At 64.3% G+C, this 56,959-nt stretch carries 55 protein-coding genes (1 of these 55 cut by a window edge); 27 read left to right on the top strand and 28 right to left on the bottom strand.

Annotation, left to right across the window (positions count from 1 at the left end; all coding sequences use genetic code 11):
* The 7 genes from KHO41_RS27445 to wecB form a co-directional block, all read right to left on the bottom strand.
* Positions 1-43 carry the 5' end (the start) of a hypothetical protein gene (locus KHO41_RS27445; RefSeq protein WP_244874055.1) on the bottom strand. Its footprint begins 785 nt before the window's first position, so only the first 43 of its 828 coding nucleotides appear in the window; it begins with the start codon at positions 41-43; the stop codon falls past the left edge of the window.
* Complete coding sequence (locus KHO41_RS27440) at positions 40-957, bottom strand: YaiO family outer membrane beta-barrel protein (protein ID WP_211956396.1); 918 nt, start codon at positions 955-957, stop codon at positions 40-42. Before KHO41_RS27440 ends, KHO41_RS27445 begins: the two co-directional genes overlap by 4 nt.
* Before the next feature lie 83 nt (positions 958-1,040).
* The gene (locus KHO41_RS27435; protein WP_211956395.1) at positions 1,041-2,885 is read right to left on the bottom strand and encodes a polysaccharide deacetylase family protein; all 1,845 of its coding nucleotides are present in this window, start codon (positions 2,883-2,885) and stop codon (positions 1,041-1,043) included.
* Between the two features lie 8 nt (positions 2,886-2,893).
* Positions 2,894-3,958: a hypothetical protein gene (locus tag KHO41_RS27430; protein WP_244874054.1), complete on the bottom strand. Its 1,065-nt coding sequence runs from the start codon at positions 3,956-3,958 to the stop codon at positions 2,894-2,896.
* 9 nt (positions 3,959-3,967) lie between these two features.
* Positions 3,968-5,011: a bactofilin family protein gene (locus KHO41_RS27425; protein ID WP_211956394.1), complete on the bottom strand. Its 1,044-nt coding sequence runs from the start codon at positions 5,009-5,011 to the stop codon at positions 3,968-3,970.
* Positions 5,008-6,348, bottom strand: a complete 1,341-nt coding sequence (locus KHO41_RS27420) for a glycosyltransferase family 2 protein (RefSeq protein WP_211956393.1) — start codon at positions 6,346-6,348, stop codon at positions 5,008-5,010. Before KHO41_RS27420 ends, KHO41_RS27425 begins: the two co-directional genes overlap by 4 nt.
* A 70-nt stretch (positions 6,349-6,418) precedes the next feature.
* A complete protein-coding gene (gene wecB, locus KHO41_RS27415) occupies positions 6,419-7,570 on the bottom strand; it encodes a non-hydrolyzing UDP-N-acetylglucosamine 2-epimerase (protein WP_211956392.1) in 1,152 nt (383 codons plus the stop codon).
* Between the two features lie 989 nt (positions 7,571-8,559).
* On the opposite strand from wecB, the gene KHO41_RS27410 reads away from it, so the two are divergent.
* From KHO41_RS27410 to KHO41_RS27390, 5 genes are all read left to right on the top strand, one after another.
* Positions 8,560-8,763, top strand: a complete 204-nt coding sequence (locus KHO41_RS27410; protein WP_011301065.1) for a cold-shock protein — start codon at positions 8,560-8,562, stop codon at positions 8,761-8,763.
* Between the two features lie 28 nt (positions 8,764-8,791).
* On the top strand, positions 8,792-9,385 hold the full coding sequence (locus tag KHO41_RS27405) for a BON domain-containing protein (protein ID WP_211956391.1): 594 nt from the start codon (positions 8,792-8,794) through the stop codon (positions 9,383-9,385).
* A 132-nt stretch (positions 9,386-9,517) separates the two neighbouring features.
* Positions 9,518-10,384 (top strand): presqualene diphosphate synthase HpnD, encoded by an 867-nt coding sequence (gene hpnD, locus KHO41_RS27400; protein WP_211956390.1) that lies wholly within the window; start codon positions 9,518-9,520, stop codon positions 10,382-10,384.
* Between the two features lie 100 nt (positions 10,385-10,484).
* Positions 10,485-12,506: a squalene--hopene cyclase gene (gene shc, locus KHO41_RS27395; RefSeq protein ID WP_211956389.1), complete on the top strand. Its 2,022-nt coding sequence runs from the start codon at positions 10,485-10,487 to the stop codon at positions 12,504-12,506.
* A gap of 14 nt (positions 12,507-12,520) precedes the next feature.
* The gene (locus KHO41_RS27390) at positions 12,521-13,231 is read left to right on the top strand and encodes a phosphorylase (protein ID WP_280519720.1); all 711 of its coding nucleotides are present in this window, start codon (positions 12,521-12,523) and stop codon (positions 13,229-13,231) included.
* Here the strand turns inward: KHO41_RS27390 and KHO41_RS27385 are convergent.
* From KHO41_RS27385 to KHO41_RS27375, 3 genes are all read right to left on the bottom strand, one after another.
* Entirely contained in the window at positions 13,218-13,532 is a 315-nt protein-coding gene (locus KHO41_RS27385) for a type II toxin-antitoxin system RelE/ParE family toxin (protein WP_244874053.1), read from the bottom strand. The two genes, KHO41_RS27390 and KHO41_RS27385, sit on opposite strands and share 14 nt — an antisense overlap.
* Positions 13,533-13,733: a hypothetical protein gene (locus tag KHO41_RS27380; protein WP_211956387.1), complete on the bottom strand. Its 201-nt coding sequence runs from the start codon at positions 13,731-13,733 to the stop codon at positions 13,533-13,535.
* 151 nt (positions 13,734-13,884) lie between these two features.
* On the bottom strand, positions 13,885-15,141 hold the full coding sequence (locus tag KHO41_RS27375; RefSeq protein ID WP_211956386.1) for an Hsp70 family protein: 1,257 nt from the start codon (positions 15,139-15,141) through the stop codon (positions 13,885-13,887).
* Positions 15,142-15,339: 198 nt separating this feature from the next.
* Here KHO41_RS27375 and KHO41_RS27370 point away from each other — a divergent pair, with 198 nt between their 5' ends.
* Genes KHO41_RS27370 through KHO41_RS27360 form a run of 3 tightly spaced genes read left to right on the top strand, consistent with a single transcriptional unit; the run spans position 15,340 to position 18,441 of the window.
* A complete protein-coding gene (locus KHO41_RS27370) occupies positions 15,340-16,335 on the top strand; it encodes a Bug family tripartite tricarboxylate transporter substrate binding protein (RefSeq protein ID WP_211956385.1) in 996 nt (331 codons plus the stop codon).
* A gap of 52 nt (positions 16,336-16,387) precedes the next feature.
* Complete coding sequence (locus KHO41_RS27365; RefSeq protein ID WP_211956384.1) at positions 16,388-17,587, top strand: CaiB/BaiF CoA transferase family protein; 1,200 nt, start codon at positions 16,388-16,390, stop codon at positions 17,585-17,587.
* A complete protein-coding gene (locus tag KHO41_RS27360; protein WP_211956383.1) occupies positions 17,584-18,441 on the top strand; it encodes a citryl-CoA lyase in 858 nt (285 codons plus the stop codon). The genes KHO41_RS27365 and KHO41_RS27360 overlap by 4 nt, the downstream gene beginning before the upstream one ends.
* A 6-nt stretch (positions 18,442-18,447) precedes the next feature.
* On the opposite strand, the gene KHO41_RS27355 is transcribed toward KHO41_RS27360, so the two are convergent.
* The 3 genes from KHO41_RS27355 to KHO41_RS27345 form a co-directional block, all read right to left on the bottom strand.
* Positions 18,448-19,689: a GGDEF domain-containing protein gene (locus KHO41_RS27355; RefSeq protein WP_211956382.1), complete on the bottom strand. Its 1,242-nt coding sequence runs from the start codon at positions 19,687-19,689 to the stop codon at positions 18,448-18,450.
* A gap of 164 nt (positions 19,690-19,853) precedes the next feature.
* Positions 19,854-20,600, bottom strand: a complete 747-nt coding sequence (locus KHO41_RS27350; protein WP_211956381.1) for an IclR family transcriptional regulator — start codon at positions 20,598-20,600, stop codon at positions 19,854-19,856.
* A gap of 109 nt (positions 20,601-20,709) precedes the next feature.
* The gene (locus KHO41_RS27345; RefSeq protein ID WP_211956380.1) at positions 20,710-21,228 is read right to left on the bottom strand and encodes a hypothetical protein; all 519 of its coding nucleotides are present in this window, start codon (positions 21,226-21,228) and stop codon (positions 20,710-20,712) included.
* Between the two features lie 422 nt (positions 21,229-21,650).
* On the opposite strand from KHO41_RS27345, the gene KHO41_RS27340 reads away from it, so the two are divergent.
* Together KHO41_RS27340 and KHO41_RS27335 are read left to right on the top strand one after the other, a co-directional pair.
* Positions 21,651-21,884, top strand: coding sequence for a hypothetical protein (locus tag KHO41_RS27340; protein ID WP_011301077.1), 234 nt, complete (start codon positions 21,651-21,653; stop codon positions 21,882-21,884).
* Between the two features lie 239 nt (positions 21,885-22,123).
* Positions 22,124-22,477 carry a LysR family transcriptional regulator gene (locus KHO41_RS27335; protein WP_211956379.1) on the top strand — a complete coding sequence of 118 codons (354 nt, stop codon included), beginning with the start codon at positions 22,124-22,126 and terminating at the stop codon, positions 22,475-22,477.
* Positions 22,478-22,500: 23 nt separating this feature from the next.
* Here KHO41_RS27335 and KHO41_RS27330 read toward each other — a convergent pair whose 3' ends face one another.
* The 9 genes from KHO41_RS27330 to KHO41_RS27290 form a co-directional block, all read right to left on the bottom strand.
* Positions 22,501-23,268 carry a class I SAM-dependent methyltransferase gene (locus KHO41_RS27330; protein ID WP_211956378.1) on the bottom strand — a complete coding sequence of 256 codons (768 nt, stop codon included), beginning with the start codon at positions 23,266-23,268 and terminating at the stop codon, positions 22,501-22,503.
* Between the two features lie 68 nt (positions 23,269-23,336).
* Entirely contained in the window at positions 23,337-24,230 is an 894-nt protein-coding gene (locus KHO41_RS27325; protein WP_376989779.1) for an ABC transporter permease, read from the bottom strand.
* 11 nt (positions 24,231-24,241) lie between these two features.
* Entirely contained in the window at positions 24,242-25,099 is an 858-nt protein-coding gene (locus KHO41_RS27320) for an ABC transporter ATP-binding protein (RefSeq protein ID WP_211956377.1), read from the bottom strand.
* 1 nt (position 25,100) lies between these two features.
* Positions 25,101-26,135: an ABC transporter substrate-binding protein gene (locus KHO41_RS27315; RefSeq protein WP_211956376.1), complete on the bottom strand. Its 1,035-nt coding sequence runs from the start codon at positions 26,133-26,135 to the stop codon at positions 25,101-25,103.
* A 53-nt stretch (positions 26,136-26,188) separates the two neighbouring features.
* Positions 26,189-27,109, bottom strand: coding sequence for a TauD/TfdA dioxygenase family protein (locus KHO41_RS27310; protein ID WP_211956375.1), 921 nt, complete (start codon positions 27,107-27,109; stop codon positions 26,189-26,191).
* 197 nt (positions 27,110-27,306) lie between these two features.
* Positions 27,307-28,206 carry a ketopantoate reductase family protein gene (locus tag KHO41_RS27305; RefSeq protein ID WP_211956374.1) on the bottom strand — a complete coding sequence of 300 codons (900 nt, stop codon included), beginning with the start codon at positions 28,204-28,206 and terminating at the stop codon, positions 27,307-27,309.
* A gap of 157 nt (positions 28,207-28,363) precedes the next feature.
* A complete protein-coding gene (locus KHO41_RS27300) occupies positions 28,364-29,881 on the bottom strand; it encodes an ATP-binding cassette domain-containing protein (protein ID WP_211956373.1) in 1,518 nt (505 codons plus the stop codon).
* A gap of 225 nt (positions 29,882-30,106) precedes the next feature.
* Positions 30,107-30,745, bottom strand: coding sequence for a lasso peptide biosynthesis B2 protein (locus KHO41_RS27295; protein ID WP_211956372.1), 639 nt, complete (start codon positions 30,743-30,745; stop codon positions 30,107-30,109).
* Positions 30,746-30,779: 34 nt separating this feature from the next.
* A complete protein-coding gene (locus tag KHO41_RS27290; RefSeq protein ID WP_211956371.1) occupies positions 30,780-32,060 on the bottom strand; it encodes an asparagine synthase-related protein in 1,281 nt (426 codons plus the stop codon).
* A gap of 938 nt (positions 32,061-32,998) precedes the next feature.
* Here KHO41_RS27290 and KHO41_RS27285 point away from each other — a divergent pair.
* The 11 genes from KHO41_RS27285 to KHO41_RS27235 all read left to right on the top strand — a co-directional run bounded on the left by KHO41_RS27285 (position 32,999) and on the right by KHO41_RS27235 (position 44,439).
* Positions 32,999-34,273, top strand: coding sequence for an O-acetylhomoserine aminocarboxypropyltransferase/cysteine synthase family protein (locus tag KHO41_RS27285; protein WP_211956370.1), 1,275 nt, complete (start codon positions 32,999-33,001; stop codon positions 34,271-34,273).
* Between the two features lie 193 nt (positions 34,274-34,466).
* A complete protein-coding gene (locus tag KHO41_RS27280) occupies positions 34,467-35,279 on the top strand; it encodes a MetQ/NlpA family ABC transporter substrate-binding protein (protein WP_211956369.1) in 813 nt (270 codons plus the stop codon).
* Between the two features lie 217 nt (positions 35,280-35,496).
* Positions 35,497-36,351 (top strand): STAS domain-containing protein, encoded by an 855-nt coding sequence (locus KHO41_RS27275; RefSeq protein WP_211956368.1) that lies wholly within the window; start codon positions 35,497-35,499, stop codon positions 36,349-36,351.
* A gap of 15 nt (positions 36,352-36,366) precedes the next feature.
* On the top strand, positions 36,367-36,726 hold the full coding sequence (locus KHO41_RS27270; protein ID WP_211956367.1) for an STAS domain-containing protein: 360 nt from the start codon (positions 36,367-36,369) through the stop codon (positions 36,724-36,726).
* A gap of 1 nt (position 36,727) precedes the next feature.
* Positions 36,728-37,138: an anti-sigma regulatory factor gene (locus KHO41_RS27265; RefSeq protein WP_211956366.1), complete on the top strand. Its 411-nt coding sequence runs from the start codon at positions 36,728-36,730 to the stop codon at positions 37,136-37,138.
* A 28-nt stretch (positions 37,139-37,166) separates the two neighbouring features.
* Positions 37,167-38,159, top strand: coding sequence for an ATP-binding SpoIIE family protein phosphatase (locus tag KHO41_RS27260; protein WP_211956365.1), 993 nt, complete (start codon positions 37,167-37,169; stop codon positions 38,157-38,159).
* 1 nt (position 38,160) lies between these two features.
* A complete protein-coding gene (locus KHO41_RS27255) occupies positions 38,161-39,060 on the top strand; it encodes an ATP-binding protein (protein ID WP_211956364.1) in 900 nt (299 codons plus the stop codon).
* Between the two features lie 52 nt (positions 39,061-39,112).
* A complete protein-coding gene (locus KHO41_RS27250; RefSeq protein WP_244874051.1) occupies positions 39,113-41,032 on the top strand; it encodes a hybrid sensor histidine kinase/response regulator in 1,920 nt (639 codons plus the stop codon).
* A 188-nt stretch (positions 41,033-41,220) separates the two neighbouring features.
* Positions 41,221-42,321, top strand: a complete 1,101-nt coding sequence (pdhA, locus tag KHO41_RS27245; protein ID WP_211956362.1) for a pyruvate dehydrogenase (acetyl-transferring) E1 component subunit alpha — start codon at positions 41,221-41,223, stop codon at positions 42,319-42,321.
* Between the two features lie 12 nt (positions 42,322-42,333).
* A complete protein-coding gene (locus KHO41_RS27240) occupies positions 42,334-43,311 on the top strand; it encodes an alpha-ketoacid dehydrogenase subunit beta (RefSeq protein WP_211956361.1) in 978 nt (325 codons plus the stop codon).
* Positions 43,312-43,329: 18 nt separating this feature from the next.
* Positions 43,330-44,439, top strand: a complete 1,110-nt coding sequence (locus KHO41_RS27235; RefSeq protein ID WP_211956360.1) for a dihydrolipoamide acetyltransferase family protein — start codon at positions 43,330-43,332, stop codon at positions 44,437-44,439.
* A 12-nt stretch (positions 44,440-44,451) separates the two neighbouring features.
* On the opposite strand, the gene KHO41_RS27230 is transcribed toward KHO41_RS27235, so the two are convergent.
* Entirely contained in the window at positions 44,452-44,658 is a 207-nt protein-coding gene (locus tag KHO41_RS27230) for a DUF6494 family protein (protein WP_211956359.1), read from the bottom strand.
* A gap of 118 nt (positions 44,659-44,776) precedes the next feature.
* Here KHO41_RS27230 and KHO41_RS27225 point away from each other — a divergent pair, with 118 nt between their 5' ends.
* Both KHO41_RS27225 and KHO41_RS27220 read left to right on the top strand, forming a co-directional pair.
* A complete protein-coding gene (locus tag KHO41_RS27225; protein ID WP_211956358.1) occupies positions 44,777-46,390 on the top strand; it encodes a phospholipase D family protein in 1,614 nt (537 codons plus the stop codon).
* 72 nt (positions 46,391-46,462) lie between these two features.
* The gene (locus KHO41_RS27220) at positions 46,463-46,666 is read left to right on the top strand and encodes a CopG family transcriptional regulator (RefSeq protein ID WP_211956357.1); all 204 of its coding nucleotides are present in this window, start codon (positions 46,463-46,465) and stop codon (positions 46,664-46,666) included.
* A 9-nt stretch (positions 46,667-46,675) separates the two neighbouring features.
* Here KHO41_RS27220 and KHO41_RS27215 read toward each other — a convergent pair whose 3' ends face one another.
* Positions 46,676-48,334 (bottom strand): SulP family inorganic anion transporter, encoded by a 1,659-nt coding sequence (locus tag KHO41_RS27215; protein ID WP_211956356.1) that lies wholly within the window; start codon positions 48,332-48,334, stop codon positions 46,676-46,678.
* Positions 48,335-48,548: 214 nt separating this feature from the next.
* Here KHO41_RS27215 and KHO41_RS27210 point away from each other — a divergent pair, with 214 nt between their 5' ends.
* Positions 48,549-48,986 (top strand): universal stress protein, encoded by a 438-nt coding sequence (locus KHO41_RS27210; protein ID WP_211956426.1) that lies wholly within the window; start codon positions 48,549-48,551, stop codon positions 48,984-48,986.
* A gap of 35 nt (positions 48,987-49,021) precedes the next feature.
* Positions 49,022-49,675 (top strand): peroxiredoxin, encoded by a 654-nt coding sequence (locus KHO41_RS27205; protein ID WP_211956355.1) that lies wholly within the window; start codon positions 49,022-49,024, stop codon positions 49,673-49,675.
* A 261-nt stretch (positions 49,676-49,936) separates the two neighbouring features.
* Here KHO41_RS27205 and KHO41_RS27200 read toward each other — a convergent pair whose 3' ends face one another.
* From KHO41_RS27200 to KHO41_RS27190, 3 genes are all read right to left on the bottom strand, one after another.
* Positions 49,937-50,893, bottom strand: a complete 957-nt coding sequence (locus KHO41_RS27200) for a chemotaxis protein (protein WP_211956354.1) — start codon at positions 50,891-50,893, stop codon at positions 49,937-49,939.
* A gap of 218 nt (positions 50,894-51,111) precedes the next feature.
* Positions 51,112-51,372: a MoaD/ThiS family protein gene (locus KHO41_RS27195; protein ID WP_211956353.1), complete on the bottom strand. Its 261-nt coding sequence runs from the start codon at positions 51,370-51,372 to the stop codon at positions 51,112-51,114.
* A 17-nt stretch (positions 51,373-51,389) separates the two neighbouring features.
* Positions 51,390-52,574: a beta propeller repeat protein gene (locus KHO41_RS27190; RefSeq protein ID WP_244874050.1), complete on the bottom strand. Its 1,185-nt coding sequence runs from the start codon at positions 52,572-52,574 to the stop codon at positions 51,390-51,392.
* A gap of 580 nt (positions 52,575-53,154) precedes the next feature.
* Between KHO41_RS27190 and KHO41_RS27185 the strand changes: the two genes are divergently transcribed.
* On the top strand, positions 53,155-53,778 hold the full coding sequence (locus KHO41_RS27185; RefSeq protein WP_211956352.1) for an N-acetyltransferase: 624 nt from the start codon (positions 53,155-53,157) through the stop codon (positions 53,776-53,778).
* An 18-nt stretch (positions 53,779-53,796) separates the two neighbouring features.
* Here the strand turns inward: KHO41_RS27185 and KHO41_RS27180 are convergent, their stop codons facing one another.
* Entirely contained in the window at positions 53,797-54,000 is a 204-nt protein-coding gene (locus KHO41_RS27180; protein WP_211956351.1) for a hypothetical protein, read from the bottom strand.
* A 441-nt stretch (positions 54,001-54,441) separates the two neighbouring features.
* Between KHO41_RS27180 and KHO41_RS27175 the strand changes: the two genes are divergently transcribed.
* Entirely contained in the window at positions 54,442-55,824 is a 1,383-nt protein-coding gene (locus KHO41_RS27175) for an NCS2 family permease (protein ID WP_244874049.1), read from the top strand.
* Positions 55,825-56,959 lie beyond the last annotated feature (1,135 nt).

Here is a 56,959-nt window from a genome sequence, read left to right as displayed (position 1 = left end):
GCCTGGTCTGCTGCGGATCCTGTGGGGCGGCGGTGCCGTTCACCGGAAACTCCATCGGAAACCCACTTCACCGGCGGTGCGGCTGTAGTTGGGGTTGTGGTAATACTGCGCGCCGATCAGCAGCAGCAGCGAGCGGGAAATCCGTTCGCGCCACTGCACGCTGAAGCTGTAGCTGTCGAAGTCCACGCGCTCGGTGCCAGTCGTGAACACCTGGTAGGCCTCGCGGGCGTGCTCGGCACGCAGGATAAACGCACGCTTCTCGTCGCTGCCAATGGTGGCGGCCACATACTGGCTCGGACCGAACACCTGGCCCGGGTTCGCGCGGTTGAAACGCAGGCCGCCTTCGACCACCAGCGACGGGAAGTACGCGAGCCCGCTCAGCAACACGCCGTGGTCTGAACGTCCGCCGTCCTGCCCCTTGGCATAGTAGGCGCCCAGCCCTGCAACGAAGCGGCGGTCCGGTCCGAACTTGCGGTAACCGCTGGCATCGACGCGCCAGCTCGGGAACAGCTCGCTGCTGCCGGCGCCGGCGCCCACCGTCATGTAGTAATCCTCGGAGAGGTCGCGCGTCAGCGACAGCGCCCCGTACTGGCCGCTGAAGCCGAAGCGGCTCTGGTGATCAAGCTCGCCTTGTACTACGCCCAGCGGTGTCACGGCCATGCCGCGCACGGCGGCGGCAGTTGCCCCACCATAGCCGTTGGTCATGCGGCCGTTGCCAAGCACGACTTCGATGGCGCCCTTCTCCGGCTCGAAGGGCACCGGCAGCGGCTGCGGGATCGCCATGGGCCGCGGCGTCGGAACTGGGATCGGCATGGGCGTCATCGAGGATGCATCCTGGGCCAGCGTGGCCTCCGGCTCAACCGCGGCAGGCTGCACCTCGCCCTGCGCGCGGGCAACATCCATGGCCAGGGCGGATGCTGCCAGCGAAGCACCCCATACGATTCGATTCCAATTCACGCTCAATTCATCCCAATTAGCTGCGGTCCAACTGACCCAATTCATACTGACCAAACTCATTCGCGGCGATCGGTGCGGCGCCATCAGGCTCCGCTCCCCTTCAACGCTGCGGCAATCACGATCCGGTTCCCGGGGCCCGCCACCACTTTCCAGCTTGCCCCCTGCATCGACACGCTGCCCTGTCCGCTTTCCACACGCGGCCTGGCATAGCGGTCGGTCGGGAACAGCCACGTCAGGGCGTCGAGCGATTCCTTGTTTTCGGCGGTGACGCGGACGTCGTTGCGGTCCGAGGCGAGACGCCAGACGGTCTGCTCGCGCCGCTGTGCAAAGTCCGCCATCTGCGTCATCGTGTGCCACTGGAACTGGTGACGGGCCTGTTCGGCGTCGGCAGATTCAAGCAGCGCGTCGATGGCGCGCAAGTAACGTACGGCGCCGGGCGGATGGAAGTAGATCAGGCGGATCTCGCCGGTCCCGGCAGCAAAGCGCACCAGCGACGTGAGCCAGTTCGCTATCTCCGTCTCCGGAATGTCGGACATGTAGGCTTCTTCGATCGTGCTGTACTGGCCATAGGTCTGCACGGGGAACGACCAGATATGCTCGTCGCGACGGCCGTTGCGATAGGTACGTGTCGGCCCCTGGCCGATGTTGCCGGTGAAGTAGTAGGCCTTGACGTGGTGCTCGTCGAGCCAGCGCGTCGCCCATTCCGGCTGGTTGCCGGTTGGCGCCGAGTACTCCGTCTGCGGCTTGCCGGTCAGCGTCTGGATGGCATCCGCGTTCTTCTGCAGGTAGATCTCCATCGACGACTGGTTCTTCTCGTTGACGTTGAGCCCGAACCAGTCGTGGATCCAGCCGCCATGGCTGCCGATCTCATGGCCGTCGCGCATCAGCCCGCGCACGACTTCGGTGAACGCGGCGTTGTTCGCAAGATCGACGCCACGACCATCGTTGAACTGGCGCTGGTCCGGCCCGGCGGTGATATGGAAGCTGAACGGACCGCGCTTGAATACGCCGTCCTTGATCAGGCTGTCGACCGCGTCGATGCAGATCTGCGCATCGCAGTGCCAGTTCAGCACCAGCCCGCCGATGCCCTGCGGCGCCGGCGACAGCTTCGGCTGTTCCAGCATGCCGGTGGCAAAGTAGTTCAGGAAGCCGTGCAGCAACACGCCGTCGGTGCGCAGCTTGAGATAACCCAGCGGCAGGTTCACGAACAGCACGCGGCCCTTGCCGAGCTTGCGCTCGCCGGCAATGATCGAGTTCTCGTCCGATACCATCAGCACCTTGCCGGTGTAGCCGCTGCCGGTGTGCATGGCCGGATAGCGCAGCATGTCTTCGCCATAGCCCGACAGCATTGCGCGGCCGTCCTTGGCGATCCAGCGGCCAGGCGGAATGTGCAGGCCAACCATGACCTCCGGTGCGCCATACACCGTCGCCTGGTGCGCCATGTCGTTGCGTAGCCTGGCATAGAAACCGTACTGCACGCCGACCACATCCGACATGCGCGAAGCGCCTTGCTCGTAGAAGCCGTTCTCGTTGAGGATGCCGGCGTCATACACCTGCATCAGCGCCCCGCCGGCCTCCACGAACTGCCTGACCTTGTTGACGAATGCCGTGGTCATCGAACGGTGCACCGTGTCTGGCAGGATCACCGCGGAATAGTCGCGCTCGCCGTTCAGGCCATGGCGCACGAACTCTGACGCCGTGACCGTGCTCAGGCGCACGCCCTCTTCGAGCGCGGCGTCCATCCAGGCTTGCGCGTAAATGCGGTTCTCCCCCGACAGGTTGTCGGGAACCACCAGCACGATGCTGTCGCTCTGCGGCTTGCCTGGCCCTTCGTTCATGCTGCGATACGCCAGCAGCGCGCACGCCACGATCGCCACCAGTGCGAGCACGCCGAAGACATGCTTGCGCCACGCGGATACTTTCAGCAAGTTCAACCTCATTGCATGTTGGGCCTGTCGGCCGTGTCAGGCATGGCATGCAGGAGCCCGATCCGCACACCTTCCTCCAGTACATTCCAGCGCCCTTGCGCGCGCCACGCGGCCGATGCCTTCAGCCACGCGGCGGCGCTCTCGCGATCGCCAGCCTGGTAAGCCGCCAATGCGATTACGCCCCACGGATAGTGGTCGCTCTTGCCGGCCAGCCAGTCCTCGGCATGGCGGTGTTTCCAGACGGCCCACTGGCGTGCCGCCTGCGAGCCGGTGGTCACATCGCATAGCCACAGATAGACCGGGGCGACCACATTGGGATAGAAACCGTAGGGCGCCGGCGGCAAGGTGGCCCGTGCCGGCTCCAGCGCCACGGCCGGGTTGTAGCCGTAGCTGCTCGCCAGCCCGTCGAGCATCAGTCTCTGCGAAGGCAGCTGCGACAGTTCGCGCGCGTATCGCGCCGCCGTGTCGGGCCGGGCGCGCAGCTTTCCGAGCGCGCCAATCACTTCGACGTTGTCGGCAAAATAAGCCTCGGGCCGACCGAACCGTGCCCGGAACGTGGCACGCTGCGGATCCCACAACGTGGCCAGGTTCTCCAGCGACTTGCCGCAACTGGCCTCCAGTGCGCGATCGCCCTTGAGCACCTCGCTGGCCAGCTGGCACCAGAACACCGCAAGCGAATCGTCGGCATCGGCCGGACCGCAGGCGACCCACTGCGTTTCGCCGCTGCGGCAGATGCGCGGGAACGGGCCGTCCGCCTGCTGGTAGGGCAGCAGCCACTGCGCCAGTGCCGCAGCACGCGCGCGCACGTCCACCCCGAGCCGGTGCGCGACCAGCAGCGCATAGATCGCGGTGTAGGGCTCCACATAGTCGCCGTGGGCGAATACGGTCATGGCGCCATTGGCGACCGTGAAATCTTCGAACATGGGCGTTGCCGGTCTGGAGTCCGCCGCTGCCGCGGTCAGCGACACACCCGAGGCAAGCAACATCCCGGCGCAGTACCGTACGAGCCGGCACACGCCGCGGGCCGGGCATGCGGCGGCGAAGCCGCGGAACAGGTTCGGGAGCCACGACACAGCCGGCTCCTACGCTGCGAAGCGCGCACCTTCATGGGTGGTGATCACCCCATGAACGATGCACCCTGGCGAGACGAACAAGCGGTTGCACACCAGCGTGGTCGGCGCATCGGGACGTCCGATCCGGCAATTGGGGCCGAGCACGATATCCTCGAAGCCGATCAGGGGTCCGAGAATGGCGCTACCTGCACCGATCTCCATATTCTTTCGTGCCGAAAGGCTGCCGATGATGCGGGCGCCATCGCCGACCTGCAGATGGCCGTGGCTCTTGATGCTGCCGTCGAGCGCGATCTGGCCCGCCACGCGGCAATCGCCGCGGACCACGTAGTCGCCCGCGAGCGTGCTGTCGTGGCCGATCTCGGCATCGCCGTCGAGCACCTGGCGCGAAGCCACCGGCTGCGGCATGGGCACCGGCTTGGGGGTGTCGGCGACATCGCCGAATACTACGGATGGCGCACCAGCCCGTTCGAAGCTCGCCGGCGCCGCAAAGCAGACAAAGTGCTCTGCCGTAACCCGTCCCGCCACGCGCGAATTCGCCTTGAGGTGCACCTGGCGCCCATGCACCCAACGCTGCACCTCCGCCCTCTCGCCAAGCCGGACCTTCCCTTCCGCCAGGCACGCACGCAATTGCGTACCGGCGCCGCCCTCGAAGTCGCGCTCCACGTAGAGATCGGCGCGCACGCGGCTGTCCCGCCCCAGCCACGCGCTGCCGCGGAATACCACGATATGGTTGGCCTTGCCGAGCGCGCGCGCAAGCGCCTTCTGCTGGTCCCGCTGCAGCGTACGGATATCACGCCCGACGCTGAGCGCCTTGCTCACGGGAATCTCGTAGGTGTTGCCCGCCGTGCGCAGCGCGTCCAGATCGACCCCGTGCTGCTCGACCAGGCGCGAGCGGAAACCATTGGCGAAGAAGGTCAGGCTGTTCGGCTGGTCGCGCCGCATCGGCAGCGGCGCGAAGTCGGTCGGGCGCAGCCATTCGGAAAGCGCCGGCACGAACGGCAGCAACAACAGGCCCAACACCGCGCCGGCGAGCAGGAAGTAGTTTGCCGTCATCGCGCCTCTCCGCCCGGCTGGGTGTCGGAGGCTGCTGGCACGGCGCCGGCGCTGCCCGGGACCGGCGTACGGAAGCGTTCGGTCTTGTCCCAGACCAGCTCGCGCTTGCGCACTGCGTCAGCGATCTGCGTGACGGCCGCGCGCGAGATCGCCACCATGCTGACCAGGAAGCCGAACAGGTTCAGCGGCAACAGGCGGATGCGGTTGCGGTGGCCGTCAAGGTAGGTGGCCGCAGCGATCTCGAAGAACGCCGCATTGCTGCCCAGCCCGCCATAGCAAAGCAACGCAGTCAGGAACACCCAGCCCGACACGATCGACTGCGCCGCGATGTAGAACAGGATGGCGGCAATCACCCACCCTAGCAGCTGGATCGGCGGCATGATGAAGATCAGCAACAGCAGCGCGCCGTCAACCCGCTCGCGCAGGCTGATGCGCCGGTTCGTGATCAGCTTCCAGATATTGTTCACCATCACCTGGTTGTGACCGCGCGACCAGCGGCTGATCTGCCGGACCCGCACGGGCCACACCTCCGGCACCTCTTCATAGCACTCGGACCGGTTCTGGTAGACCGTCTTCCAGCCACGCTGCAGCAGGCGGAACGTGACATCGGTGTCTTCGGCGAGCGTGTCGATATTCCAGCCGCCGATCTCGGCCAGCGCTCGGCAGCGAATGCCGCCCACGGTGCCGCCGTACTGCGGCACCAGCCCGAGGTTCATGCGCGCGGTCTGGTCCACCTGATAGCCGCCCGCGCGTTCCAGGTCGAGCAGGCGCGTCAGCAGGTTGGCGCCCGCATTCACCGGCACCACGCGGCCCATGATCGCGCCGACCTCCGGATCGAAAAACGGCGCCACTAGCTGCTTGATCAGACCTCGCGCCGGCAGGTAATCAGCGTCGAATACGATCATGATCTCGGCGTCGATCAGCGCGGTGGCGTCGCGCAAGGCCGCCGCCTTGCCGGGGCGCCCTTCGGTGCGGTGAAACAGCGAGAAGCGGCCCGGATGCTTCGCCGCGATATCGTCGATGATCTGCCGCGTGCCGTCGGTGGACCGGTCGTTGACCGGCATGATCGTCATCCTGTCGTGCGGATAGTCGACCTCCAGCAGGGCGTTCAGGCAATCCGCGATCACGCGCTCTTCGTTGTGCGCGGCGACGCAGACCACGACCTGCGGCCATACCCCATGCTCGATATCGAGGTACGGCTGGCGCTGGCGGCCGAACAGGCGATTCAGCGTGAACACGTAGTGTCGCACCGTGTAGATCACCAGCAGCACGATGATGCACAGCGAGGCCGCGAGAAGAACGTGGTTGACTAGCGACAGGGTGTCCATGGTTCCCATCAGAATGCGGCCGCCCCGTGGCGTGCCGCAGGTCGGGCATGGTGGACAGGCGCGGAAGGCGTCATGGCGGTCACGCCGCCGCCTGCTGGTCGTGAAGGAACTCGCTCATGGGCGCCCCCGTCAGCGCCGCCACGATGCGCTGCGAAGCCTCGCCATCGCCGTAAGGATTGAGGCGCTGCGAGAACGCACGCCAGGCATCGTCATTGTCGTAAAGGTGGTTGACCGACTGCACGATGCTCGCGACTTCGGTACCAACCAGCCTGACCGTCCCGGCATGCACGGCCTCGGGGCGCTCGGTGACATTGCGCATGACCAGCACGGGCTTGCCCAGCGACGGGGCTTCTTCCTGCACGCCACCGGAATCGGTCAGGATGACGTGGGCCCGCTGCATCAGCCGCACGAACAGCGCGTAATCGAGCGGCTCGATCAGATGCACGTTGGGCAAGCCTGACAGCTTGTCCTGCACGGGACCCTGAACGTTGGGGTTGAGGTGAACCGGGTAGACGATCTGGATGTCGTCGCGCCGCGCCAGCTGTGCCAGGGCCTCGCAGATATTGGCGAAACCGGTGCCGAAATTCTCGCGGCGGTGGCCCGTGACCAGCAGCAGCTTGCGGTCATCGCGCAGGAACGGGAAATGCGCGTCGAGCCGCTCGCGGAACGGCTGGTCTGCTAGGATCCGGCCAGTCGTCTGGAGCAGTGCGTCGATCACGGTATTACCGGTGACCACGATGCGGCCGCCCAGGTTTTCGGCCTGCAGGTTATGGCGCGATGATTCAGTTGGCGCGAACAGCAGGTCGGCGCAGACATCGATGGTGCGGCGGTTCATCTCCTCCGGCCACGGCTGCGAAAGATCGCCCGTCCGCAGCCCTGCCTCGACGTGGCCGACCGGGATGCGGCGATGGAACGCCGCCAGCGCCGAGACCATGGCCGAGGTCGTATCGCCATGCACGAGAATCCTGTCGGGACGCACCGTCTCGAGCACGTCGTCAAACGATGCCAGCAGCCGCGAACTCAGGCCGTTGAGCGTCTGGTTGCGCGTCATCAGTTCCAGGTTGTACTGGGGAACGATGTCGAACAGATCCAGGACCTGCTGCAGCATCTGCTGATGCTGGCCGGTCACGCAGACGACGGATTCGATTTCCGCGCTGCCACCAAGTGCCTTGACCAGCGGGGCCATCTTGATGGCTTCGGGACGTGTGCCAAATACCGAGAGGATTTTCATAATGTCACACAAAATAGCTTGACAGCCTACCACGCTGTAGCTATGCGATCATGACTTTTGTGTTGTGATCGCGCTACGCTGGGGTTTCCGCCACGAATGCTTGCACGGCCGCCATACCAAGACGCACACATGCACCGAACGAGGGCAAAAACTGGATGCTAGGACAGCCCGGCGCAACACATTGTCAACAATTGTGCCAAACGCATTACATCGCTGAGGCACAGGCGATCACACCGGCTGGTATCCCGACCGAGATCGACGACATTGCGGAATCTGCTGCGATGGACCGGACAAATCTGCTGCCCTGTCCTGGGAGAAGCGACGCCGACTGCGGGCGGCGCGGACGCTATTGCGACTGAATCATCGTGTTTCCCCGTTCTGCCAGTGACATCCGCCTGCGCGGGGCGGCGTTGTTTTCGTCGCGGCAGCCTGAAGGAATGTCCGCGCGATATCTTTATTTGCATCCCACCGTTTCTGGTTTCTGGTTTGCGGGCTGCCGGTTGGATATCCCCCAAACGCGGTATGCACCACAACGAGTAAGCAATTGTAAAAACGGTGGCAAGGCAATGGCTTACAAAGCAGACATTATGCCCGACAACCGGTCCTGCTGACACATCTGCATAATTGGAAAGTCTGTCGGTACGCCGGCGTACGGCACGTAGCGGTGCAGAAAGCGCGCAACTCAGGGAATTCACTGAATCGACGGTGATGTAGAAACCGCTAATATCTCGTGTCGGAACCTCTCATCATGATTCGGCGCTTTGCCTGATTGACACGCCGGGAAAATTCGTCAGAATGCAATCCCACATGTGCTGCGCCTTTCAGGGTGTCGTTCCGTGGTGTTTTTCGTTTGTCATACCACCGACATTTGAAAGGCATAAACAATGCGCGGTGGAACTGGGCATTCACCAACCCATGCTCCGTTCCTGCATTGAGCACGATGTACAGCGGGCAATTAAGCTCATTTGAAATTCAAGGTTGAAAAAGATATGGAAACCGGTACCGTTAAGTGGTTCAACGACGCCAAGGGCTTCGGCTTCATCACCCCGGACGCAGGCGGGAACGATCTGTTCGCGCACTTCTCCGCGATTGAAGGCGCAGGCTTCAAGTCGTTGAAGGAAGGCCAGAAGGTCCGCTACGTCAAGGCGATGGGCCAGAAGGGCGAACAAGCCACGAAGATCCAGGCGGTCTGACCGGTTTGGACACAGCAGGCGCGCGCCCATGCACGCGCCTGCCGGCAAAGAGCCTCGCGAATGCGGGGCTCTTTGCATTTGGGGCCTCGCCTTTCTTCTCGCACTGCTCCTGCCGGTGGAATCGCCACGCGCCGAAGCCATGGTGAACTACGGCAACGATCCCTTCATGCAAGTCTCATCGCGCATTGCCGGCTGCCCCGAGCCCACCGGTCCGCGCGTGAGCGAGGCCGAATGGCGCCGCGAGGCGCACCACCGCATCGAACAGGGCAACCATTGCTGGACCGAAGGCCGCTGCCGTCTTGCCAACGCATTCCAGTACGACAAGGAAATCGCCGAAAGTTTGCAACGGCGCCTGCGAACGCTGGCCGCCACCATGCCTGCCTGGCAGGACAGTACGTTGTGGATCACCGTGCGCGGACGCTGGCTGACGGTGCAGGGCTGCGTGCGCCCGGGCTTCGCCAAGGCACCGTTCATGGATGCGCTGCGCGAAGTCCCTGACGTGGAAAAGGTAGTCGACCAGACCACCGCTTTCCCCGCGCGCAACCTGCCTTACACGCGGTTTGTGCCCGGCAGCAGCCGTGCAGGCGAGGCCGCTTCCGCCCCCTCCGCAGGCTCCCGATAGCGCACTCTAGTCCGGCCGGCGTGTTACGAGGTTGTTGCTATAATCGGCCGACCCCAATCCACCGTCAGCGTGGCACGGCACCGTGGTCCGCCGATGCAGCGCGACGGCAAAAAAAGCGTGTCGAGGAGTTACGTGGCCGGTACTCAAATCGCAACGCCAGACGCCCCCATCGCCGGTGCGGCCACACAGGCCGTATCGTCGGGCAGTTCATTTCACGCGGCCATGCGCATCCTGCCGGCAGCGCAGCGGCAGGCCATGTTCGAGATCTACGCGTTCTGCCGCGCCGTTGACGACATTGCCGACTGCGACGCGCCGCATGCCGAGCGCCTGGCCGGCCTGGACGCATGGCGACGTGACATCGGCCTGTGCTACGCGGGCATGGCCCCGACCGCGCTGCGGTCGCTGGCGCAACAGATCGAAGCCTTCCACCTGCGCCAGCAGGATTTCCTCGACGTGATCGACGGCATGACCATGGACGTGGTCGCCGATATCCGCGCGCCCGACGCCGCCACGCTGGACCTGTATTGCGATCGCGTTGCAAGCGCGGTCGGCCGTCTCGCGGTGCGCGTGTTCGGCATGGACGAGGCGCCAGGCCTGGCGCTGGCCCATCATCTCGGGCGCGCGCTGCAACTCACCAACATCCTGCGCGATATCGACGAAGACGCCGCCATCGGCCGTCTGTACCTGCCTGCGCCCGCGCTGGCCGCCGCTGGCGTACAGGGGCTGGAGCATGCCACGCCAATGGAAATCATCGCGCATACCGGTATCGACGCCGCCTGCGCGGCCGTCGCACGTGAAGCGCAGGCGCACTACGAACAGGCCGACGCGGTGATGGCGCGCTGCCCGTCGCGCGTGGTGCGCTCGCCGCGCATCATGTCCCAGGTCTACCACTGCGTGCTCGAGCGCCTGCGTGCGCGGGGCTGGCGCGCGCCGCGCGCCCGCGTGCGTGTGCCGCGCGCGCAGCTGCTGTGGATTGTCCTGCGGCACACCATGGTTTGAGGATGTTGCAAAAGGATCCGCCTTGTGGCGCGATGCGTCCGGCGGTGTCCTGAACATCATCATCGAGGCACGCAAGCGTCGTGCCGCACAAGGAGTTTGCATGTCGATGAACGAGGCCGTCCTTGCCGCTCCGCGCGTCGCGGTCGCGACCGCGACGCCGGCCCTACACGGCCCCATGGAGGCCCTGCCTCCCCTGGACGCCGGCATCGGCCACGCGGTCGATGCGCTGCTCGCCCAGCAGAATGCCGACGGGCACTGGGTCTACGAGCTCGAAGCCGACGCCACCATCCCCGCCGAGTACGTGCTCATGGTGCACTACCTTGGCGAGACGCCTGACCTGTCACTGGAAGCCCGCATCGCGCGCTACCTGCGCCGCATTCAGAATGCCGACGGCGGTTGGCCGCTGTTCCATGAAGGCGGCTCCGATATCAGCGCCAGCGTGAAGGCCTACTTCGCGCTGAAGATGGCCGGCGACGATCCGCAGGCAGCGCACATGGCGCGCGCGCGCGAGGCCATCCTGGCGATGGGCGGCGCGGAAACCAGCAACGTCTTCACGCGCACACTGCTGGCGCTGTACGGCGTGATGCCGTGGCAGGCCGTCCCGATGATGCCGGTGGAAATCATGCTGCTGCCGCAGTGGTTCCCGTTCCACCTGTCGAAGGTGTCCTACTGGGCGCGCACGGTGATCGTGCCGCTGCTGGTGCTGAACAGCCTGCGGCCGCAAGCGCGCAATCCGCGCAAGGTCGGCATCGACGAACTGTTCGTCGGCTCGCGTGATGCCGTACGCCTGCCGCCAAGGGCACCGCACCAGCACAAGGGCTGGCACGCGCTGTTCCACGGCGCCGATGTGCTGCTGCGCACGGCCGAACACGTCATGCCGCGTGGCCTGCGCCGGCGCGCCATCGACGCGGCCAAGGCGTTCGTGCGCGAACGGCTCAACGGCGAAGACGGGCTCGGCGCGATCTTCCCCGCCATGGCGAACTCGGTGATGATGTTCGACGTGCTCGGCGTCCCGCCGGACGATCCGGACCGCGCCATCGCGCGCCGCTCGATCGACAAGCTGCTCGTGGTCCATGGCGACGAAGCCTATTGCCAGCCCTGCCTGTCACCGGTCTGGGATACCGCGCTGGCCGCGCATGCATTGCTGGAAGCGTCGGAGCCGCGCGCCACCGCCGCGGTCACGCGCGCGCTGGACTGGCTGCGCCCGTTGCAGGTGCTCGATGTGCGCGGCGACTGGACGGTGCGCCGGCCGGACGTGCGCCCGGGCGGCTGGGCGTTCCAGTACGCCAATCCGCACTACCCCGACGTGGATGACACCGCCGTGGTTGTCGCGGCGATGGACCGCGCCGCGCGTGCCGATCATGCGGGACGTCCGGATCCGAACGCCGAAGCCGCCGCGCGCGCGATCGAATGGATCGTCGGCATGCAGAGCGCCAACGGCGGCTGGGGTGCGTTCGAGCCGGAGAACACGCATCTGTACCTGAACAATATCCCGTTTGCCGACCACGGGGCCCTGCTCGACCCGCCCACGGCCGACGTGTCGGCGCGCTGCCTGTCGATGCTGTGCCAGACGGGCGCCACACCGGACAAGAGCGAGCCCGCCGCGCGCGCGCTGCAGTATCTGCTCGCCGAACAGATGCCGGATGGAAGCTGGTTCGGCCGCTGGGGCACCAACTACATCTACGGCACCTGGAGCGCGTTGTGCGCGCTTAACGCCGCGGGTCTGGACCCGGACGCGCCGCCGGTACGACGTGCCGCGGAATGGCTGCTTGCCATCCAGAATCCGGATGGCGGCTGGGGCGAGGACGGCGACAGCTACAAGCTCGAATATCGTGGCTACGAACGCGCACCGAGCGTGGCATCGCAAACCGCATGGGCGTTGCTCGCACTGATGGCCGCGGGCCAGGCCGCGCACCCCGCAGTAACGCGCGGCATCGACTACCTGCTGCGCACGCAGCAAGCCGACGGCCTGTGGCACGAGCCGCGCTTCACCGCAGTGGGTTTCCCACGCGTGTTCTACCTGCGCTATCACGGCTATGCGCGCTATTTCCCGCTGTGGGCACTGGCGCGCTATCGCAACCTGGAGCGCAGCGGCAACCGTCGAGTGGCGTGGGGACTGTGATCGGCAGACCGCAGGTGCGCGCCACAGGCGCGTCCCGTGTGCTGGTGGTCTGCGGCATGGATTTCGAAGCCCGCATTGCCGGCGGACCGCATTCCGAAGTGGTGTATGGGCAGCGCGGAGCTGCGCTCGGCGCGGCTATCGAGCGCAGCATCCACGCATGCGCGGGCATCATCAGTTTCGGCGTGGCCGGCGGACTGGACCCGGCGCTTGTGCCAGGCGCCGTGGTCATCGCCACCAGCGTGCGCGATGAAACGGACGGCGTCTCGACCCCAACCGATCAGGCCTGGGTAACCGCGTTGCAGGAAACGCTGCCGCAAGCGGTATCTGGCGTCATCGCCGGGTCGGACACTGCGGTGGTCAGGCTTGCCGACAAGGCCGCGTTGCGCGATGCCGGCGGGGCACTGGCCGTGGACATGGAATCCCACATTGCCGCCCGCGTCGCGCGCCGCTACGGACTCCCGTTCGCGGCGTGCCGCGTGGTGATCGATCCGGCGACGCGCGCTGTACCCCCGCTGGCAGTGGCTGGCATGGGGAGCGATGGGCGCACCGATGTCGGTGCGGTCATGGCGGGATTATTGAAGGCACCGTGGCAATTGCCGGCGCTGATGCGGCTGGGGCGCGATGCCGCGGTGGCGAAGGCCAGTCTGCTGGCGGTGCGGCGGGCGGTCGGTGAGGGCTGGGGAATACAGAAAACTCAAGCCTTTGTCAGGCTCAATGCGCAATGAGGTCCGCAAGGATATCCCGGCGCTCGTGCAAGATGCGCACAACGTCGATCACCTCATCACTCACACGATAGAACACAAGAAACGGAAAGCGCTCGAGAGCCCAGACTCGAAGCGACGCGTCCGGCAGAAAGTGTGCGTAGCGGCGGGATCCAACCCCGGGATGCGTTGTCAGGAAATCCAGGACGCCCAACAACTCTTCCGTAAAAGCCTCGCCGAGGCCTGGCGCGGCATCGTGATACCAGTCTTGCGCAGCGTGAGCGTCACTGCGCGCTGCAGGACGTAGCTTAAGGCGCAGCGCCATTCAGCGCTTGCGGCTTTGCAGGCGGGCGCGGTACTCGGCAGCGAATTCTTCTACACGCTCGTACTCCGTTCCTTCGCCGCTGTTGAGACCCTCTTCGATGAGCTCGTACAGGCGATGCTCGACCTCGTTCTGCGGACCGACAGCATCGTCAGCACGGGGCACGGGATCTTTGGGAAGTAGCGGTGGAGTCAGGCGGGCCATGTCAGCATTCTACCCACGTGCCTTCGACCCGCTCGTCGCAATTTCCGCAATACTCACCCAGAGGCGTTTGCAGCACTCACAGCATTCTGGCGTATACATCGACCGAAATCTCCACCTTGAGTTGGCGCGCTTGTCCTCTCCGGAGCCGGTGTCACCCAAACTTCCGCGCCGCATCCAGCGCCAGCCCCGACCCGATCCCGCCAAACAAATCCCCTTCCACACGCCGCGCGCGCGGCAGCAGTTGGCCGAGTTGATGCCGCAGCATGGGCACGCTGCTGGAGCCGCCGGTGAAAAGGATCGTGTCGACCGAAGCCCCGTCCACGCCCGCTGACGCCAGCATGTCCGTCACCGTCTTCTCGGTCTTGGCCACCAGCTTGCCGATGGACTCGTCAAACTCGCCGCGTGTGATCGACAGCATCAGTTCCGGCTCGATGCGATGCAGGTCCACCTCGGTACGGTCGACGCCCGACAGCTCGATCTTGGCGGCTTCCATCTGGATGGCCAGCCAGTGCCCGGCACGCTCGCGGATCAGGCGGATCAGGCGATCGAGCTTCACGGTGTCGGCCGCGTCACGGTAGTTGTCCATCACGATCGACCACGCCTTGCGCGTGTAGACCAGGTTGATGGTGTGCCAGCTCGCCAGATCGAAGTACTGGCTCGAAGGCATTTCCTTGCCGCTGCGCAGCTTGCTGCCGAGACCCAGCAGCGGCATCGCCCGCGCGAGGCTCAGCGCGCGGTCAAAGTCGGTTCCGCCGATATGCACGCCGCCGTTGGCCAGGATGTCTTCACGCCGGTCGATCCGCTTGGCGCGTTCCGGCGAGAGGCGGACCAGCGAGAAGTCCGACGTGCCGCCGCCGATATCGACGACCAGGACGAGTTCTTCCTGCTCGATTTTCGCCTCGTAATCGAACGCGGCTGCGATCGGCTCGTACTGGAACTCGATGTCGCGGAAACCGGCATCGCGCGCGATTTCGGCCAGCGTCTGCTCGGCGAGGCGGTCGGCTTCCGGATCTTCATCGATAAAGAACACCGGACGGCCCAGCACCGCACGTGTGAACGTGGTGCCGGCGGCGCGTTCCGCGCGCGCCTTCAGTTCACCGATGAAGTGGGCGAGCAGCTTGCGAAACGGCATGGCCTGCCCCATCACCTCGGTGCTGTCTTCCATCATCGAAGTGCCGAGCAGGCTCTTGAGCGAGCGCATCAGCCGCCCCTCATAACCTGCCAGATAGTCGTCCAGCGCAGCGCGGCCGTAGCTGACCAGCGGGTCTTCGGCGTGGAAGAAGATCACCGAGGGGAGCGTGAGCTTGCCGTCTTCCAGCGGCAAGAGTGCGGCCGGGTGGCCGGGGCGGGTCCAGCCCACCGTGGAGTTGGACGTGCCGAAGTCCAGGCCGCATGCGTTTGACATCATCAATTCCGTTTTTCCGTACAACCACTGCAATGTTCCCGCGCCGCCAACCGACTAGGCGCGGGCCGGGCGCCATTGTAGTGGCAGATCGCGAAAACGCCCGGCTCTTGACACGTTTCACAACGGCTCCTATTCTGCCTACGTTCTTTCTATAAGATCGTTGTTCTGTCTTATAGAATTTTAGTAGCGTCAGGAGACAATATGACTTTCCCGCACCGCCGCAAGCTTCACCCTTGGGCCAGCGCCCTTCTTTGCCTCGCTTTGCCCGCCGTCATGGCAGCAGCCGGGCCTGCCCGCGCCGACACGTACCCGAGCCAGCCCGTGCGGCTCGTGGTGCCGTTCCCGCCCGCTGGCGGCACCGACGTGCTGTCGCGGTTGGTATTCAACAAGGTAGGTGTGGCCACGCACTGGAACGTGGTGGTGGAGAACCGCGCCGGAGCAGGCGGCAATATCGGCCTCGACGTCGTGGCGAAAGCCAAACCCGATGGCTACACGCTCGGGATGGGGCAGACCGCCAACCTCGCCATCAACCCGACGCTGTACCCGAAGATGCCGTATGACGCGGTGAAGGACTTCACGCCCGTGGTGCTCGTTTCGGCCCAGCCCGTGGTGCTGATCGTGCGGGCCGATTCGCCGTACAAGACGGTGGCAGACCTCGTGGCGGCCGCCAAGGCGAAGCCGCTGTCGATGGCCTCCGCCGGCACCGGCACGGTCGGCCACCTGACGGGCGAAATGTTCGCGCGCCGCGCCGGCATCAAGATGCTGCACGTGCCGTACAAGGGCGCATCGCCGGCACTGACCGACCTGCTCGGCGGCCAGACCGACTTCTATTTCGCGACGCCGCCGATTGCCATGCCGATGATCAAGGCCGGCAAGATCCGCGCGCTGGCCGTCACATCGGCCAAACGGCTGCCGCTGCTGGCAGCCGTGCCGACCGTGGCCGAGTCCGGCTATGCAGGCTTCCAGGCGGAAGACTGGAAGGCGCTCGTGGCACCGGCGGGCACTTCGCCCGACGTGGTAAAGCGGCTCAATGCCGAGGTCAACAAGGCGCTGGCCCAGCCCGACACCATCAGCAAGATGCGCGAGGAAGGCAGCGATCCGCGCGGCGGCACGCCGCAGGACCTGGCGGCCTTCATCAAGTCCGAAAACACACGCTGGGGCGCGATCGTGCGGGAATCCGGCGCGCGCGTAGAGTAAATCGCAGCGGCCATCCATCACGCCCCTCCCCGCAGCCAGCAGGAATCTCATCATGCAAAAACCGTTGCGCCATGTGCGCGTCCTCGACCTGACCAATGTGCTGGCCGGCCCGTTCTGCTGCCACCAGCTCGCGCACATGGGCGCGGAGGTCATCAAGGTGGAAACGCCGGGCACCGGCGACCTCGCACGCCAGCTCGGCGCCGATGCTGACCTGAACCAGCGCCTGATGGGCGTGTCGTTCCTGGCGCAGAACCCGGGCAAGCAATCGATCACGCTGAACCTCAAGCACGCGCGCGGCAAGGAAGTGTTCCGCAAGCTCGTGCAGAGCGCCGACGTGGTGGTCGAGAACTTCCGCCCCGGCGTGATGGCGCGGCTGGGCCTGGGCTACGACGTCCTGAAGCAGGACAACCCGCGCCTGATCTACTGCGCGATCTCCGGCTTCGGCCAGGACGGACCGCTGTCTGACCTGCCCGCGTACGACCAGATCATCCAGGGCATGTCGGGCGTGATGAGCATCACCGGTGATCCGCAGACCGCGCCGTACCGCGTCGGCTATCCCGTGTCGGACACCATCGGCGGCATCACGGCGGCATTCGCCATTGCCGCTTCGCTGGCGGACCATCAGCGTACCGAAGGCTATTTCATCGACGTGTCGATGCTCGAAGCCACGCTTGCCACCATGGGCTGGGTCGTGTCGAACCACCTGATCGCCGGCAAGGCACCGGTGCCGATGGGCAACGAGAACTTCACGGCCAGCCCGTCTGGCACCTTCCGCACTGGCGATGGCCTCTTGAACATCGCCGCGAACAAGCAGGAGCAGTTCGAGGCCGTGTGTCGCGTCGTTGGCCGCCCGGAACTGATCGCCGACGAGCGCTTCTCCGCGCGCCAGGCACGGCTGGCGAACCGCGCCGCGCTGACGCAGGCGCTGGAAGCCGAGTTGGAGAAGAAACCTGCCAGCGAGTGGTGGGCGCTGCTCAATGAAGCCGGCGTGCCGGCCGGGCCGGTGCTCGGCGTGCCGCAAACCCTGGAGCAGCCGCAGGTGCGCGACCGCGGCATGATCGGCACGTTTGCCGACGTGCCCGGCGTGGGCCGCGATATCCGCGTGGTGCGCACGGGCTTCAAGCTGAACCAGGAGGCGCCGTCGGTGGACACGCCGCCCCCGCAGCTTGGCGAACACACACAGCAGATCCTCGCGGGCCTTGGCTACAGCGAGGCCGACATCGAGACCCTCAGACAGGAGCGTGCAGTATGAGCGAGACCAGGCAGACCAGCGAAACCATGGACCCCGGCCAGCAGCTGTCCCAGGACTGGTGGCGCACGGAAATCATCGACATGCGCCCCGGCGAAATCCGCTACCGCGGCTATCCGATCGAGCAACTGATCGGCCAGGTGTCGTTCGCGCAGATGATCTGGCTGATGCTGCGTGGCGAGTTGCCCGGACCGGGGCAAGGCGAACTGCTCGATGCCGCGCTGATGGCGGCCGTGGACCACGGCCCGCAGGCGCCCAGCATCGCCATTGCCCGCATGGCCGCCACATGTGGCGTGGGGTTGAACAACGCGATGGCCTCGGCCGTCAACGTGCTTGGCGACGTGCATGGCGGCGCCGGCGAGCAGGCCGTGGAGTTGTACCAGGACATCGCGGCGCGCATCGATGCGGGCGCCGCGCTGGATCAGGCGGTCAGCGCCGGCCTGGCGCACTATCGCGACCTGCACGGCAAGTTCGTCTCGGGCTTCGGCCACCGCTTCCATCCGCTGGATCCGCGTGCGCCGCGCCTGCTCGCGCTGGTGGATCAGGCTGCGGAGAAAGGCGTGGTCAATGGCCGCTTTGCCGCCATTGCGCGGGCCGTGGAGCGCGCGCTTGGCGAAGGCCGCAGCAAGCCGGTGCCGATGAACATCGACGGGGCCACGGCGGTCATCTACGCGGAACTGGGTTTTCCGGCGCCGCTGGCGCGCGGGCTGTTCTGCCTGTCGCGCTCCGTGGGCATCCTGGCGCACGCGTGGGAGCAAACGCAGCAAGGCGGCCGCAACAAGGGCCCGATCCCGCGCCAGTTCCTGTGGACCTACGACGGCACACCGCAGCGCGATGTGCCCGCGCAGGGGGACTGACGCCGCTCAGGCCGCCGGCGTCATGATCTGGCTCGTTACGTGGACCGCCAGCGGCGCAGGCTTTTCGTCGAGCATGGCGGAAGCGACTTCGTAGCGATCGCGGCCCTGCTGCTTAGCCTGGTAAAGCGCCCGGTCGGCCTCAGCGAACAAGCTGCGCCACAGCAGCTCCTTGCTGCCCGTTGCGCCGTGCAGCTCCGCCACGCCGATGCTCACTGACGCGAAGCATTCCTGCCCGGGCAGCGGGATCGCGCGGACCTTGCGCAGGATACGGTTGGCCAGCGCGGTGGCCTGGTGTTCATCGGTATGCGGGCACAGGATGCAGAACTCCTCGCCGCCGTAGCGTCCGGCCACGTCCGAAGCGCGGCGCGAGTTGTCCAGCGCCTGGGCCACTTCACGCAGCACGGCATCGCCGGCATGGTGGCCGAACGTATCGTTGACCTGCTTGAAGTGGTCGATATCGATCACCAGGCAGGCCAGCGACTGTCCCTCGCGCTGCCAGCGCGCGACCAGGCCAAGTGCGGACATATCGAGCGCGCCGCGGTTGAGCAGGCCGGTCAGCGCGTCCACGCGCGCGCCGCTTTCGTTGTTGGCGATGATCTGCTCCATCGCCATCACGGTGAAGCCGAACAGGCCGAGCAGCACCGCGATCAGCGGTGCCAGCGTCCAGGCCGAGCCGGCCGGACCGGCGAAGAAGAGGGTCAGGTCATGGCGCTCTGCGCCAACCCGGCTGAGCGCATGGCTGGCGCCAACGAGCTGCGTCGACAGTTGCACGAGGCTCGACATCAGTACCAGCGGCGCGCCGATGCTGCGCCGTCCGCGCCCGGTGGTCACGAGCGTACCGATCGTGGCCAGTGAAATCATGGCCAGCACGGCATAGACCCCCGCCTGGAGCATGCGCGTTCCCTGCGGCAGTCCGCCGGAGGTCGCCATCAGCGCGAGTACGACCAGGCCAGCCACTGCCAGTGGCGCGGCGTGCGTCGGCAGGCCGTAATAGACGCGCACGCCGCGATAATTCAGCAGCCAGCCCACCATGAAGGCGCCGGCCCCGGCCATGCCGAGGTGCGGAGCGCCTCCGGCGGCGCTGACCGCCAACGCCAGACCGGCGCCGGAGCCGACCACATGGCCGAACGCCCACAGCCGCCCCGCTTCGATCGCGCGCAGCGCAAATACCAGCCCAGCCGCAATGACCAGCGTGCTGGAAAAGAACACCATCATCACGACCGCAATGGTCTGCTGGTCCAGGTGCACGAGAATCCCTTGACAAGGCCATGAGGGAGTGCCGCCGATCGGTCTCGAATCGACATGACGGCACGGGTAAAGGGGGCGACCGCGAATGATATCCCGCCTCGGTGTCCGCGGGGCACCCCCGACAAGCCGGGTCGCCTCGCTGCAACACCTGCGCACACAAGGGGTCAGGCGGCGGCGGGCATCTCGGGGAAATCGGGGAATATGCCGCCCAGCGCCTGCGTCAGGCCGCGGGCGGCGGCCAGGACATCGTCACGAAAATCTTCGCGAAACCGGCTTGCAGGGCAGGTCAGCGTGAGCGCGCCCGCAAGGGCGCCGTCAGGGCCGAATACCGGCGCGGAAACGCCGGCGATATCGGGGCTGCGATCGCCGACCAGCGCGATCACGCCCTGGCGGCGGATGCGCTCGTAAAGTTCGCCGTCTTCGCCCGCAAACGCACGCAGCACGCGCCCCCCGGCGCCGCGGTCGCGCGGAAGCAATTCGCCGGCGCGGATGTGGTCGCGCACCGGCTGCGGCGAATCGACGCGATACAGGCACAGCCGGTGCTCGCCCTGCTCGACGTGGAATGCGGCACTCTCGCGCGTGGCCTCCACCAGCGCGCGCAACACCGGCATCACCACGGCTTCCAGCGAGAACGACGCGGCATAGACAGCATTGAGCCGCGCGACCTCCGGCCCCAGGCTGTAGCGCCCGTCGGGCCGCCGCTGCACCAGCGCGGCATGCTCGAGCGAGGCGAGCAGCCGCAGCAGCGTGCTTTTGTACAGGCCCGACCGTTGCGCCAGGTCGGCCAGCCCGAGCGAGGTATCGCCAAGCCGGAATGCGGACAGCACGAACAGCGCGCGATCCACGGCAACAGCTCCGCCTTCGGCGGCGTGCTTGTCGGCTTCGGAGACCTGGGCGGCTTTGCGTGGCATGGGCTGGCGCGGAAAGGAAAACCGGCGTGCAACGCACGCCGGTCATGACGGAACGAGCAGCCACCGTATAGAACGGACCTGCCCTTGTCAATGCATGGCCGCCGGGCCGTCAGTGATGCCCGCCTCCGTGGAAGCCGCCGTGCGCGCCACCCATGCCGCCACCCATGCCACCGCCCATCCCGTGGCCCGCGCCGCCCCCCATGCCGCCACGGACCGCGCCGGGCGGCATGGCACGGAAGCCGCGTCCGCCCCAGCCACCGCCACCGCCATAGCGGAAGAACACGTGGTGCATCGGGTGCACATGGTGATGGCGATCGACGAAGATGAACGCCGCGCCATAGCCTACGGCCACCGGCGCCCAGTTCCATGCATAGCCGTCGTCATCGTAGTAGTACGGCGTCGAGTAGTAGGCGCCGCCGCTGCCGTCCACCAGTTGCCAGCTGCCGTCCTGCTGCAGGCAGGCCACGCCGGTCACCTGCTGCCACTGGCCATTGATGACCACCTGGCCCGCCACCAGCTGGCACGGCGGTCCCGTGCTCCACTCCTCGTCCGCCAGCGCCGGCGTGCCGGCGCAAAGGCCGATGCCGGCTATCACCCAGGCCCCCGCCCATCTTGCAGCACGGTCCATGGCCATACCTCCTGCACAACAACTATCCGGGCCGCCCATGCAGCCCGTTCCTGCGACCTCGCCTGATACCTGTTGTATAGGCGTATACGCGCGGCGCCGCAGATTTATTCCGAGACGTGGCAATGCTGCGATGTGCATTGCGCGCCTGCCCCCGGCTTCGCCGCGCAATTTGCGCGCGCCACCGCCAGAGAACAGCCATGCGGGCAACAGACAGTGGCGTTTTTCCGCAACAACAATGGCGAACTGCGCCACGTGGCCGCACAGGTAAAGGCGTCTTAAAGCACATGGTCCGTCAGCATTCGCCGCGTACGCGCCACATGCCTGAATTAGAAGGGTTATTGCCTGCTTTTGGTTAAGCCGTTACTGCATGGCATGGATAGAATCATGCGTTATCCCGCCGCAGCTTTACTTTTTCGCTTTGTATGACCCCCTCCGATCTCTCGCTTGGCGACATCCTGGATGACTTGCGCAGCGCACCGCGCCCGCTCACTCCATCCGAGCACACTTATCTTGCCCACCTCAGGCAACGGATCGTCACTGGTGACGCCGACCTCTGGACCACGCTGGAAACTGCCGGCGTGCCATGCCGTGAGCGCCGCCTGTCACCCGAAGTCGTGCTTGCGCTGACTGCACTGGGCCAGTTGCCCCTGCACTGACGCCGCACGGGGCGCATTCATGCCCCAATGTGGATGCTTCTCCCCTCCGCTTTCCGCCAGTCCCCGAAGGGATCCCACCTGGGAAAGCCGAACCAAACTTCCGACGTATCGCGACAAGGTTGCGGAAGTTTCTGAATCAACGTGGCCACGCCGGTGGCTACGATCAGCGTTTTACCTGCGCCACGCCGCGCGAACCGACAGCCTGCGGCAGGCTGTCGGCAGCCGGCATGGCCCCTTGCATGGCACACCTCCTGAAGAACCGGCGCGTGAGCCTGTTGTCCCTGCGCGCATTCGTCGCGCTCATGCGTTATCGGGACTGCGGCCGTGCGGCCGCGGAACTGGGCATCCAGCCACAGCGGCTGCAGTATCAATTGCGCAGCCTGGAGTCCGCACTGAACACTACGCTGTTCCGCGTCTGCAGCCCGCACTGGCTGCCCACGCCTGACGCCGTTCGCATGCTGCCCCGCGCGCAGCGCGTGCTGGCGATGTGGCGCGATATCCTGGACAGCCTGACACGCGAGCCGGCAATGCCTGAATCCGTGATGCCGCCCTATGGCCCGGTGGCATTCTGGGTGCGACAGGCCACCATGTAACGCGCCCGTCACGGCTGCAGTGGCTACGTGCGCAGGCAGCTGTAGGCTTCGGTCCGGTACGGAAACGCCACCTGCGCATGTCCGGCCAGCGCCGGATCGTCGTCGATGACGGCCAGCAATTGCGCACGCACGGCAGCCTGCTGTTCGGGCGGCAGCGAGGCAATGAAGCTGACCGACATCACGCGGTCGACAATGACCTGCTGCGGCGGGCCCTCATGCACGTAAGGCAGGCTCTCAAGCGCAAGCGGCCCGAAGCCCTCGGCCGGAAACACGCGCTTCCAGTCGCCCTTGTAGAAACGCGGGGCATCGCCTTCATATGGCGTCATGATCGCCGTGAGCCTGGCCACCCAGGGCAGGCTCTCATCGCGTACGTTCCACACCAGCCCCAGCTTGCCACCTGGACGCAGCACACGGCGGATCTCCGCCATGGCGCGGTCGTTGGCAAACCAGTGGAACGCCTGCGCGCAGACGATGGCGTCGACACTCGCATCGGGCAACGGCATCGCCTCGGCCGTGCCGGCGACGGCCTGCACCGCCGGCAGCGCCGCAGACAGTTGCGCGCGCATCTCGTCGACCGGTTCCACCGCCATGACAGCCGCACCGGTCGCGGCAAGCCGCCGCGAGAACTTGCCAGTGCCGGCGCCGAGATCGACGACGGTCTTGCCTTCGCCAAGGCCTAGCGTCCCACGCAGCCAGTCGCCGATGGCTTCCGGGTACTCCGGTCGACCGCGGGCGTAGGTGGCGGCTTGAGCGGCGAAGCCTTCGGCGGCGGCGTGGTGGATCTCTGTCATGCGGGACTCCGAGGGGTGTGGATATCGGAGCCGTACACTACTCCCGCTTGATGGGCAGGGCAAGAAGACTAGTGCTGCATGCCCCAGCGCCGCACGGTCAGCCGCTCCAGCGTCGTGAACACCAGCCCTTCCATCAGCAAGCCGATCAGGATCACCGTAGCCAGGCCGGCGAATACACGGTCCGTGTAAAGCTCGTTGCGGTTCTGGAAAATGAACCAGCCCAACCCGCCCTGCCCCGACGACGCGCCGAACACCAGCTCCGCCGCGATCAGCGTGCGCCACGCAAAGGCCCAGCCGATCTTCAGGCCCGACAGGATTGCCGGCAGTGCAGCGGGCACCAGGATCAGCACCACGTAGCGCACGCCGCGCAGCCCGTAGTTGCGTCCGGCCATGCGCAGCGTCTGCGGCACGCCGCGAAAGCCCGCATAGGTATTGAGCGCGAGCGGCCACAGCACCGCGTGGATCAGCACGAAGATCAGGCTCTTGCTCCCGAGGCCGAACCACAGCAGCGCCAGCGGCAGCAGCGCAATCGCAGGCAAAGGGTTGAACATCGCGGTCAGCGTATCGAGCAGATCTCGGCCGAATCGGCTCGACACAGCCAGCGTGGTCAGCACGAAAGCCAGCGCCACGCCGGCGGCATAGCCGCGCAGCAGCACCGACAGTGATGCCAATGCCTTCCCCGGCAATTCGCCGTTGGCCATGTCGGCCAGGAACGCGTGCGCGGTGGCCACGAACGACGGCAATAGCAGGTCGTTGTCCTGCACGCGCGCCACGACTTCCCACAGCACGGCGAGCACCAGCAGGATCACGGCCTTGCGCAGCCAGCCCTGTTGCCACAGGCGCTGCGGCCACGGCAAGGCCCGCGCAACGGGCATCGCGGTAAAAGGTTCCGGTTCGCGGATGTATTCCGGCCGCACCTCGGGCATGCCGCCACGCAGCGTGGCGGCGGAGGAGACAGTCATGATCGATTCCTTCAGGATTGGCGCGCTAGCGGCGGTTCGGACAGAGCCTGCGCGTCGGCTGCCGCAGCCGGTTCATCGAACAGCATCTGGTGGATGCGCTGCGCGGCGGCCTGGAATTCCGCGCTGCCCTGGCTCGACAAACTGAACTGGTGGCTGTTGAGTTCGGCACGCACGCGCCCGGGATGCGGCGACAACAGCAAGATGCGGCTGCCGACCACGAGCGCTTCCTCGATCGAGTGCGTGACGAACAACAGCGTGAACGCGGCATCGTCCCACAGCGCGAGCAGTTCCTCCTGCATGCGCCGGCGCGTCAGTGCATCTAGCGCCGCGAACGGCTCGTCCATCAACAGCACCTTGGGCCGCATGGCCAGCGCGCGCGCAATCGCCACGCGCTGCTTCATGCCGCCCGACAGCGTGTGCGGATAGGCATCGGCAAAGCCGGCCAGACCGACCTTGTCGAGGCAATGCATCGCGCATTCATCGGCCTCGGCGCGTGACATGCCGCGCGATTGCCGCAGCGGGAACATCACGTTCTGGCGCACTGTTTTCCACGGCGGCAGTTGGTCGAACTCCTGGAACACGACGATGCGGTCCGGCCCCGGCGCCTGCACGCGCTCGCCATCGAGCCGGATCTCGCCCTCACATGGCGGCACGAACCCGGCCACGGCCTTGAGCAGCGTCGACTTGCCGCAACCTGAAGGGCCAAGCAGCACGAAGCGATCGGCGGCATGCACATCAAAGCTCACGCGATGCGTGGCGCGCACGATGCGCTCCGAAGTGCGGTACTCCAGCGAGACGCCATCTACCTGCAACAGCGGACCACGCGCCGCCCCCCGGTCAGACACCACGCGCAGGTTATGCGTCGTCATGTCAGCTACCTTGCGCAGTGGCCGGATCCTGGAAGAAATAGTCCTGCCAGGATTTCGGCTGGTTGCGGATCGCGCCGACGCGATGCATGAACTCGGCCAGCGCAAACGTGTTCTGCGGCGTGACCTTGAACTGCACCTGCGGGTTCTTCAGCACCTTCACCAGCAGCGCGCGGTCGATCTTCGCCTTGTTCACGCGAATATAGAGATCGGCAGCCGCTTCGGGATTCGCGGTGGCGAACTTCGCAGCCTCGGCGAGCGCATCGACAAACGCGCGGTAGGTCTTCGGATTCTCGTTGCGGAACTTCTCGGTCGCGTACAGCACCGTGGCCGAACTCGGGCCGCCAAGCACGTCATACGAATTCAGCACGATGCGCGCATTCGGATTGCCGGCCAGTTCCTGTTCCTGGAACGGCGGATTGCCGAAGTGGCCGCTGATCTCGGTGCCGCCGGAGATGATCGCCGCAGTGGCATCCGGGTGCGGTACCGCCACAGTCCACTTGTCGAGGCGGTTGTATTCCTTGTCGCCCCACTGCTTCGCCGCGGCGAGCTGCAGCACACGCGACTGCACCGACACCGTCACCGCCGGCAGTGCAATGCGGTCCTTCTCGGTGAAATCGGCAATCGTCTTCACCTTCGGGTTGTTGCTGACGAGGTAGTACGGGAAGTTGCCGAGCGACGCCACGCCCCGCACGTTCTGCTTGCCGAGCGTGCGGTCCCACAGCGTCAGCAGCGGACCGACGCCCGCGCCGGCGATATCGATCGCGCCGGACAGCAGCGCATCGTTGACGGCCGCTCCGCCAGAAAGCTGCGTCCATTCGACCTTGATATCGACGCCCTGCTGCTTGCCGTGCTTCTCGATCAGTTGCTGGTCGCGGGCAACGTTGAGCAGCAGGTAGACCACGCCGAACTGCTCGGCAATGCGCAGCTTGCCTTCGGCATGTGCTGCACCGGAAATGGCGAGGCCGGCGCTGAGTGCCAGCAATGCCAGCTTGCGCGGCCAGCCATGGGCACGCAAGGAAAGACGAGATGAAAACATGCGGATGACTCCGGAGAATCTGGACAGGAAAGACCTTCTGGCAAGCCTCGCGCTCAGCGCGGCACGTCGCCTTCGATGGTGGTGCGGTACATCACACGGCGCAGCTCGGGCGGACAGCCCGCTGCCAGATGCAGCAGCGAACGGTTGTCCCAGAACACCAGGTCGTTTTCCTGCCATTGGTGACGGTACACATGCTCGGGCCGCGTGCTGTGCTCAAAGAGCTGGTCGAGCAGGTCGCGGCTTTCGTCTTCAGGAAGACCCGCAATGCGCGTAGTGAAGTGCTCGCTGACGAAGATCGCCTTGCGGCCGGTTTCCGGATGCGTGCGCACGACGGGCTGCAACACCGGCTTCACCTGCGCGATCTGCTCGGCTGTCAGGTCGGGCCGCCACAAGCTGCGCGCCTGCAGTTCGGCATAGCGGGCCAGGTAGGTGTGTTCGGCTTGCAAGCCATCGACAGCGCGCTGCAACCCGGCAGGCAGCGTGTCCCATGCGAGATGCATGTTGGCAAACAGCGTGTCTCCGCCTTCAGCGGGCAGCTCGCGCGCATGCAGCAGAGAACCAAGGCTCGGCGTCTCCTTGTACGAGAGGTCCGAATGCCAGAAGTGGCCCGCATCGCCGAGACCGATCGGTTTGCCGTTCTCGACCACGTTCGACACCACCAGCACTTCCGGATGGCCGGGAAGTTGGAACTGGTGCAGCACATGGATCTGCAGCGGGCCGAATCGACGGCTGAACGTGATCTGCTGGTCCGGCGTAATGCGCTGGTCCCGGAACACCAGTACGTGGTAGTCGAGATGCGCACGATGGATGCGCGCGAAGTCCTCGGCGGACAACGGCTGCGACAGATCGAGGCCAAACACTTCCGCGCCGAGCGGCGCGTCGAACGGACGGATCTCGATCGGCTCTGTGCCCGCATGTGCGGGGGGAATATACGATTGGCGGCTCGTCTGGCCGCTATGGGAAATGGCTGTCATGGCAGGCTCGGTGATGCGCTTGGGGGAAGCGTCGCCGCGACGCATGCCAATCAACCGAATGGCACTGCGCAGCGGGTACGAGCCTTGCACTGTAGGGAATGGGCAATGGCAGGGTCAACGAATCATATCGCTGCGCCTTATGCGGACGGCGCATATCCATGTCTGGACATTTGCCGCCCGCGCCATCGGGACTGCAATCAGCCTTGTTGCTGCTTATCCTCGATCAGCCGCACCAGTGCATGCAGCACGCGGTTGGCCGGCACCGGGATGCCAAGCGCATCGCCACAGCGCACGATCAGGCCGTTGAGATGATCGATCTCGCTGCGCTTTCCGCGCGCGAGATCCTGCGCGGTCGATGACGACTGTCCAGGCATGGTCTCCGCAATGCGGCGGATCGCCAGCGCGACATCGTCGGGCAGCTTCACGCCTTCGGCAGTCGCGACGGCGAAGCATTCCTCCATCACATCGCGCATCACCGCCTCGACGCCTTCGCCGCGAACAAGGCGGCCGTACGGCAGCTGCGTAATGGCCGACAGTGCGTTGTATGCGCAGTTCAGGATCAACTTGGCCCACAGCGCGCCGCGCACATTATCGGAGGTCTCGACCGGCACGCCGGCAGCGGCAAATGTCGCGGCGAGGTTCGCACCGTGACTGGTCGGCTCGATCACCAGCTCGCCGCGTCCGTGGTGTCTGACGTGTCCGGGACCAGCCATTTCGGTCGCCACGTAGACCACTGCCGCCGCTACCTCCTGTTCCAGCAGGCTGCGTAGCGTGTCGGCGTTTTCAACGCCATTCTGTAGCGACAGCACCAGCGCGCTCTTGGCAAGCGAGGGCTTCATTGCCAGCGCGGCGCTCTGGGTGTCGGTCGACTTCACGCAGAAGAGGACGAGGTCCGCACCCTGCACGGCGCTGGGGTCCGTGCTGGCCGACACCTTGATCTGTTCGTCGAACGATTGCGTTTCGAGCCGCAGGCCGGTGGCTTCGATGGTCTGGACGTGTTGAGGGCGGGCGATCAGGACGACTTCGTGGCCGGCCCTCGCGAGCATTCCGCCGTAGTAGCAGCCGACGGCTCCGGCGCCCATGATGGCGACTTTCATGATTGTCAGGCTCCAGGGGGATTGGGATGATGGATTATGGCAGGGGGCGGGGGACTTCTGGTTGCCATGCCACCGGGGTGAACTGGGCCAACTGGGGTGAGATATAGCCTTCGATGTTCACGCTCTGGCGCGGGTGGCGGGGCCGCTCGTGGTTTGACTACGCCAAGCCTCCCGCTTTCCCGCCTCTCCCGCGTGGGGCCGAGTACTCGGGCGCGAGGGCTGGAGTCGCACCGAAGTTGAGCACTGAATCGGCTGCCGCGATCACCGAATCTTTGTGGCTGACGACCACAACCGTCTTGACCCGATGGCGAACAGCCTTCAGCACCATCCTTTCATGAACTGCGTCCAGGCTTGATGTTGGCTCATCAAGGATGATGACATCCGGCCGCCTAGCGAGGGCTCTGCCGATAGCAATGCGCTGTCTTTCACCACCGGAGAGCTCAATCCCCGAAATTCCGACCTGAGTGTCAAGCAGTGGCCATGACCGGTCGGCGCGCAGGTTCGACAGTCCAAGTTCGGCGACCAACTCGAGCAGTACGTCGTCAGAAATCTCCCCCGCAACGCCGAAGCTCAGGTTTTCCCGTAGCGTCCCCGAGAATACGACAGGATGCTGTGGGACAAAGGCGACCGCCGAGAACAAGGTGGATCCCGGAATGAGCCGCACGTTGGTGCCCCAGTGCTCAATCCGCCCGCCGCCGGGGGAGACCAACCCCGTCAGCATTCGCAGCAACGTGGACTTGCCTATGCCTGAAGGCCCGATAATCACGTGCATGCCGCCTTCCGGTACCCGCCACGAAATGAGCCTGGTTCCATTGGGAATCGGTTCAACGCCGAAAACTTCAAAGGCATAGGGGCTACGTCGCACCAACGGCAGCTCGCTCGAGGCCTGTTCCGGCTCCATGCGAAGATATTTGAAGCCGGCTTCCAGCTCGAGGTAACTCTTCTTCAATGTAATGAGCGACCCAGTCAGCATCGTGAACGGTGCCGTAAGTTGCAGGATGTAGCCCACCACCATCAGGAAACTGCCGACTTGCAGTCTCCCATTGAGAGTCTGATGCGTGATATACAGCGCGCAAATCAGGAGTACCAGCCCCGTGCAAGCGGCCTGAAGGCTCATCAGAAGCCCGGCGCGGACGTTGGCACGGGTGATGACGGAAACGTTTTCCCGATTATGTTCTGCGCTACTTTGCTCTTCGCGTTCGTAGGCCACATTGACCTTGATTTCGAGAAGAGCATTCAGCCTCTGTGTCAGGTAGCCGAATAGCCGGTTTTCGGAAGCGATAATGCCACCATGAAGCCCGCCGCTTGCATTCGCGACTCGATAAGCGATGATGAAAAGAAAAATGATCGCAAGCGTGAATCCCGACGCGAAGATCGGGTCTATCGTATTCCACAAGATGGCGTACGCGAAGCAAAGCTCTAATACCAGCGGTGCGATAGTCCAGAACAACGACAAGTTGATGCTGCTAAAGCTATCTCTGGAGCGTTGAATATCCTGGAGCACATGACCCGGATCCAGCCCGACCTGAACCTCGTGCGGAATTCGCAATAGCCGCTGGTAGATCGCCGCGCAGATGCCGGCGTCGCATCGGACCAGCACAAAGGCGGACGCGATGCCCTTCAGACATGAAACCACTTGGGACAATGTCCACGCCAAAGCGAACAGTGTTGCCATCCCTAGTATGGATGCCGGTGAGATGCTGCCCGCCTCGATCGATAGCATTTCGCCCGTGCGACCGAGCAAATAGGGGATAACGGCATTCAGCGCGCTAAGTAGCGCGAACAGCAGGGATGTAAGAGCGAAATGAAGTGGGAAGGAGGGGTACCGGCTCCGGACAACACAGAATGCCTCCTTATATGGATGCCACCAGGTACGCAGGAATGACTTCATAAATTCGGATCAGATTCTAACTATCGCAGGGAGGCGCTCGGGCAGGAACCACGCATCGCCGATAACCTTATCGTCAAGTTCAACCCAGGCGTGCGCCAGGAAGTCATAGCGCTGGATTCCTATGACGAATGAAGGCAAAAGGCCGCGCGATAACAGCAGGTGAAACAGGGCTGCAGAAAATTCCAGGCACTCGGTTCGAAATGGTACTAATCGGGCCGCGATTTCGAATGCCTTCGCCGCCCGTTCAGCAAAATCTGAATCCAATCTCTGTCTAGCAGTTGCTCTTTTCTGGATCCAACGCTTCTTCCTTCGCATTCTGGATAGACAATCGTGAAATCCGTAAATTCTTATTTGTAATTTTATTATAAGAAGGAGAAATAAGGCCCTTGTCGTTAATGGTAGCTTGGCTCGAGCGTTTCGAAAGAATGAGGACAACCTCCACTCGTAGTTTCCAACCCCAATATCATGACTAGCGACGGTGCTGATGAACTGATGATGGGCAGAACGCTCCAAAACTCCGTCCGCAATAAGATCAATGGCAATGCTTGGCAGTGATTCCGATGCCCCGATTATTGCCGCAACCAATTGCTGTGTTGACTCGCTATCGAGAAGCACATACGTATCGTTGAGCTCGTCGAGAATTGTCATCTCGCCATTCAATAGCAAGTGATGGACGGATTCTCTAAATGTAAGCATCGGTATATCGCGCGAGGCGATCCATTGCGAGTTCGAAACCAAGTATCTTTAATACGGCACTGGAAACGCCAATAGCACCAATTGCATTTCTCCTGATAGATTTCATAACCTCCATGTGATTAATTATTCCGCACTTTGATAGTCGGCCATCATGGATAAGCTCGGTTAAAATTGGCAGCTTCTTAGATAACGCGCGCTGAAATGCGCCGGTGAGATGTCCTTTATCGTTTCTCAACATTATTCCTTGGCCATATCGATCCATCATCGCACGCTTAAATATCGCCCGATAAGAAGATTCATTGAACATTTCAAATGGTCTATAAGCTGCCGCTGCGCCCATCATCTCGAGCGTTGTAAAGGGGTGGACGATGGAGATGCTGCTGCTATCGATATGTCCAAATGAATTTTGGTAGATCGCCTGCTGCACGACCTTATCGTATCGATCTTCCTTCGATTGCTTGACCTTTTTCCGCATGAGGTTGATGTGTTCGATAGCATCCCGGGAGAGAAATATTTGTTCACCGGGAGCTTGGACGCGCAGTTTGGTAAGCGCGATCTCTTTTATTATCTGAGGGACCCCTTTGGCAGTCAGCCTGGAGTACTCCATCAACTTTTTTATGCCATACGAAATTCCTCGTTCCTTCGCGGCCAGTAGAATGACCTCCGATGGGAGTGGGTCAAAAAATATATGATCCCCTCCATGACCATCCAGGATTGCGAGGTTATTTTGTCCCTTTCCCCGCGATAAAAGGCTGAGTTCGGCCTCGATAACGCCGCAAAACGCAAGGGCGGTTGTAGGTAATGGGGTTATATAATCAACCGCGGGAATGGAAAAGAGAAGATCGGGGTCAATTTCCAGAATTGCATGCTCGATCCGAAGTTCCTTTGTAATTTTTTTTGCAAAGGAAAGATCCTCGTGGGAACTTCCGTCAGCGTATGACCATGTGACAGCTACGATATTGCTATCTGGGTAAGCCGTACGTGCCCCAAACAGAATAGAGGTGGAGTCAACTCCCCCCGAAAAGCGAACCGCAATTTCGTCGCTAACGCCTATGGAATCGCGAATCGATTGGATAAGACTTTCACACAAATCAGGTTGCGCGAACGATGCTGAAATCTTGGGAGGGTAAAATTCTAGATCAAGTTTCCCCGACGGCTGTCCAGATATACTTGCGCGGCCACCACCAGGAACAACATGCAGCCCAATCCAACTCGATGCAAAGGAGTATCCTTCATCGTGCACTAAAGCTAGTGCGATCTCAGTCAAATTGAGATTCGGTCGAAGCCAACTTACGATACTACTTAGCTCACTTCCAATGCATATTACATCTCGTTTCGCCGCTAGGTAAGTGGGACGCTTGGCGGAGAAGCGTGTGCCAATCTCTAGAGACGCTCCAGCCTCTACTATGGTGCAGTCTGGCGAGGGAGAAATAGGCTGATATACTACTCTGCGCGTCGCATCGCTATACTCAATCTCATATCGCCAGCGATTAAATTCCCGTCTTATAAAAATTATTTTTGGATTGGCATCCATTGATTTTATATTTGCCGGCAGCATCAAAAATTCCCAATCTGATTGCATTAGATTGTGGGAGTTGATCGACGCGCGGAATTGGATGCCCATAATCCCGCGCGCGCGACAAATCCAAAGAATAGTGCTATTTCTTTAGCATCGCGGACTAATCAGACCATATGGGCACTTGTATACCGCGTACCTTCCCTCCACGATTGAACCGCCACCTGTGCCACGAGTTGCCAGACTCGCACAAATCCTCAACACGTTGCTCGACGACAAGAGATATCCACGGGTTTGCATAAAATCTCCTTCGGTTTAAGGAAGCGGGAACAGGGTTTTCCGGTGTCTTCCTGTAATACCCGCGAGAAAAGTATAACGATAATGATTTGCGTTTATCAACTAGACTTTGCTATTGGTTGCTCTGAATTTTTTAACGATTTTGATTTAATCAATTTCAAGGATGAGCCGGTTCACCAAAGCGCGTTCTTGCCCGCCAAGACCGACACCTCAACAACATCAAAAAGCCCCCCACCCGCATAAGCAAATGCAATATGGTTCTTTCCAGCACATGGCCTGATCCACCCCGCACTGCTACCATCCCCAAAGCCCGACGCATCCGTACGTCACGGCTCCATCCGGCATCTTCCCCACCCATGCCGGTCCAGCACCTCTCCAAGAACAACCCGAACATGAGACTTGAAACCCTTGCCGTCCACGGCGGCTACTCGCCCGATCCGACCACGCGTGCCGTAGCGGTGCCGATCTATCAAACCGTCGCCTACTCGTTCGACAGTGCCCAGCATGGCGCGGACCTGTTCGACCTGAAGGTTCCCGGCAATATCTACAGCCGCATCATGAACCCGACCAACGACGTGCTGGAGCAGCGCCTGGCCGCGCTGGAAGGCGGCGTTGGCGCGCTTGCGCTGGCTTCGGGCATGGCGGCCATCACCTACGCGATCCAGACCATTGCGGAGGCGGGCGACAATATCGTCTCGTCGAGCCAGCTTTACGGCGGCACCTACAACCTGCTCGCGCACACGCTGCCGCAATCTGGCATCGAAACGCGCTTTGCCGATGGCCGCAACCCCGCCAGCTTCGGCGACCTGATCGACGAACGTACCAAGGCTGTGTTCGTGGAATCGGTCGGCAATCCGCTCGGCAATGTGGTCGATATCGAAGCCATTGCGCGCGTGGCGCATAACCATGGCGTGCCGCTGATCGTCGACAACACCGTGCCCTCGCCTTACCTGTGCCGGCCGTTCGAGCATGGCGCGGACATCGTCGTGCATTCGCTGACCAAGTACCTGGGCGGCCACGGTAACAGCGTGGGCGGCGCTATCGTGGACAGTGGCAAGTTCCCGTGGGCCAAGCACAAGGAGCGCTTCAAGCGCCTGAACGAACCCGATGTGTCGTACCACGGCGTGGTCTATACCGAGGCACTGGGCCCGGCCGCCTACATCGGCCGCGCGCGCGTAGTGCCGCTGCGCAATACCGGCGCTGCGCTGTCGCCGTTCAACGCGTTCCTGATCCTGCAAGGCATCGAAACGCTGGCGCTGCGCCTGGATCGTATCACCGAGAACGCGCTGGCCATTGCCCACCACCTGCAGAAGCATCCGAAGGTGGCATGGGTCAACTTCGCGGGCCTGCCGGAGCACGCCGATCACGCGCTGGTGCAGAAGTACCTCGGGGGCCGCGGCCCCGGCATCCTGTCGTTCGGCCTGAAGGCGGGCGGACGTGAGGGCGGCGCGCGTTTCCTTGATGCGCTGCAGCTGTTCACGCGCCTGGTCAACATCGGCGATGCGAAGTCGCTGGCCACGCACCCGGCCTCGACCACGCACCGCCAGCTCAATGCCGACGAGCTCAAGGCCGCCGGCGTGAGCGAAGACATGGTGCGCCTGTCGATCGGCATCGAGCATATCGATGACCTGATCGAAGACCTCGACCGCGCACTCGACGCCGCCTGAGCGGCGTGCCCTCCGGCCGCGCATCTCCTGCCCTGGAATGCGCGGCATCCTTTGCAGCACCGCTTTCGCCCCATATGCGCTTTCGGCATATGGGCATGACGAATCGCTCGTTCCCTGCTTGTCTGCCCGTCCCTACAATGGCTCGACCATGCAGCCACCGGCTGCGCCATTCCGAAAACCACGGGGAATTTTGATGAAGATCGGCAAGGGGATCCGGCTGTTCGCAGCCGTGCTGGCAGTTGGCGTGATGCAGGCAGCGGGCGCTGCCGATCCGGACAAGAAGGAAATCCGCTTTGGCGCAACGGCCGGCCCGTACGCCGACCAGATCCGCTACGGCGTGAAGCCGGTGCTCGAAAAGCGCGGCTACAAGGTCACCATCGTCGAGTTCAGCGACTACGTGCAGCCGAACCTGGCGCTGGCCGATGGCGCAATCGACGCCAACGCGTTCCAGCACGTGGCCTACCTGAAGAAGTTCTCGGCCGACCGCAAGCTGCAGCTCTCCGAGGTCGTGCAGGTGCCGACCGCGCCGATCGGCATCTACAGCAACAAGCACAAGACGCTGACAGAAGTGAAGCCCGGCGCCACGGTGTCGCTGCCGAACGACCCGACCAACCTCGCGCGCGCTATCACCATCCTGCAGCAGATCGGCTGGGTCACGCTCAAGCCGGGCACCGACACCATCCGCGCATCGGATCGCGATATCGACGGCAACCCGCACAAGCTCAAGCTGATCCAGCTAGAAGCCGCGCAGCTGCCGCGCTCGCTCGATGACGTGGACTATGCGTTCGTCAACGGCAACTTCGCGCTGGCTTCCGGCCTGAAGCTGACCTCGGCGCTGGCGCTCGAGAAGATTCCCGACTACTACATGAACCTCGTGGCGGTGAAGACCGCGGACCTCGGCAAGCCGTTCGTCAAGGACATTCGCGAGGCCTATCAGTCGGCCGAGTTCAAGGCCGTGGCGCAGCAGCGCTTCGCAGGCTTCGTGCCGCCGGCTTATCAGAAATAAGCGGTCGGCTGAACCCAGCCAAGATGGAAAGGCTCCCGATCGGGAGCCTTTTTCTTTTTACGTGCTTAACGCGACACTTTATCCAGTTTTGCCCTCGCCCGCCCCCTCAATCCATGGGCCGATAGTGCACACCCGTGATCTTTCCTAGAATGAAGTGATCCACTTGCCTGACGCAAGCTTGAGGCGGGTGCCTATCACATACTGACCCCGACACCCCATGCCCCCAGAAAACCAGCGACTAGCCGATCTTTTGCGCAACGAGCAGGACAGCGTGATCCAGGGATGGACGGCGGAGTACCAGGTCTATGCAGAGGGGAAAGCGCTGACCCACGATCTGGTTTCCGAGCAGCGGGCTATCCTGCGGGCGCTGGAAGCCGGCATGCGTGGCGCCGGGGATGCCGCCCAGTTCAGAGCCGCGGCGTCGTGGACTGCGTTGCGAGAGACGCTGACGCGGCTATCCAGCGCGCGCGCCGCACAGGGCGAAACCGCCGACGTGACCAGTGGCTTCGTGCTGGCGCTCAAGCGGCCGATCTTCGAAGCCCTGCAGCGGCAGGGTGGGGGCGTGGAGGACCAGATCAACGTCATCTGGGCTGCCTCGGACATTGTCGACCGCATGGCGCAGTGGACCGTGTCCTCGTACCAGAAAACGCGCGAAGAGATCATCGTGCGTCAGCAGCAGGAGCTGATGGAACTGTCGACGCCTGTCATCAAGCTGTGGGAAGGGGTACTGGCGGTGCCCGTGATCGGAACGCTCGACAGCAGCCGCTCGCAGATGGTCATGGAAACACTGCTGGAGCGGCTGGTGGAAACCGGCTCGGAACTGGCCATCATCGACATTACAGGGGTGCCTACCGTGGATACGCTGGTGGCGCAGCACCTGATCAAGACGGTGACCGCCATTCGATTGATGGGTGCCGAAAGCATCATCAGCGGTATCCGCCCACAGATTGCACAAACCATTGTCCATCTGGGCATCGACCTGCAAGGCATCACTACCAAGTCCACCCTGGCCGATGCGCTCGCCACCGCGATGCGCCTGACGGGACACACGGTGTCGCGCGGCGCTGCCTGAGACGCGGAAACCGCCATGGAACGGATTCCAATCTTGCGGATGGGCAAGCACCTGCTCGTGACCATCCAGATCGATATGCAGGACCAGACCGCTCTGCAGTTGCAGGAAGATCTGGCCGGGCAAATAGAAAAGAGCGGCGCACACGGCGTGCTGATCGATGTTTCGGCACTGGAAGTGGTGGATTCCTTTATCGGCCGCATGCTCGTCAGCATTTCGGATATCGGCAGGTTGCTCGGCGCCACCACCGTCGTGGTGGGTATCCGGCCTGCCGTGGCCATTACGCTGGTGGAGTTGGGATTATCGCTCGGAGGTGTGCGCACGGCGCTGAATGTGGAGCGTGGCATGGCCATACTCGACGGCGGGCGGAGGAACTGACGTGGCCGACGAACTGCCTGGCACCGGATGTGCGCCGCTCCGCGACGAGCGGGACATCGTGCAAGCGCGCGCCTTGGTCCGCACATTGTCAGGCCAGCTCAAATTCTCGCTGGTGGAGCAGACTAAGATGATCACGGCGGCAAGCGAGCTTGCACGCAACACCATGGTGTACGGACTCGGTGGCGAGATGCGTTGGGAAATCCTGGACGAGGGCGTGCGCCGCGGGCTGCGCCTGCATTTCGAGGATCACGGCCCGGGCATACCGGATGTCGAGCAGGCGCTGGTCGATGGCTGGACCACCGGCACCGGTCTTGGCATGGGGCTGTCGGGCAGCAGGCGCCTGGTGAACGAACTGGTCATCCGTACCAAAGTTGGCGAGGGAACCTGTGTCAGCATCACTCGGTGGAAGTAGACGCCACGGACCACACCTCATCGTACCGATGGGCGATTCAACCCGTGTCGGCGAAGTCCGGCGGCAGGCGTCGGAAATGTCGAGACGGCTTGGATTCGATGCAGTCCAGGCGGGGCGGCTCGCGCTTGCCGTCAACGAGCTTGGCAACAACCTGCTGCGCCATGCCCAGCGTGGCCGCCTGTTGCTGGCGGCAAGCGAAGTCGCGGACAGCGTGGCGATCGAATTGTTGTCGATGGACGATGGCCCGGGCATGGCCGACCTGCAGGCCTGCTTGCAGGACGGATACTCAACGGCCGGCAGCGCGGGCCAGGGACTCGGTGCGGTCCGCCGCCTGGCCGACGATTTCGATATCTACACGCGCCCCGGCTCCGGTAGCCTGATCCTGGCACGCTTCTACCGCGAGCGTGACATCAATGGCGGAGCGCGTCGCCCGGCCCACGGCTTTGCGATTGGGGCCGTGTGCGTGCCGGCCCCCGGCGAGCACGTCAGCGGCGATGGATGGGATGTGGCCTTGCACGACCGGCGCGCCGACGTCATGATGGCTGACGGTCTCGGACACGGCCCGGACGCGGCACACGCGGCGGTGGCCGCCCTGCAGGCCTTCGACCAGCAACGAGGAGGCAATCCGCGCCATCACGTAGAACAGGCGCATGCCGCATTGCGGGGGACGCGAGGTGCGGCGGTGGGCGTCGCGCGCATCGACGCCGGCACCAATCGCATCTGCTTTGCAGGCGCGGGCAATATTATCGGACGCGTCATCTCTGGCTTGGCAGACCGCACGCTGATCAGCCAGAGTGGGACGGCAGGGCTGCAAGTGCGCACCGTGCAGGAGCAGGACCTGGAATGGCCGGACCATGCCCTGGTGATTCTGCATTCCGACGGCATCCAGTCGCGCTGGAATCTCGACGACGCCAGCGTGCTGCAACGCGACCCCGCGTTGATTGCCGCCTTTGTGCTCTGGAGGTTCTGCCGCGGACGGGACGATGCCACGGTGGTGGTCATCCGCCGCGCGGAGGTCTGAAATGAACGCACCCGCTTCCACCCCGCAAGACATTGCCAGCCTGCAGGCAGCACTGGACGCGCGTACGCGGGAAGTGGAGACCTTGCGCACCGAGATCGACGAGACCAACCGCGGTGTCGTGGCGCTCTACGCCGAACTCGACATCCAGGCGGAACAGCTTCGGCAGGCCACCGAACTCAAGAGCCGCTTTCTGGCCTATATGAGCCACGAGTTCCGCACGCCGATCGTGGCGATTCAAAGCATCACGCGTTTGCTGATCGACCGTGTCGATGGCCCGCTTACCCCGGAACAGGAGAAGCAGGTCAGGTTCGTGCGCGATACGGCCGCCGAGTTTGCCGGCATGGTCAATGACCTGCTGGACCTGGCGCGCCTGGAAGCGGGCCGCGTCGATGTATCGCCCGCGTGGTTCGACATGGTGGCGCTGTTCGATGCGCTGCGTGGCATGTTCAAGCCGGTGCTGACCAATCCCGAGGTATCGCTGATCTTCGAGGAGCCACATGACGTGAGCAAGTTGTTCAGCGACGACCGCAAGGTGTCGCAAATCCTGCGCAACTTCATCTCGAACGCGCTGAAATTTACCCCCAGTGGTGAAGTGCGGGTTTCGGCGAAGCGCGAGCCGGGCGACATGATCACGTTCTCCGTGCGCGATACCGGCATCGGGATACCGGCGGAGGCGCATGGCGCGGTGTTCGGTGACTTCGTGCAGGTCGATTCGCCGCTGCAGCGCCGCTATCGCGGCTCGGGACTCGGACTGGCGCTCAGCAAGCGACTGGCGGAACTGCTCGGCGGCTCGATAGGCTTCGAAAGTCAGCTCGGGGTCGGTTCGCGCTTCTACGTGACCTTGCCCGCGACGTTCCCGAGCCAGAGCCAGGCGCCCGCTGGAGACGATCATGCCGGATAGCGTCGACGTCGTCCCGGGCGGACACGCAGCGGGCGGCGCCGTCCAGCCGCTGGTGCTGGTGGTGGACGACAATCCCGTCACGCGGTATGCGACGGTGCGCGTGCTGGCAACCGCCGGGTTCCGGACCGTAGAAGCCGAAATCGGGCAGCGGGCTCTGGAGCTCGCGGATGTCAGCGTGTCGGCCGTCGTGCTCGATGTCAACCTGCCCGATATCGATGGCTTCCAGGTCTGCAGGATCCTGCGCGGACGGCCGGAAACCGCCACCATACCCGTGGTGCATCTGTCGGCCACCTATATGGCCGATTGCGACAAGGTGCGCGGCCTTGATGCAGGTGCCAGCGCCTACCTGACGCACCCGGCCGAGCCAGCCATACTGGTGGCCACGATCTCGTCACTGATACGCGCAAGTGCCGCCGAACAGTCCTTGCGCGAAAGCGAGGCGCGCTTTCGCGCGATCTATCACCAGGCCATCGGAGGCATCTGCACGCTGGACTTGTCCGGGCGCTTTGTCGACGTGAACCCTGCCATGGTGACGCTGCTGCAGCGGTCAGGACCGGAACTCGCGGGGCAGCCTGTCGCTGAATTTGCACCGCAGGACTGGCGAGAGCGAGTGGCCGAGTCCACCGGGCGCCTGCAGGAGCACGGATGGCAAGGCACTTTTCCGCTTTGCAACGCTAAAGGCGAGATCATGCACCTCGAGTGGAGTATCTCTGCCGTGCTCCAGTCGGGTGTCAAGGTCGCCGTCGTGTCAAACATTACTGACCGGGTCAACCTTGAACGCCAGCGCGAGCAGCTGATAGAGCGCGAGCAAGCGGCACGTGCAGCGATGGAGCGTCTGAACCGCATGAAGGATGACTTCATCGCGATCCTGTCGCACGAATTGCGCAGTCCGCTAAACGTGATTTCCATCTGGACCCATGTCCTGAACCACCACATCCACTCCGACGAAGGGCGGCGCGGACTGGCCGCTGTCGAACGCAATATCGCGATTCAACGCCGCTTGATCGCGGATCTGGTCGACGTGTCGATGCTCAACGTTGGCAAACTGAAACTTGAGCTCGAGCGGGTCAATCCGGCCGAACTCGTGCGCGTTGCAGTCGAGAGCATGCAGCGCCAGGCTCAGGAGCGCAACGTGACACTGGTCACGGAGATGCCGCCTGTGTTGGCAGATGCTGCGTGGCTGGACCCTGCCCGTTTCGAACAGATCCTGTGGAACCTGGTATCGAACGCGATCAAGTTCTCGCCCGAAGGGGGCATCGTACGGATCGAGGTGGCATCAAATGGCGGTGCCTTGCGCGTTCGCGTCATCGATCACGGACGAGGGATTCCCGCAGAGTTTCTGCCGCTGCTGTTTGATCGGTTTACCCAGAGCGAAGATGCCAACCGTCGACAGCATGGCGGGTTGGGACTGGGCTTGGCCATCGTCAGGCAACTGGTGGAAATGCACAGCGGTACGGTGCAGGCATCCAGCGCCGGTGTGGGGCTGGGCTCGACCTTCGAGGTCACGATTCCATTGACCGCCCCCGCGCGAAGCGACGAGGACGCCCCGCTCGCCGTAGCGCCTTCAGCACCGGATGCCATGCCACTAAGCGGCCTGGACGTACTGTTGGTAGAGGATGACATGGATGCGCTCGCCGCGCTCACGGCGATCTTGACTGGCTACGGCGCACATGTGCGCCCGGCCGGTGACGGCGAGGAGGCATTCGATCAGGTGACCACCAGCATGCCGGATCTGATCATCAGTGACATCGGTCTTCCCGGATGCGATGGCAACGACCTGATTCGCAGGATTCGAGTGCGCGAGGCCGTTGCCTCTCTGGACCATGTTCCCGCCGTGGCGCTGACGGCATTCACGCGACAGCAGGATCGACGCGCCGCAATGGAATCCGGATTCGATGCGGTGTGCGGAAAGCCTCTGCGACTGCAGGAATTGTTGAACGCGATCGAGAAGGCGTTCGCGCTGGCGGGATAACACGCCCGTGGATCCACGCCCCACGGCGGAAGCGGGGCCCCAGGCTCCTTTTGCGCCCCGTGCAACATAAACGCCGCTTTCCAATCCCCGCGCGCGCGTCCATGCCCTAAACTCAAAGCAACCCGACCCGATCCTGCCGTCCCACAAGGACGTGCGGAATCCCTGACACGCACATCGGAGGCGGCCACATGGGCACGGTTGCGAGCTTTGACATCGGCTACACACGATACCTCGACCCGCCGGGCACAACCCCGGTTTCCTCTTCCCCTCTCCCGCCATTCGCCACCGACCCGGACGCGCTGCTGCCGCTGTACCGCGCGATGGTGCTGACCCGCCAGTTCGACCTCAAGGCCATTGCGATGCAGCGCACAGGCAAGATCGGCACGTTCGCATCGGCGCTCGGGCAGGAGGCAGTCGGCGTTGGCGTAGCCAGCGCGATGCGGCCCGAGGACATACTGGTGCCGTCGTACCGCGATCATGCCGCGCAGTTTGTGCGCGGCGTCACCATGACCGAGAGCCTGCTGTACTGGGGCGGCGACGAGCGCGGCAGCGGATTTGCGGCGGCGCCGCACGACTTCGGCAACAACGTGCCGATCGGCACGCAGGTCTGCCATGCGGCAGGCGTGGCTTACGCGGTGCAGTTGCGCGGCGAGCCGCGCGTGGCCGTCTGCATGCTTGGCGATGGCGGCACCTCGAAAGGCGATTTCTATGAGGGCATGAACATGGCCGGCGCGTGGCACGCGCCGCTCGTGATCGTCGTCAACAACAACCAGTGGGCCATTTCGATGCCGCGCAGCCGCCAGACCGCTGCGCACACGCTCGCGCAAAAAGCGATCGCCGCAGGCATTCCCGGCGAACAGATCGACGGCAATGATGTCGTGGCAGTGCGTCACCGCGTAGGCGAAGCGATCGAGCGCGCGCGGGCCGGAGAAGGACCGTCGCTGATCGAGGCCATTACGTACCGGCTCGGCGACCACACCACTGCCGACGATGCCTCGCGCTACCGCGACGAGTCCACGGTCAAGGCGCACTGGCAGGCCGAACCGCTGCTCAGGCTGCGCGAGCACCTGGTGAAGCTCGGCGCGTGGGATGCGGGACGCGAAGAAGCGCTCGTGCGCGAATGCTCGCAGCAGGTCGCACAAGCCGTGGAAGCGTACCTGGCGCTGCCGCCACCCGACCCCACCGCGATGTTCGACTGCCTGTACGCGACCATGCCCGCAGCGCTGCAGGAACAGCTCGCGACGGCGCGGCGCTACGCCGCGCCGCATGGCCAGACCAACCCGAACTGAGGCGAGCGCACCATGGCTGAAATCACTCTGGTCGAGGCCGTCAACCAGGCGCTCGGCTACGCGCTGGAGCACGACCCCGACGTCATGCTGCTCGGCGAGGACATCGGCGTGAACGGCGGTGTGTTCCGCGCCACGGTCGGTCTGCAGGCGCGTTTCGGCCCGCAGCGCGTGCTCGATACCCCGCTGGCCGAAGCCGGCATTGTCGGCGCCGCGATCGGCATGGCGGCAATGGGACTCAAGCCCGTGGCCGAGATCCAGTTCACGGGCTTTATCTATCCGGCGATCGACAACATCATCAACCACGCCGGCCGCATGCGGCACCGCACGCGCAACCGGCTCGGCTGTCCGCTGGTGGTGCGCTCGCCGTTCGGCGCTGGCATCCACGCGCCTGAGCACCATTCGGAAAGCCCCGAAGCGATGTTTGCGCATATGCCGGGCATCCGCGTGGTCATCCCGTCATCGCCGGCACGCGCCTATGGCCTGCTGCTGGCCGCGATCAACGATCCCGACCCGGTAATCTTCCTGGAGCCGACGCGGCTGTACCGGCTGTTCCGGCAGGAGGTCGCCGATGATGGCGCGGCACTGCCGCTCGACGCCTGCTTCACGTTGCGCGATGGCAGCGATGTCACGCTGGTGAGCTGGGGCGCGATGGTGCAGGAAACGCTGGCCGCCGCGGACCAGCTTGCCGAGGAAGGCATTTCCGCTGCCGTGATCGACGTGGCCACGCTCAAGCCGCTCGACATGCAGACCATCCTTGAATCGGTGGCGCGCACGAGCCGCTGCGTGATCGTGCATGAGGCGCCGCGCACGGCGGGCTTCGGCGCGGAGATCGCGGCAGGGCTCGCTGACGCGGGCCTGTATTCGCTCGCGGCGCCGGTGCAGCGCGTGACGGGCTTCGACACCGTGGTGCCGCTCGCGCGGCTGGAACACACTTATCTGCCGAGCGTGGCGCGCATTGTCGATGCCGTGCGCAAGGCGCTGTCGGCATAGTCTTACGGGGACGCAACGATGAGAGTCTTCAAGCTGCCCGACCTGGGCGAAGGCCTGCAGGAAGCCGAGATCGTGACGTGGCATGTGAAGGTCGGCGACACCGTGGCCGCGGATCAGCCGTTGCTGTCGGTCGAAACGGCCAAGGCCATTGTGGAGATCCCCTCGCCGTATGCCGGCACGATTGGCAAGCTGTTTGCGCAGGCGGGCGACCTCGTCCACCTTGGCGCGCCGCTCGCGAGTTTCGAAGGGGCGGGCAACGATGCCGACGCTGGCACGGTAGTGGGCGCGGTCAAGGTCGGTTCGCACGTGGTGGCGGAGTCCGCCACGCCGCTCACCGGGGGTGCGGCCGGCGCGGGCATCAAGGCCACGCCGGCGGTGCGCGCGCTGGCAAGGCGGCTCGGCGTGGACCTGGCGATGGCAAATCCGTCCGGACCCGACGGTGTCGTCACCGCTGCCGACGTGGAACGTGTGGCATCCACACTGGCGGAAACCGGCCCGGGTGAAGTGCTGCGCGGCGTGCGCCGGGCCATGGCGCAGAACATGGCGCGCGCGCAAAGCGAAGTCGCGGCCGCGACCGTGATGGACGATGCCGATATCCATGCCTGGCAAGGCGCGCATGACGTGACCATCCGGCTGGTGCGCGCGCTCGTGGCCGGCTGCCGCGCGGAGCCGGGGCTCAATGGCTGGTACGAGGGCCAGACCGGCAAGCGGCACGTGATGCAGAAGATCGACGTCGGCATTGCCGCCGACCTGCCCGAGGGCCTGTTCGTTCCCGTGCTGCGCAACGTGGGCAACCGCGACGCCGCGGACCTGCGGCACGGACTGGACCGCATGCGCGCCGATATCCGCGCGCGCACGATTGCGCCCGAGGAAATGCGCGGCAACACCATCACGCTGTCCAACTTCGGCATGATCGCGGGCCGCTATGCCGCGCCGATCGTAGTGCCGCCAACCGTGGCGATTCTCGGCGCCGGGCACATCCGCGACGAAGTCGTGGCGGCCAACGGCGTGCCGGCCGTGCACCGCGTGATTCCGCTGAGCCTGACCTTCGACCACCGCGTGGTCACGGGCGGCGAGGCGGCACGCTTCCTGGCCGCGGTGATCGCCGACCTGGCGCTGCCCGAATAGAGGCAGGCAAGGTCAGGCCAGCCGGATCTCGCCGTCGAACGTCGCGCTGAGCTTCAGCTTGCCCAGTTCCAGCGTCATCTTTACCGGCAGGATCTCGTTGCCGGCCAGATCGCCGCTGGCCAGCGCGGCCGCCACGGCCTGTTCGATCTCGCGCTGGGAGCTGACGCCGACGGTCTTGAGGAACTTGCGGATACTCATATTGAAGGCTTCCTGATCCATGGCTGTCTCCTGCCGGGTTTCGTCGGGTATGCCTTGATAGTAGTGCAGGCCGGCGCGGGACTGGCGCGCGCGCGCAAAACGCGCTACACAGGAGGCTGGCCGCCGCCCAGGAGATGCCATGTCCGCCGACCAGGACTGCCCCCGACTGACGCACCGTTGGCTGCACCGCCTCACGGTGCTGCTGGCCGCCGCGCTGCTGGCCGGCTGCGCCAGCCTGCCGCCACAGGACGGGCGCGTGAGTTCCTACGCGGTCGCGGCGACGGACACGGCCAGCACGCTGCTGGGCCGCACCATGGCACCGATGCTGTCGGCGCATCCGGGCCAGTCGGGGTTCTATCCGCTGGCCAGCGGACCGGATGCGTTCGTGGCACGCATCGCGCTGGCCAGGGCCGCGCAACGCACGCTGGACGTGCAGTATTACATCTACGACGGCGACCTGACCGGCAAGACGCTGCTCGCCGACATCGTCGCCGCGGCAGACCGCGGCGTACGTGTGCGGCTGCTGCTCGACGACCTGCATGTGGCCGGACAGGATCGTATCCTGTCGGCGCTCGACGACCACCCGAACATCGAGGTCCGGCTGTTCAACCCGTTCGCCTCGCGCAGCCTGCGCATGGCTGCGATGGCGCTCGACTACAGCCGGCTGAACCGCCGCATGCACAACAAGTCGATGACCGCCGACAACCAGCTCACGATCGTCGGCGGGCGCAATATCGGCGATGCGTACTTCTCCGCCGACAAGGGCTCCGATTTCACCGACCTGGACCTGTTGCTGGCGGGTCCGGTGGTGCCCGAGGTCTCGGCCGTGTTCGATGACTACTGGAACGGCGCCGCCGCCTACCCCGTCAGTGCGCTGGTCAAGCCGCCCGAGGACGCCGCGGCGCAGCTGCAGGCCTTGCGCGACTATCTCGACAAGCACGTCGCCGAAGCGCGTGGCGGCGACTATACGCAGACCCTGCTGTCCTCCGGGCTCGCGCAGGCCTTGGAAGGCGGCAAGCTGCCCGCATACTGGGGCCAGGCCACGGTCATCGCCGACAAGGCCGCCAAGGTCACGCTGCCGCCTGAAGACGATTCCAGCCATGCGATTCCCAAGCTCGTGAAGCTGCTGGGCAGTGCGCAACAGGAACTCGCGCTGGTATCGCCCTATTTCGTGCCGGACCGCAAGTCGGTGGACTGGTTCGGGCAAATGACGAAGCGCGGCGTGACCGTGCGCATCCTGACCAACTCCTTCGCCGCCACGGATGTCAGCGCCGTGCACGCGGGTTATTCGCCGTGGCGCAAGGACCTGCTTGAAGCGGGCGTGGAACTGTACGAACTCAAGCCTTCTGCCTACGCGGAGATGGCACGCGAAGGCAAGCAGGGCCACCGCAGCATGGTCAGCAAGAGCCGCGCGAGCCTGCATGCCAAGAGCTATATGGTGGACCGGCACCTGTTGTTCGTCGGGTCGCTCAACCTGGATCCGCGCTCGGCCCGGCTCAATACGGAAATGGGCGTGGTCGTCGACAGCGCGCCGCTGTGCGTGGCACTCGGCAAGGACCTGGACCAGGCGCTGCTGGATGTCGCCTACAAGGTCATGCTCGCGCCGGATGCCGACGGTAATGGCACGCACCTGGTGTGGGTCACGCGCGAGAACGGCCTGCTGCGCACTTATGACAGCGAACCCGACATGGGCGCGCTGCAGCATCTCGGACAGGGCCTGCTGCGGATATTGCCAATCGAGGAGGAACTGTAAGCGCCCGCGAGCCGCTTGGGCCGCTGTATATAATGCGTTTCCGATTGCCGCCGCGCATCGCGGCTGACCTCCATGGAATCCAAGACCGCCCGCCTCACCATCCTGATCGATCCGGTCAAGAAAAAGGCTTTCGAGACCCTGTGCGCATCGCAGGACCTGACGCCGTCGCAGGTGGTGCGGCAACTGATCCGCGAATACCTCGCGCAACACGGCGTGGACTACGCCACCAAGGCAAAGCCCGCCGCCAAGAAGAAGGCGCCGGCCGACAAGGCCTGAGCCGCGCCGTCAATCCTCGCGCGCAAGCTGCGCGCAGCGCTCGGCCGCCGCGGCCAGCGTGTCCTGGTAATTGGCTTCACCGAGTGCCGCCAGCACCCCGGCGCGCATGAGCTTCTGGCGCACGCGCGCGTTCGCTTCGCACAGCACCACGGCCACGCCGCGCTCGCGGAGCTTGCCGATGACCTCTTCCAACGTCTGCAGGCCGGTCATGTCCATGAACGGCACGCGGCGCAACCGGATCAGCAGCACGCGCGGATCCGTATGCGTCTGGATCAGCGCGCGCTCGAAATTTTCCACCGCGCCGAAAAAGAACGGCCCGTCGATGCCGTACACCAGCACGCCTGGCGGCAAACCGGGGGGCGTGCCGCCGTCGCGCGACAGCTCGTGCTCCAGATCGGGCGCATCCTGGCGTGACACTTCCACCGACACCGACATGCGCCGCAGGAACTGCAGCATGGCCAGGATCACGCCGATATTGACGGCCACCACCAGGTCCGTCAGCACGGTCAGGCTGAACGTGATCAGCAGGATCGCCACGTCGGCACGCGGCGCGCGGCGCACCATGCGCGCGAAATGGCGCAGCTCGCTCATGTTGTAGGCCACCACGAACAGGATCGCGGCCAGCGCGGCCAGTGGCACATTGGCCGCCAGCGGCGCCAGGAACAGCACTACCAGCACCAGCGTGACCGCATGCGTGATGCCGGCCAGCGGGCTGTTGCCGCCATTGCGGATGTTCGTGGCGGTGCGCGCAATGGCGCCGGTCGCCGCAAAGCCGCCGAACAGCGGCGCGACGACGTTGGCCAGTCCCTGGCCCATCAGTTCCTGGTTCGAATCATGGCGCGTGCCGGCCATGCCGTCGGCGACCACGGCCGACAGCAGCGACTCGATCGCGCCGAGCATAGCGATGGTGAAGGCCGGGCCGGCCAGCTCGATGATCCGCGCGAGCGTGACCTCGGGCAGCGACAGCCCTGGCAAGCCGCGCGGCAGACCACCGAAAGCGCTGCCGATCGTCGCCACACCGTCGAAGCGGAACACCGCCTGGATGGCGGTGGCCGCCACCAGCGCCAGCAGCGGACCGGGGACGCGGCGCAGCAAGTGGACCCGCGGCGCGCCGATGACCAGCAGCAGGCTCAGCACGGCGATCGCTGTCGTGGCCACGTGCAGTTGCGGGAAAACCTGCAGCAGGTGCCAGAGCTTCTCGTGGAAATGTTCGCCGGCGACCGCCGGCAGGCCGAAGAAGTCGCGCCACTGGCCGACGAAGATGATCACGCCGATGCCGGCCGTGAAACCCACGATGACCGGCGCCGGAATAAAGCGGATCACGCTGCCGAGCCGCGCCAGCCCCATGGCCAGCAGGATCAGCCCCGCCATCAGCGTGGCGATCTGCAGGCCGTCGATACCGTGCTTCGCGGTGATGCCGGACAGGATCACGATAAACGCCCCGGTGGGCCCCGCGATCTGCACGCGGCTGCCGCCGCATGCCGACACCAGCAGCCCCGCCACGATCGCCGTGTACAGCCCCTGCTCGGGCTTCGCGCCGGACGCAATAGCAAAGGCCATGGCCAGTGGGAGCGCCACCACGCCCACGATGGCACCCGCGACGATATTGGGAAACCAGTTCCCGCGGTGGAATAGCCTGGCCTGCCAGGCCTCGCGCAGTGCAATCATTGTGCGACCTCGTTGTCATCGGCTGATCGAAAGGCACATTGGATGATAACAGCATGTTAATGTCTGGCCTGCCACGCGGCATGCGTTTGGGCCGGCTTCCGATCCTGTTGCCATGACCGGCCAGTTCCTATACTGGAGTGGCCCGCGCGGACCGGGGCATGCGCCAGGCGCCAGCGCGCCGGCTTCCCGTGGACTCTGGCAAGCGGAGGACATGATGTTCAGGCACTTCCTGGTTCCCACGGACGGCTCGCCCCGAGCCGACGCAATGATTGCGCGGGCCATGACCTTTGCCGCGCGCATCGGTGCCCGGGTCACCGGCCTCCATGTGATTCCGCAGTACCACCTGATGACATACCGGCTCAGCAGCCTGCAGGGGTCGCGGGAAACGTTTGCCGCCGAAGCCGCGCGCCACGCCGACGAATTCCTGCTTGCCCTCACCCGGGCGGCAACCCAGGCAGGCGTACCTTGCGAGACCGTCACCGCCACGGACGACCACCCGTGGCAGGCGATCGTCCTGACGGCGCAGCAGCGAGATTGCGACCTGATCGTGATGTCGTCGCACGGACGGCGGGGCCTGCAGGCCATGCTGATCGGCAGCGAGACGCATCGGGTCCTGACGCACAGCACGATTCCCGTGCTGGTATTTCACTAGCCCTGTTGCTTAACCCCCAACCAAGGAGTTCGATCATGGCGATTCGAATTGGCGAAGAAGCCCCTGACTTCACCGCCGAGACCACGCAAGGCACGATCCATTTCCATGAATGGATCGGCGACGGCTGGGCCATCCTGTTTTCGCATCCGAAGGACTTCACGCCCGTCTGCACGACCGAACTCGGCTATATGGCCGGCCTCAAGCCCGAATTCGACAAACGTAACACCAAGATCATCGGCCTGAGCATCGACCCGGTCGGCGACCACTCGCGCTGGGCCAAGGACATCGAGGAAACGCAAGGCCATGCGGTCAACTATCCGATGATCGGCGATGCCGACCTGAAGGTAGCCAAGCTCTATGACATGATCCACCCCGAAGCCAGCGGCGGCCCGCGCACCGCGGTGGATAACGCGACCATCCGCTCGGTGTTCTGGATCGGGCCGGACAAGAAGATCAAGGCGATGCTCGCGTATCCGATGAGTGCCGGCCGGAATTTCGACGAAGTCCTGCGCCTGCTGGATTCGCTGCAACTCAACGCGAAGCACACCGTGGCAACGCCGGTCAACTGGAAACCGGGCGATGACGTGATCATCCCGACCTCGGTTTCGGATGAAGACGCGCGCAAGAAATACCCGAATGGCTTCAAGACACTGAAGCCCTACCTTCGAGTGGTGGCGCAGCCAAAGTAAGGAGAATGGCGGGCGGCGGCGCCCGTCCGGCCCGGAGATTCCGGGCCTCGTCTCATCCATTGGCATGAGGCGGACAGGCCACCGGGAAAACTATCCACAGGAACAGTGGATATCCGGCCTATTGACAACCGCACAAGGCGCGCCGGTATTGGAAAAGACTGGCGTGCCTAATTTCTAGGCAGCAGGACGGCGTGGGGAAATGGTTGCGCCGGGGGCAGTTCTGTGCCTCATGCGATACAACGACGCCACGCCGCGTGCCTTTCAGTGCACCAGCACGCTGCGCAACGTCTCGGCAAGCTCCTTGGCGACGAACTTGGCGACATAGGCATTCGCGCCCACCTTGCGCACATGCTCCTCGCTGGCCTCACCGGAAAGCGACGAATGAATCACGACCGGCAGCGATTTGAGGCGACTGTCCGCCTTGATCTTGCGCGTCAGCGTGAAGCCATCCATCTCCGGCATTTCCAGGTCGGTCAGCACCAGCGCCACTTCGTCATGGATGGAACGGCCGTTGCTGGCGGCTTCCGCGGCCATGCGGTCGAGCAGGTCCCAGGCTTCCTTGCCGGACTTGGTCATCAGCACCGGTGCGCCCAGCGCCTTCAGGCTCTGCTCGATCAGTCCGCGCGCGAGCGCGGAATCGTCGGCGGCAATGACCTTGGTGCCCGGCGGCAGGGTGAGTTGCGGCCCGACGGCTTCCGGAACCACGTCCGGCTGGCGCGACGGCAGCACGTCGCGCAGGATCTGCTCGACGTCCAGTACCTGTACCAGGCGCGCGTTGTCGGTGCCAGCGTCGAGCTTGGCGATGCTGGTCACGTGGCCCGTGCGCACGCTGGCCTCGGCCGAATGGACCTGGTTCCATTCCAGGCGCACGATTTCCTCGACAGCCTCGACCGCAAACCCTTGCGTCGAGCGCGCGTACTCGGTCACCAGCAGGATGCCGAGGCCGTTCGCGGGCTTGCAGCCAACCAGGCGCGGCAGGTCGATCACCGGAATCACCTGGCCGCGGATGTCGGCCATGCCCAGGATCGACGGATCCGCGCCGACGACGGTGGTGACCGGCGGCATCACCAGGATTTCGCGGACCTTGAAGACGTTGATGCCGAACAGTTCGGACTGGCCTGAATGCTCGGCGTCGCCCAGCCGGAACAACAGCAGTTCGAACTGGTTGTTGTTGGTCAGGTTGGTGCGTTCGTCGATGTCCCTCATCGAACTGCTCATGTGATGCTCCCCTTGCGTGCCGAATGGCTGATTGGTTTGCCGCTGCGGTAGGTGCGGTCTGCGGCCTGGCGGCAGGCGGACAGCAGACGTTCGATGTCTGGATATCGGCAACGCGGATAGGGGATTTAAGCAGGGCTTAAGTAGGGATTGATCTGATTTACGTTATAACTTTGCGCCAGATCATGGCGGTGGGAGCCAACGATACGTGATGCAGCGAGTCAGCCACCGGCGAGTGCCTGCAGGATGTGGACCTCGTCATCGTCGTGCAGCGGCGCGTCGAGCCGCATCCACTGCACACGGTTGACGAAGACGCGGATGTACGGCCGCAGCTTGTCCTGCTCGTCGACGATGCGGAAGCGCATGCCGGGAAACTGCCGGTCGAGGTCCTCGAGCAACTGGCCGATGCTGCTGCCATGGGCTTCCACGACCGATTGCTGATCGGTATAGGAAAGCAGCGGCGAGGCAATATGGACCCGCATGTTGACTCCCTTGCGCGTCAGACCGGCCGTGCGGACTGGACCGCGTAGATATGCGGCAAGTGGCTCGCAATGCACTGCCAGTGTTCACCTTCATCGGCACTGGCCCAGATCTCTCCACCGGTCGTGCCGAAATACACCCCAACGGGCGACTGCGCGTCGGCGGTCATGGCCTGGCGCTTGACGGTGAGCCAGGCCTGATCGGCTGGCAGGCCACGATCCTGCCGCTGCCACGTCTCGCCCGCGTCGCGCGTGACATAGACCGCGGGCTTGCCACCGGGGCTCACGCGGGGCCAGACGTCGCTGCCATCCATCGGGAAGACCCATACCGTGCGCGGATCGCGCCGGTGCGCGACAATCGGGAAGCCGATATCCCCGACCTCGCGCGGCATGGCGTCGCCGATGCGCTTCCATACCGCTTCGCGCCGGTCCATGCGGTAGATGCCGCAGTGATTCTGCTGGTACAGGATGTCGGGCGCGGCCGGGTGCTGTACTACGCAGTGCGGGTCATGGCCGTATTCGACATCGGGGTCCGGCAGGAAATTCGCCGCGCAACCGCGGTTCAGCGGCTTCCAGTCGGCACCTGCATCGGTGCTTTCGAACACGCCGCCGCTCGACATGCCGATGTACAGGTGCCTCGGATCGCGCGGATCGACAAGGATGGAATGCATCTTCGGGCCGTCGGGCGTGCCGTCCTGTTCGCCGCCGGTCCAGGCGCGCCGCATCGGGTGATCATTGAAGCCGGCCACCGGCTCCCAGCTGGCACCGTGATCGGTACTGCGGAACAAGCCTTGCGGAGAGGTGCCGGCATACCACGTGCCTGGTTCGGACGCATGTCCGGGCGTGAGCCAGAAGACATGGTCGACCACGCGGCCAGTTTCACCTTCGGGCGCCTTGTTGAACGCCGGCGGCCGCGTGGCCTCGGTCCAGTTGCGGCCGCCATCCGCGGAACGGAAGACGGTCGGCCCGAGATGGCCGGTGCGCGCCGCCATCAGCATGCGCTGCGGTTCGCGCGGATCCTGCACGATGTGGTGGATGGTGTGCCCGAGGAACACCGGCCCACGCAACTCCCAGGCGCGGCGCGCGGGGTCGCTGGTCAGGAACCACGCACCCTTGATCGTAGCGACCAACAGCATGGCCGGACCGGATTCCGGCGATGACGTCTGGTGGGGGTCGGTTTGCGGTGCCGTGCTAGCAGTCATCATGGCTCCTGCGGAACTGCCCCGTCCTGGGGCACGTGCTACCGAGTCTAGTTCATGTAGACAGTGTTCACAATTGCAATATTGTGACGGCAGGCGACAGTCCTGCGTCGTGAAGTCCGCCGAGAATCAGGATTTTTGGCCGCCGTTGAATGCAGATCTCCGTCTGATAATTGGACATTCAGTGTCCGATGTGGCATAAGAGTCGTTGGCCGGCGGCACCTTGCCCAGCCGGCTCAATGCCCCCACTACCTTGCCGATGCCCCTGCCGTTCCACGCCACCGCCTCGCTTCGCCATGCCACGCATGGCGCGGCCGCGTGCGCGTCGAAGACGGCCACGCGCATCGGCCTGCCGGCACTCCCGGCCTGCCTGGCCGTGCTTTTCCTGGCCGTGCGGGCAGCTCGGCGGACCCTCGTCCCGATCTGAGCTTTCCCGCACGGCACTTTGCATGCGGCTGCCACGTTGGCAACCGCAAACCATCGTGCATTCAGGAGAAAGCCATGCCATCCATCTATCGCCGCACCCTTTGCGCCATGGTGGCGCTTGTCATTCTGTACGTCGCCCTCAATAGCTGAGGAGCACGCCATGACCCTGACGTTTACACTGCGCGGCCCGGCGCAGGTTCTGGCACGCGCATTGGAATTGCGCGTCGATGTCAGTCCAGAAACTGCCGAAGTGGAACACGAACTCGGCGCCCTGCATGACCGCATGCGCCGCCCCGGCGACCGGCTGCATGGCATGCCGGACATGCCGAGCGGGCTGCCCGGCCTGCGCCTGCGCTTTCGCGAGGCCGATGGCGAGATTTTCGTGTACGTGGAAGATGTGGCCAGCCGCCAGCTGGCTGGCTATACGGTTTTCAACCGGCTGATCGAAGTCGGCCGGCGCGCCGACCCGTGGGTGCGATCGCCCCACACGAAGTTTGCGCCGGCTTACCAGCGCCTGGGCCTGGCGTCAGGCCTCTACCGCTTGGCGCTCGATGGCGGGCTATGCCTGCTTAGCGGCGCGCGACAGTCGGCGGGCGCCCATGCGCTATGGCAGTCGCTGGGCCGGCGGTACGCGCTTGGCTATGTCGACCTGCGCTATAAGACGCTCACCTACCTGGGCGAGCAAGTCAGCGCGGTGGTGAAGGACGATCTGCATACCCGCATGTTGCTGCTCGGGCATGGCTGGACGCTGGGACGCTTCAGGGAAGCGACGGGGATGTACTGAGTCTGCGGTGGGCCGCGTTCACAGCCAGCTGATCGGCGCGGCCTCGCGCGCGTTCTGCACATGCAGCGCCCAGCCGCGCGCGAAATACTCGCGCACGCGGGCGATCAGCGAATCGCCGCTACCCATGCGCGCGTACGGCGCAACATTGCGGGAAAGGTCTGCGGGGGCTGCCGGACGGCGGGTCGGCGACTGGCGATAGAGAGTGTCAGCAAGGACTTGCATAAGAGATTCCTGATAGAAAATAAGCGCACCGGACCGCACTTGTCGTTCGATCCGAGGGTTATCCCTAGTATAGCGAAGTCGCCCTCAAGACATACGGGTCAATACCTATAGGCCCCATTCGATCTGGCTGATAATGGCAACGCCTTACCGAATGGCCCCGGCGCCACCGGTCCCGGGCAAGACGGCAATTCATCACATTCACTATTCCCCTGCGGACATACCGCGCATTTTGTCGGGGTTATGACGACGCGCCGCGCGTCACCTAGCCTTCAGCCTTGCCCAGATCGCGCTCATCCAGAAGGCGAATGACAGCCGGCACACCGATAAAACCGGCCGCGGCGCGAGCATGCCACGGCCGATACCTAGAACCAAGTGAGACAAAGCCTGTTCGCGGCCCCTTCCCGCTAGCCGTGGCAGCGCCCTGCAAGGAGACAGATCATCATGATCGAACAGCCCTTTCCGTCAGTGACGGAAGTCGATTCCGCGCGCCCCGAAGTCAAGAACAAGCTCGACGCCTACTTCCAGATCACCGCCCGCGGCAGCACGCAGCGGCAGGAACTGGTAGCAGGCGTGACCACCTTCATGGCCATGGTCTACGCGGTCTTCGTCGTGCCGGGCATGCTCGGCAAGGCCGGCTTCGACACCAGCGCGGTGTTCGTGGCGGTGTGCCTGACCACGGCCTTCGGCTCGCTGCTGATGGGTGTATGGGCCAAACTGCCGATCGCAATCGGCTGTGCCATTTCGCTGACCGCGTTCATGGCCTTTGGCCTGGTGCTCGGGCAGGGGCTGTCGCCGGCCGTGGCACTCGGCGCCGTGTTCTTGATGGGCGTGGTTTTCACCGCGATCTCCGTGACCGGCGTACGTTCCTGGATCCTGCGCAACCTGCCAGCCGGCGTGGCCCACGGCGCGGGGATCGGCATCGGCCTGTTCCTGCTGCTGATCGCGTCCAATGATGTGGGCCTCGTGGTCAAGAACAGCGGCGCGGGCCTGCCTGTGGCACTGGGCAAGATCACCGCGTTCCCGGTCGTGATGTCGGTGCTGGGGCTGGCCGCCATCTTCGGCCTCGAGCGCCGGCGCGTGCCAGGCGGCATCCTGCTGGTGATCGTCGCCATCTCGGTGCTGGGCCTGATCTTCGACCCTGCTGTGAAGTTCACTGGCGTATTCGCGCTGCCGTCGCTGAGCGCACCGGGCCACCAGTCGCTGATCGGCGCCATGGACATCCGCGGCGCACTGTCCGCCGCCGTGCTGCCCAGCGTGCTGGCACTGGTGATGACTGCCGTGTTCGACGCCACCGGCACGATCCGCGCTGTCGCAGGCCAGGCCGGCCAGCTTGACGCCAATGGCCACATCCGCAACGGCGGACGCGCGCTCACGGCGGACTCGGTCAGCTCGATCTTCTCCGCCATCTTCGGCGGCGCACCGGCCGCGGCCTACATCGAATCGACCGTCGGCGTTGCCGCCGGCGCCAAGACCGGCCTGACCGCCGTGGTAGTCGGCCTGCTGTTCCTGGCCGTGATGTTCTTCTCGCCGCTGGCCGGCCTGGTGCCGTCGTACGCAACCGCACCGGCGCTGATGTACGTGGGGCTGCTGATGCTGTCGAGCGTCTCGCGCCTGCACATGGACGACCTGGTCGATGCACTCGCCGGTCTGGTCTGCGCGGTATTTATCGTGCTGACCTGCAATATCGTCACCGGCATCATGCTCGGCTTCTGCACGCTGGTCGTCGGCCGCATCGTTGCGGGCGAATGGCGCAAGCTCAATGTCGGCACCGTAGCGATTGCCGTCGCACTGGCTGCGTTCTATGCCGGAGGCTGGGCGATCTGAAATCGATACGCCAATCGGACAACCGCTGCCTCTGGCGCGGTTGTCCGCAGTGAATTCAACGATGTCTCCTCTGCCGCCACAACGGTGGATTTATGCCCTGGGATTCCTGCTTTCCCAGGGCTCTTTTTTTTAGGCAGTTGGGCGCTTTTTGAGGTTGGGATTAGGGTATCGTTCTTGGCATGCGCCGCTGTTTCGCCGGCGTAGCCGGCGGGGTTTTGTGGTTGGGATTGAGGTGTCGCTCTTGGCTCGCGCCGCTGTTTCGCCGGCGTAGCCGGCGACCTACTCTTTTGTCCGAGCGACAAAAGAGTAGGCAGAAAAGCGCGTCGTTGCCGCTGGCCATCAATTCCACGGCGGCAGGGGTTCAAACGGCTTTGGACGCCTGCGATGGTGGTCGGCCGTTCCAACCTGCTACGCCATGTGAGTCAGAACCTGTGCCTGGCGCGGCACGGCTTTTGGACGATCCCCAAGACGGACTCGGGTACAGCGTTCCAACACGGTCAGTGGTGGGACGCCTTCGGCTGCGCTGCGCGCACGTCGTCGTCTGGACGCAAGCTCATCAGCGTCGCTGGCGACCGACTCCCCCGTTCCAGTTCCAGTTCCTGATTTCCTGTCTCTACGCGCATGCAATGCGCCCAAGGCTTCGTCACCGAGGCGGGGTTCGGGTCAGACCTTCGCGGCCTTACTCCGAGCCGCGCGTAGCGCAGCCGAAGGCGTCCCCGCGATGTCCTCATTAGAAGGGACCACTCCGTAATCCGGGTTCGCTCGTACGCGCTGTCCCATCCTAATCATCTACGCGGCAGGCAGTCCAGCGGTCCTCTGATGCCTCAATGGCATTGAGCCTTGGATTAACCACGTAAACGCGCTTTTGCCTACTTTTACCGCTCGGGTAAAAGTAGGTCGCCGGCTACGCCGGCGAAACAGCAGCGCCTGCCAAGACCGATATTCGGCAAACAACCCTTTTCAATAGTTTTTGGACCTTTTGCCAAGACACTCACCACAGCATTGCAATTGCCCCCCATATCCCCATGCGGTTATACACAATTGTCCCCATCATCGACGGCTCGTAATCCTCGCAGAGTCTTCGCGGCGACATGAACTTCTTTCAGGCCAAGCCAAATCGTCTTCACGCCGGGCT

Source organism: Cupriavidus numazuensis (assembly GCF_905397435.1).
GTDB lineage: Bacteria > Pseudomonadota > Gammaproteobacteria > Burkholderiales > Burkholderiaceae > Cupriavidus > Cupriavidus numazuensis.
Note: the sequence above shows the minus strand (reverse complement) of the source record. Positions and strands in the feature narration are given on the sequence as shown.

What these genes read in the sequence shown, in the direction of transcription:
- KHO41_RS27425 (WP_211956394.1), bottom strand. Translation starts at nt 5,011, where the DNA reads ATGACGGCAAACTACTTCCTGCTCGCCGGCGCGGTGTTGGGCCTGTTG.
- KHO41_RS27420 (WP_211956393.1), bottom strand. Translation starts at nt 6,348, where the DNA reads ATGGGAACCATGGACACCCTGTCGCTAGTCAACCACGTTCTTCTCGCG.
- wecB (WP_211956392.1), bottom strand. Translation starts at nt 7,570, where the DNA reads ATGAAAATCCTCTCGGTATTTGGCACACGTCCCGAAGCCATCAAGATG.
- KHO41_RS27410 (WP_011301065.1), top strand. Translation starts at nt 8,560, where the DNA reads ATGGAAACCGGTACCGTTAAGTGGTTCAACGACGCCAAGGGCTTCGGC.
- KHO41_RS27405 (WP_211956391.1), top strand. Translation starts at nt 8,792, where the DNA reads ATGCACGCGCCTGCCGGCAAAGAGCCTCGCGAATGCGGGGCTCTTTGC.
- shc (WP_211956389.1), top strand. Translation starts at nt 10,485, where the DNA reads ATGTCGATGAACGAGGCCGTCCTTGCCGCTCCGCGCGTCGCGGTCGCG.
- KHO41_RS27385 (WP_244874053.1), bottom strand. Translation starts at nt 13,532, where the DNA reads ATGGCGCTGCGCCTTAAGCTACGTCCTGCAGCGCGCAGTGACGCTCAC.
- KHO41_RS27380 (WP_211956387.1), bottom strand. Translation starts at nt 13,733, where the DNA reads ATGGCCCGCCTGACTCCACCGCTACTTCCCAAAGATCCCGTGCCCCGT.
- KHO41_RS27375 (WP_211956386.1), bottom strand. Translation starts at nt 15,141, where the DNA reads ATGATGTCAAACGCATGCGGCCTGGACTTCGGCACGTCCAACTCCACG.
- KHO41_RS27370 (WP_211956385.1), top strand. Translation starts at nt 15,340, where the DNA reads ATGACTTTCCCGCACCGCCGCAAGCTTCACCCTTGGGCCAGCGCCCTT.
- KHO41_RS27365 (WP_211956384.1), top strand. Translation starts at nt 16,388, where the DNA reads ATGCAAAAACCGTTGCGCCATGTGCGCGTCCTCGACCTGACCAATGTG.
- KHO41_RS27360 (WP_211956383.1), top strand. Translation starts at nt 17,584, where the DNA reads ATGAGCGAGACCAGGCAGACCAGCGAAACCATGGACCCCGGCCAGCAG.
- KHO41_RS27350 (WP_211956381.1), bottom strand. Translation starts at nt 20,600, where the DNA reads ATGCCACGCAAAGCCGCCCAGGTCTCCGAAGCCGACAAGCACGCCGCC.
- KHO41_RS27345 (WP_211956380.1), bottom strand. Translation starts at nt 21,228, where the DNA reads ATGGACCGTGCTGCAAGATGGGCGGGGGCCTGGGTGATAGCCGGCATC.
- KHO41_RS27340 (WP_011301077.1), top strand. Translation starts at nt 21,651, where the DNA reads ATGACCCCCTCCGATCTCTCGCTTGGCGACATCCTGGATGACTTGCGC.
- KHO41_RS27335 (WP_211956379.1), top strand. Translation starts at nt 22,124, where the DNA reads ATGGCACACCTCCTGAAGAACCGGCGCGTGAGCCTGTTGTCCCTGCGC.
- KHO41_RS27330 (WP_211956378.1), bottom strand. Translation starts at nt 23,268, where the DNA reads ATGACAGAGATCCACCACGCCGCCGCCGAAGGCTTCGCCGCTCAAGCC.
- KHO41_RS27325 (WP_376989779.1), bottom strand. Translation starts at nt 24,230, where the DNA reads ATGACTGTCTCCTCCGCCGCCACGCTGCGTGGCGGCATGCCCGAGGTG.
- KHO41_RS27320 (WP_211956377.1), bottom strand. Translation starts at nt 25,099, where the DNA reads ATGACGACGCATAACCTGCGCGTGGTGTCTGACCGGGGGGCGGCGCGT.
- KHO41_RS27315 (WP_211956376.1), bottom strand. Translation starts at nt 26,135, where the DNA reads ATGTTTTCATCTCGTCTTTCCTTGCGTGCCCATGGCTGGCCGCGCAAG.
- KHO41_RS27310 (WP_211956375.1), bottom strand. Translation starts at nt 27,109, where the DNA reads ATGACAGCCATTTCCCATAGCGGCCAGACGAGCCGCCAATCGTATATT.
- KHO41_RS27305 (WP_211956374.1), bottom strand. Translation starts at nt 28,206, where the DNA reads ATGAAAGTCGCCATCATGGGCGCCGGAGCCGTCGGCTGCTACTACGGC.
- KHO41_RS27300 (WP_211956373.1), bottom strand. Translation starts at nt 29,881, where the DNA reads ATGGCAACACTGTTCGCTTTGGCGTGGACATTGTCCCAAGTGGTTTCA.
- KHO41_RS27295 (WP_211956372.1), bottom strand. Translation starts at nt 30,745, where the DNA reads ATGACAATTCTCGACGAGCTCAACGATACGTATGTGCTTCTCGATAGC.
- KHO41_RS27285 (WP_211956370.1), top strand. Translation starts at nt 32,999, where the DNA reads ATGAGACTTGAAACCCTTGCCGTCCACGGCGGCTACTCGCCCGATCCG.
- KHO41_RS27280 (WP_211956369.1), top strand. Translation starts at nt 34,467, where the DNA reads ATGAAGATCGGCAAGGGGATCCGGCTGTTCGCAGCCGTGCTGGCAGTT.
- KHO41_RS27275 (WP_211956368.1), top strand. Translation starts at nt 35,497, where the DNA reads ATGCCCCCAGAAAACCAGCGACTAGCCGATCTTTTGCGCAACGAGCAG.
- KHO41_RS27270 (WP_211956367.1), top strand. Translation starts at nt 36,367, where the DNA reads ATGGAACGGATTCCAATCTTGCGGATGGGCAAGCACCTGCTCGTGACC.
- KHO41_RS27260 (WP_211956365.1), top strand. Translation starts at nt 37,167, where the DNA reads ATGGGCGATTCAACCCGTGTCGGCGAAGTCCGGCGGCAGGCGTCGGAA.
- KHO41_RS27255 (WP_211956364.1), top strand. Translation starts at nt 38,161, where the DNA reads ATGAACGCACCCGCTTCCACCCCGCAAGACATTGCCAGCCTGCAGGCA.
- pdhA (WP_211956362.1), top strand. Translation starts at nt 41,221, where the DNA reads ATGGGCACGGTTGCGAGCTTTGACATCGGCTACACACGATACCTCGAC.
- KHO41_RS27240 (WP_211956361.1), top strand. Translation starts at nt 42,334, where the DNA reads ATGGCTGAAATCACTCTGGTCGAGGCCGTCAACCAGGCGCTCGGCTAC.
- KHO41_RS27235 (WP_211956360.1), top strand. Translation starts at nt 43,330, where the DNA reads ATGAGAGTCTTCAAGCTGCCCGACCTGGGCGAAGGCCTGCAGGAAGCC.
- KHO41_RS27230 (WP_211956359.1), bottom strand. Translation starts at nt 44,658, where the DNA reads ATGGATCAGGAAGCCTTCAATATGAGTATCCGCAAGTTCCTCAAGACC.
- KHO41_RS27225 (WP_211956358.1), top strand. Translation starts at nt 44,777, where the DNA reads ATGTCCGCCGACCAGGACTGCCCCCGACTGACGCACCGTTGGCTGCAC.
- KHO41_RS27220 (WP_211956357.1), top strand. Translation starts at nt 46,463, where the DNA reads ATGGAATCCAAGACCGCCCGCCTCACCATCCTGATCGATCCGGTCAAG.
- KHO41_RS27215 (WP_211956356.1), bottom strand. Translation starts at nt 48,334, where the DNA reads ATGATTGCACTGCGCGAGGCCTGGCAGGCCAGGCTATTCCACCGCGGG.
- KHO41_RS27210 (WP_211956426.1), top strand. Translation starts at nt 48,549, where the DNA reads ATGTTCAGGCACTTCCTGGTTCCCACGGACGGCTCGCCCCGAGCCGAC.
- KHO41_RS27205 (WP_211956355.1), top strand. Translation starts at nt 49,022, where the DNA reads ATGGCGATTCGAATTGGCGAAGAAGCCCCTGACTTCACCGCCGAGACC.
- KHO41_RS27200 (WP_211956354.1), bottom strand. Translation starts at nt 50,893, where the DNA reads ATGAGCAGTTCGATGAGGGACATCGACGAACGCACCAACCTGACCAAC.
- KHO41_RS27195 (WP_211956353.1), bottom strand. Translation starts at nt 51,372, where the DNA reads ATGCGGGTCCATATTGCCTCGCCGCTGCTTTCCTATACCGATCAGCAA.
- KHO41_RS27190 (WP_244874050.1), bottom strand. Translation starts at nt 52,574, where the DNA reads ATGATGACTGCTAGCACGGCACCGCAAACCGACCCCCACCAGACGTCA.
- KHO41_RS27185 (WP_211956352.1), top strand. Translation starts at nt 53,155, where the DNA reads ATGACCCTGACGTTTACACTGCGCGGCCCGGCGCAGGTTCTGGCACGC.
- KHO41_RS27180 (WP_211956351.1), bottom strand. Translation starts at nt 54,000, where the DNA reads ATGCAAGTCCTTGCTGACACTCTCTATCGCCAGTCGCCGACCCGCCGT.
- KHO41_RS27175 (WP_244874049.1), top strand. Translation starts at nt 54,442, where the DNA reads ATGATCGAACAGCCCTTTCCGTCAGTGACGGAAGTCGATTCCGCGCGC.